Origin of the sequence: Aeromicrobium massiliense JC14 (assembly GCF_000312105.1) — a bacterium.
Taxonomy (GTDB): Bacteria; Actinomycetota; Actinomycetes; order Propionibacteriales; family Nocardioidaceae; genus Aeromicrobium; species Aeromicrobium massiliense.
On sequence record NZ_HE978636.1, the window covers coordinates 215,223 to 272,291 of the forward strand.

Sequence of the window (57,069 nt, forward strand, 5' to 3'; positions counted from 1 at the left end):
CCGGCTACTCCGACTTCGGGTACGGCACGGCCAGCTCGAAGATGTACTGGAACATGTTCAGCGGCGCGAACTGCACGAACTACGCGGCGTACCGGCTGATCACCAGCCAGGGCGTCACCAGCACCCGTCCCTGGACCGGTAGCGGCAACGCCAAGAACTGGGGCGTCGCCATGTCGCAGTACCTGACACAGACGCCCACCGTGGGCTCGATCGCCTGGTTCCCGCACAGCGGCTCGGCCGGTCACGTCGCCTACGTCGAGAAGGTCGGCACGAAGTCGATCATCATCTCCGAGTCCAGCTGGGGCGGACCCCTGCTGCGCTGGCGCCAGATCAACCGCGAGGACTCCGGCCGGTGGCCGAGCGGCTTCCTGGTCATGAGCCTGCCCACCCTGGCCAAGCCGACGGTGTCGGGCACGGTCAAGGTCGGCGCCACGCTCAACGCGTCCACCATCACCCCGGCGCCGAAGGTCGCGGCCGACTCGATCACCTACCGCTGGCAGGCCGACGGCAAGTCGATCTCGGGCGCGGGCACGCAGTCGTTCAAGCCCACGCAGGAGCAGCTGAACAAGGCGCTGGCCGTCCGGGTCGTCGTCAAGCGCGGCACCCTGGAGACCTCCACGCTCTACTCCGCGGCCAGCCGCGTCCTGCCCGGCAGCCTGGCCACCACCGTGCGGCCCGCGATGTCCGGCACCGCCCGCGTCGACCAGGTCGTCCGCGCCACCGGCGGCACCTGGAACGTCCCCGGGCTGACGCTGCGCTACCAGTGGATGGCCGACGGGAAGCCGATCCCCGGCGCCACCTCGGCGACGCTCACCGTTCCGGGCTCGGCCGCGGGCAAGAAGCTGACCGTCGCGGTGTCGGCGAGCCGGGCTGCGTACAGCACCACCACGGTCTCCTCGACCGCCGTCGCCGTCCCGTGGGGCACGCTCACGGTGAAGCGTCCGACGACGTTCACCGGCGGCAAGGCGGTCGGAGCGACCGCCACCGCGGACGCCGGGTTCTCCCGCGACGACGTCTCCGTCCGCTACGCGTGGACGCTCGACGGCGTGGCGATCCCCGGCGCCACCGGCCGCACGTACACGCCGCGAGGGCAGGACCGTGGCAAGCGGCTCGGCGTCGTGGCCACGGCCTCGCGCAGCGGCTACGTCGACGTGTCGTCGACCTCCGCCGCCGGGTCCGCGATCGTCAACGGCACGATGCGCCGCACCACGCCGACGCTGCGCGGCACCGCCGCCGTGGGTCGCGACCTGGCCGTCAACGGCCTGTCGTGGGCGCCGGGCGCGCGCTACCAGTACCGCTGGCTGGCCGACGGACGCGTCGTGAGCGGCGCGACCACCTCGCGCCTCACGCTGACCCCGCAGCTGCGTGGCAAGCGCATCACCGTCCAGGTCACGGGGACGGCCGCGGGCTACGACACCGCGACGGCGACCTCCGCCGCCACGGGCCGCGTGGCCAACGGCACGATCAGCGCCTCGGTGACGGTCAAGGGCACCGCGAAGGTGCGGGGCAAGCTCAAGGCGACCGTCGCGGTCAAGCGTCCGGTCACCGGGCAGCGCACCGTCCGCTACCAGTGGCTGCGCGACGGCCGCACGATCAAGGGCGCCACGAAGTCGTCGTACCGCCTGACGACGGCCGACCGGCGGCACCGCATCTCGGTCAAGGTCACGGTCAGCTCCACGGGCTACACGACCAAGCGGATCACGAGCCGCCGCACCGGCACCGTCCGCTGAGCCGCGGCGGGCCCGACCCCGCCGGACGCGACCGCGCCCGCCGTCCCCTCGGGGGCGGCGGGCGCAGTGCTGTGCGGGAAGAAGTGCGTCGGGGCGGTCAGTCGCCGGCGTAGGGGGCGCCGAGCGCCTCCAGCGCGGCCCGCCCGCCGTCGGGCGCGGTGAGCACCCACAGGCCGTCAGCGGTGATGGCCACGCTGTGCTCGAAGTGGGCGGCCCACGAGCCGTCCAGGCTCACGACCGTCCAGTCGTCCTCGAGCGTGCGGGTCTGGGACGTGCCGAGCGTGATCATCGGCTCCACGGCGATGGCCATGCCCGCCTTCAGCCGGGCCCCCTTGCCGGGACGGCCGACGTTGGGGACGTCCGGCGGCTGGTGCATGGCCGTGCCGATGCCGTGGCCGGTGTAGCCGGTGACGATGCCGTACTCGCCCTGGGACGCGACGTACGTCTGCACCGCGTGGCCGACGTCGCCAACACGGCCACCGTCGTGAGCGGCCGAGACGCCGTGCCACATGGCCTGCTCGGTGACCCGCAGCAGGTCCTGGACGCGCTCGGGCACCTCCCCCACCGCGACCGTGACGGCGGAGTCGCCGTGCCAGCCGTCGACGACGGCGCCGCAGTCGATCGACACGACGTCGCCGTCGGCGATCACCCGGTCGCCGGGGATGCCGTGGACGACCTCGTCGTTGACCGACGTGCAGATGACGCCCGGGAAGCCGTGGTAGCCCAGGAAGTTCGAGGTCGCGCCCATCTCGGCGATCGCGGCCCGGGCGATCGCGTCGAGGTCGGCGGTCGTCATGCCCGCGGCGACCTGGTCACGCAGCCGGGCGAGCGTGTGGGCGACGACCAGGCCGGCCTCGCGCATGACGCGCAGCTGGGCGGGGGTCTTGAGCTCGATCCCGCGGTCGAACAGCACGGGGCTCAGCGGTCGAGGGCGGCGTGGATGCGCTCGGCCACCTGCTCGACCGAGCCGATGCCGTCGACCTCGCGAAGCAGCCCGCGCTCGGCGTACACGGCGAGCAGCGGGGAGGTCTCCTTGGTGTAGACCTCCTGGCGGTGCCGGATGACGTCCTCGGTGTCGTCGGATCGTCCGCTGTCCTGCGCCCGCTTCAGCAGCCGGGCGATGAGCTCCTCGGGGTCGACCTTGAGCGACAGCACGGCGTCCAGGCTCGTGCCCAGGTCGTCGAGGATGGCGTCGAGCGTGGCGACCTGGTCGGTCGTGCGCGGGTAGCCGTCGAGGATGAAGCCGGCCTGCGCGTCCGGCTGGGCCAGCCGGTCCTTCACCATGGCGTTGGTGACCTCGTCGGGCACGTACTCGCCGGCGTCCATGTACCGCTGGGCCTTCTTGCCCAGCTCGGTCTGCTGCGAGACGTTCGCCCGGAAGATGTCACCGGTCGAGATGTGGGCCGCCCCCAGGCGCTCGGCGAGCTGCACGGCCTGGGTGCCCTTGCCCGCACCGGGCGGGCCCATGATGAGGAGTCGCATTAACGCAGGAACCCTTCGTAGTTGCGCTGCTGGAGCTGGCTCTCGATCTGCTTCACGGTGTCCAGGCCGACGCCGACGATGATGAGGATCGTCGTGCCGCCGAACGGGAAGTTCTGGCTGGCGCCGAGGACCGCGACGGCGATCATCGGGATCAGCGAGATGAGCGCCAGGTACGTCGCGCCGGGAGCCGTGATGCGGCTCAGGACGTACGCCAGGTAGTCCTGCGTCGGGCGGCCCGCGCGGATGCCCGGGATGAAGCCGCCGTACTTCTTCATGTTGTCGGCGATCTCCTCCGGGTTGAAGGTGATCGACACGTAGAAGTAGGCGAAGAAGACGATGAGCACGACGAACGTGGCCATGTACAGCGGGTGGTCGCCGCGCACGAAGTTGTCGTTGATCCACTGCGCCCAGGGCTTGTCCTGGTTGAACTGCGCGGCCAGGGCCGGGAGGTACATGAGGCTCGAGGCGAAGATGACCGGGATGATGCCGGCCTGGTTGACCTTGAGCGGGATGTAGGTCGAGGAGCCGCCGAACATGCGGCGTCCGACCATGCGCTTGGCGTACTGCACCGGGATGCGGCGCTGGGCCTGCTCGATGAAGATGACGCCGGCGACGACCACGAGGCCGACCAGGCAGACGATCGTGAAGGTCGTCCAGCCGTTCTGCTGGCGGATCTGCCACATGGCGCCGGGGAACGTGGCGACGACCTGGGTGAAGATCAGCAGCGACATGCCGTTGCCGACGCCGCGGTCGGTGATCAGCTCGCCGAACCACATGATCATCGAGGTGCCGGCGACCATCGTCAGGACGATGAGCAGGAAGGACAGGATGCTGTCCTCGTTGTAGAGCAGTGCGCCGCAGTCGATGCCGCCGAAGAGCTGGCCGCTGCGCGCGAGCGCGACGATGCCGGTCGCCTGCAGCACGGCCAGACCGAGGGTCAGGTAGCGCGTGTACTGCGTGATCTTCGCCTGGCCGGACTGGCCCTCCTTCTTCAGCGCCTCGAGCCGCGGGATGACCACGACGAGCAGCTGAAGGATGATGCTGGCGGTGATGTAGGGCATGATCCCGAGCGCGAAGACCGTCAGCTGGAGCAGCGCGCCGCCCGAGAAGACGTTGATCAGCGCGAACAGGCTGCTGTTGTCACCGGACGACGCGAGGTCGACGCACCGCTGCACGTTCGGCACGTTGATGCCGGGTGCGGGCACGGTCGAGCCCAGTCGGAAGAGCACCAGGATGCCCAGGACGAACAGCATCTTGCGACGCAGCTCGGGCGTCTTGAACGCGTTAGCGAAGGCGCTGAGCACGACGTTCCTCCTCGAGTGCCCGGGGCGTCCCCGGGCGGCCATGGGTGGGCGGGCGGCAGACCCGCCTCGCAGACTCTAACAAGACACAAAATCCGCCGGGACTCCCGTGGGGTCCCGGCGGATCCTGTGGCGGACTCACACCTCGGTGGTGCTGCCTCCGGCGGCTTCGATCTTGTTCTTGGCCGAGGCCGAGAACTTGTGCGCGGTGACCTGGACCTTGACGGTCAGGTCGCCCTGGCCGAGCACCTTGACCTTGTGGCCCTTGCGCACGGCGCCCGCACCCACGAGGGCGTCGACGTCGATCGCGCCGCCCTCGGGGAAGAGCTCGGAGATGCGGTCCAGGTTCACGACCTGGTACTCCTCGCGGAAGGGGTTCTTGAAGCCCTTCAGCTTGGGGAGACGCATGTGGATCGGGACCTGGCCGCCCTCGAAGCCGACCGGCACCTGGTAACGGGCACCGGTGCCCTTGGTGCCACGGCCGGCGGTCTTGCCCTTGGAGCCTTCACCGCGACCCACACGGGTCTTCGCGGTCTTGGCGCCGGGGGCAGGACGCAGGTGATGGAGCTTGAGCGTCATGTCAGTCGACCTCCTCGACGGTGACGAGGTGCGGGATGGTGTTGATCATCCCGCGGATCTCGGGGCGGTCCTCGACGACGCTGATGTCGCCGATGCGCTTGAGGCCCAGCGAACGCAGCGTGTGGCGCTGGTTCTGCTGGCGACCGATGCCCGACTTGACCTGGGTGACCTGCAGCTTGGTCATCAGACCGTCACCTCCGCCGGAGCCGACGACTCCTTGCCGGCCTTGAGCAGGGCCGCCGGGGCGACCTGCTCGACCTCGAGGCCACGGCGCGCGGCCACGGACTCGGGCGACTCGAGAGAGCGCAGCGCCTCGACCGTCGCGTGGACGATGTTGATCGCGTTCGACGAGCCGAGCGACTTCGACAGGATGTCGTGGACGCCCGCGGCCTCCAGCACGGCGCGCACCGGACCACCGGCGATGACGCCGGTACCGGGCGAGGCCGGACGCAGGAAGACGACACCGGCCGCCTTCTCGCCCTGCACCGGGTGCGGGATGGTGCCCTGGATGCGGGGGACGCGGAAGAAGCTCTTCTTCGCCTCCTCGACACCCTTGGCGATAGCCGTGGGAACTTCCTTGGCCTTGCCGTAGCCGACACCGACCATGCCGTCACCGTCACCGACGATCACGAGGGCGGTGAAGCTGAAGCGACGTCCACCCTTCACGACCTTGGCGACACGGTTGATCGTGACGACCTTCTCGATGTAGTTGGACTTCTCGGCGTTGCGGTCTCCGCCGCGTCCGCCGCGGCGATCGCCGCCGCCTCGACGCTGGGTTCCGCTCATGAGGCACTCCTCTTGTCAGTCATGTTCGTGCAGCCGGTCATCAGAACGTCAGCCCCTTCTCGCGCGCGCCGTCAGCCAGCGCGGCGACACGGCCGGCGTACTTGTTGCCGGCGCGGTCGAAGACGACCGTGTCGATGCCGGCGGCCTTCGCACGGTCGGCGACGAGCTCGCCGACCTTGCGGGCCTTGGCGGACTTGTCGCCCTCGAACGAGCGCAGGTCCGCCTCCATCGTCGAGGCCGACGCGAGCGTGCGGCCCTCCAGGTCGTTGACGACCTGGGCGACGATGTGCTTGCTCGAGCGGGTGACGACCAGGCGCGGACGCTCGGCCGAGCCGCTGAGCTTCTTGCGGCCGCGGATCTGACGACGCAGGCGCGACGCGGTGCGGCCCTTGACGGTCTTGTTGTGCTTGATGGAGATCGCCATGGTTACTTACCAGCCTTTCCGGCCTTGCGCAGGACGCGCTCGCCGGCGTACCGGACACCCTTGCCCTTGTACGGCTCGGGCTTGCGCAGCTTGCGGATGTTCGCCGCGACCTCGCCGACCTTCTGCTTGTCGATGCCGAGGACCGCGAACTTCGTGGCGGACTCGACGGTGAAGGTGATGCCCTCGGGCGCCTCGATCGGGACCGAGTGGCTGAAACCGAGGTTCAGCTCGATCGCGGACGGGCCCTTGGCCAGCACGCGGTAGCCGACGCCGACGATCTCGAGCTTCTTCTCGTAGCCGTCGGTGACGCCCACGATCATGTTGTTGACGAGGGTGCGCGACAGGCCGTGGAGGGCCTTGCTACGACGCTCGTCGTTCGGGCGCTCGACGAGCAGCGATCCGTCCTCGCTCTTGGCGACGGTGATCGGCTCGGCGACCGAGTGCGAGAGCTCGCCCTTCGGACCCTTGACGGTGACGTCCTGGCCGTCGATCGTCACAGTGACGTTCGCGGGCACGGGAACGGGAATCTTGCCAATGCGCGACATGAAACGTCCCCTCTCACCAGACGTAGGCGAGGACTTCTCCGCCTACACCCTTGCTGTTGGCCTCACGGTCGGTGAGCAGTCCCTGGGACGTGGAGATGATCGCCACGCCGAGACCGCCCAGGACCTTGGGCAGGTTGTTGGACTTCGCGTACACGCGCAGGCCCGGCTTGCTGATGCGGCGGATGCCGGCGATCGAGCGCTCGCGGTGCTTGCCGTACTTCAGCGTGATGGTGAGCGACTTGCCCACCTCGCCCTCGCTGGGCTCCTTCACCGAGAAGTCGGTGATGTAGCCCTCGCGCTTCAGGATCTCGGCGACGCCGGCCTTCAGCTTCGAGAACGGCATGGTCACGGAGTCGTGGTACGCCTGGTTGCCGTTGCGCACACGCGTGAGCATGTCCGCGATCGGGTCCGTCATTGTCATTGCTGTGTTTCCGTTCCTGCCGCGGTTTCGCATCCCGTCCCAGCCGCCGGAGCGGACGGTGTGGGAGGACCTACGGCATCAGAGGTGAATTACCAGGAGCTCTTGGTGATGCCCGGGAGCTCGCCGCGGTGCGCCATCTCGCGAAGGCAGATGCGGCAGAGGCCGAACTTGCGGAAGACCGCACGCGGACGACCGCAGCGCTGGCAGCGGGTGTACTCGCGCACCGCGAACTTCTGCTTGCGGGCCTGCTTGACCCGGAGGGCAGTCTTCGCCATGTCAGTTCTCCTTGTAGGGGAAGCCGAGGAGCTTGAGGAGCGCGCGCCCCTCCTCGTCGGTGGTCGCCGTCGTGACGATGGTGATGTCCATGCCGCGCTGACGATCGACCTTGTCCTGATCGATCTCGTGGAACATGACCTGCTCCGTGAGACCGAACGTGTAGTTGCCCCGGCCGTCGAACTGCTTGGGCGACAGGCCGCGGAAGTCGCGGATGCGCGGGAGCGCCAGCGTCAGCAGGCGGTCCAGGAACTCCCACATGCGGTCGCCGCGCAGCGTGACGTGCGCGCCGATCGGCATGCCCTCGCGCAGCTTGAACTGCGCGATGGACTTGCGGGCCTTGGTGACCTGCGGCTTCTGGCCGGTGATCGCGGTGAGGTCGCGCACGGCGCCCTCGATCAGCTTGCCGTCCTTGGCCGCGTCGCCGACACCCATGTTGACGACGATCTTGGTCAGGCCGGGGACCTGCATGACGTTCTTGATCTCGAGCTGGTCACGCAGCGCGGGGAGGATCTCCTCGCGGTAGCGGGCCTTGAGACGAGGGATCTCGGTCGTGGTCGCCATGCTCAGATCTCCTTTCCGGTCTTCTTGGCGATGCGCACGGAGCGCTGGGCCTCGTACGTGGAGCCGTCGGGACGACGCTTGGTGACGTCGTCGCGGCGGTAGCCGACGCGCGACGTGGTCTTGCCGTCGTCGCCGTCGACCAGCAGCTGCACGTTCGAGACGTGGATCGACGCCTCGGCGGTGATGATGCCGCCCGAGGTGCCGGCGCCGGGCTGGCCGGCCTTGGTGTGCTTCTTGACGCGGTTGACGCCCTCGACGACGACGCGCTGCGCGTCGGTCAGGACCTCGATGACCTTGCCCTCGACACCCTTGTCCTTGCCGGCGATGACCTTGACCTGGTCACCCTTCTTGATGGACAGAGCCATCTCAGAGCACCTCCGGAGCGAGCGAGATGATGCGCATGAACTTCTTGTCACGAAGCTCACGGCCGACCGGGCCGAAGATGCGCGTGCCGCGCGGGTCTCCGTCGGCCTTCAGGATGACGGCCGCGTTCTCGTCGAACTTGATGTAGGAACCGTCGGGGCGACGGCGCTCCTTCACGGTCCGGACGATGACGGCCTTGACGACATCACCCTTCTTGACGTTTCCGCCGGGGATGGCGTCCTTGACGGTGGCGACGATCGTGTCACCGATGCCGGCGTAGCGCCGGCCGGAGCCGCCGAGCACACGGATGCAGAGGATCTCCTTCGCACCGGTGTTGTCGGCGACCTTGAGTCGCGACTCCTGCTGAATCATCGATCGTCTCCTACTTGGCCTTCTCGAGGACCTCGACGACGCGCCAGCGCTTGGTCGCCGACAGCGGTCGCGTCTCCATGATGCGGACGCGGTCGCCGACGCCGGCGGCGTTGGTCTCGTCGTGGGCCTTGAGCTTGGTGTTACGGCGCTGGACCTTGCCGTACAGGGCGTGCTTGACGTGGTCCTCGACGTTCACGACGACGGTCTTGTCCATCTTGTCGCTGACGACCAGGCCTTCACGGACCTTGCGGGCGCTCCGCTCGTTCACGGCATCTTCCTTCTTGTTCGCGCTCATGCCGAGACCTCGTTGTCCTCGACGATGCCCAGCTCGCGCTCGCGCAGGACCGTGTAGATCCGGGCGATGTCCTTGCGGACGGTGCGCAGGCGGGCGTTGTTCTCGAGCTGACCGGTCGCGTTCTGGAAGCGGAGGTTGAACAGCTCCTCCTTGGCCTCGCGCAGCTTCGCGGCCAGGTCGTCGGCCGACAGGCCACGCAGGTCGGCGGCGGTGGTGGCGTTCGCCATCACTGATCACCCTCTCGCGTGATGAATCGGGCCTTCATGGGCAGCTTGTGGATCGCGCGGCGCATCGCCTCGCGGGCCACGTCCTCCGGGACGCCGGACAGCTCGAACATGACGCGTCCGGGCTTGACGTTGGCGACCCACCACTCCGGCGAGCCCTTGCCCGAGCCCATGCGGGTCTCGGCGGGCTTCTTGGTCAGGGGACGGTCCGGGTAGATGTTGATCCACACCTTGCCGCCACGCTTGATGTGGCGCGTCATGGCGATACGAGCGGACTCGATCTGTCGGTTGGTCACGTAGTGACCCTCGACAGCCTGGATGCCGTACTCGCCGAACGCCAGCTGCGTGCCGCCCTTGGCCATGCCTCGGCGCTTCGGGTGGTGCTGCTTGCGGTACTTGACCCTGCGGGGAATCAGCATCAGCTGGCCTCTCCACTCGGCGCCGCAGCGGCCTCGGCCGCGGGCGCAGCCTCGGTGGGCTGACCGTCGCGAGCGGGACGCTCGGGACGACGACCACCACGGGCGGGACGGCGACCACCGGGGGCCGCAGCGCGCTTGGCCGCCTCGGCCTCGCGCTCGGCGCGGGTGCCGGCGACCTCGCCCTTGTAGATCCAGACCTTCACGCCGATGCGGCCGAAGGTCGTCTTGGCCTCGTAGAAGCCGTAGTCGACGTCCGCACGCAGGGTGTGCAGCGGCACGCGACCCTCGCGGTAGAACTCCGAGCGGCTCATCTCGGCGCCGCCGAGACGGCCGGAGCACTGGATGCGGATACCCTTGGCGCCCGAGCGCATCGTCGACTGCATCGCCTTGCGCATGGCGCGACGGAACTGCACACGACCGGAGAGCTGCTCGGCGACGCCCTGGGCGACCAGCTGCGCGTCCATCTCCGAGTTCTTGACCTCGAGGATGTTCAGCTGCACCTGCTTGCCGGTGAGCTTCTCCAGGTCGCCGCGGATGCGGTCGGCCTCGGCGCCACGGCGACCGATGACGATGCCCGGACGCGCGGTGTGGATGTCGACGCGGACACGCTCACGCGTGCGCTCGATCTCCACCTTGCTGATGCCGGCGCGATCCATGCCCTTGGTCAGCAGCTTGCGGATCTTGACGTCCTCGCCGACGTAGCTGCTGTACAGCTTGTCCGCGTACCAGCGGCTCTTGTGGTCGGTCGAGATGCCCAGTCGGAAGCCGTGCGGGTTGATCTTCTGTCCCACTAGCGGTTCCCACCCTTCTTGTTCGTGTCGTCCGCAGGCTGCACGACCACGGTGATGTGGCTGGTGCGCTTGAGGATTCGGTTGGCAGCGCCCTTGGCGCGCGGCCGCCAACGCTTCATGGTCGGGCCCTCGTCGACGAGGACCTTGCTCACGACGAGGTTCGCGCGGTCCAGGTCCTCGGTGCTCGTCGCGTTGGCCACGGCCGACTGGACGAGCTTGTAGAAGACCTCGGAGGCGGCCTGCGGAGCGAACTGCAGGGTCGCCAGCGCGCTGTCGACGTCGGCGCCGCGCACGAGCGCGGCCACACGGCGGGCCTTCTGCGGGGTGACGCGCACGAAGCGCGCGACCGCGAAGGAGCCGGCCTCGTCACCGAGGAGGCTGTCCCGACGGGCACTGGTGTTCTGACGGGTCGCGGCGGTCATCGGCGCTTCGCCTTCCGGTCGTCCTTCTCGTGGCCACGGAAGGTGCGCGTGGGCGCGAACTCTCCGAGCTTGTGGCCGACCATCGAGTCGGTGACGAAGACCGGGACGTGCTTGCGGCCGTCGTGCACGGCGATCGTGTGTCCGATGAAGGACGGCAGGATCATGGAGCGACGCGACCAGGTCTTGATCACCTGGTGGGTTCCGGCCTCGTTCTGAGCGTCCACCTTCTTCTCGAGGTGGCCGTCGATGAACGGGCCCTTCTTCAAACTACGCGGCATGGGTCAGTCCTTCCTTACCGCTTGCCGGTCTTGCGGCGACGGACGATGAGCTGGTCGCTGGCCTTGCGCTTGCGCGTACGGCCCTCGGGCTTGCCCCACGGGCTGACCGGGTGGCGACCACCGGAGGTCTTGCCCTCACCGCCACCGTGCGGGTGGTCGATCGGGTTCATGGCGACACCGCGGACGGTCGGGCGGACGCCCTTCCAGCGCTTGCGGCCGGCCTTGCCCCAGTTGATGTTCGACTGCTCGGAGTTGCCGACCTCGCCGATGGTGGCGCGGCAGCGGACGTCCACGTAGCGCATCTCGCCCGAGGGGAGACGCAGCTGCGCGCGGTTGCCCTCACGGGCGACCAGCTGGACGCGGGCACCGGCCGAGCGGCCCATCTTCGCGCCGCCACCGGGGCGGAGCTCGATGTTGTGGATGACCGAGCCGACGGGGATGTTGCGCAGCGGCAGGTTGTTGCCGGGCTTGATGTCGGCACCGGTGCCGGACTCCACCGTCATGCCCTGACGCAGACCCTCGGGGCAGATGATGTAGCGCTTCTCGCCGTCGGCGTAGTGCAGCAGCGCGATGCGGGCGGTGCGGTTCGGGTCGTACTCGATGTGAGCGACCTTGGCCGGCACGCCGTCCTTGTCGTAACGCTTGAAGTCGATGACGCGGTAGGCGCGCTTGTGACCGCCGCCCTGGTGACGCGTCGTGATCCGTCCCTGGTTGTTGCGGCCGCCCTTCTTGGGCAGCGGCTCGACCAGCGACTTCTCCGGCGTGGTGCGGGTGATCTCGGCGAAGTCGGCCACGCTCGAGCCACGACGGCCCGGGGTGGTCGGCTTGTACTTACGGATAGCCATGAAAAATCAGTCCTCGTCGTCTCAGGCGCTCGGCGCCGAGAAGATGTCGATGGTCTGGCCGGCCGCGACGGAGACGATGGCGCGCTTGGTGTCCTTGCGCTTGCCCTCGCCGTTGCGGGTACGACGGACCTTGCCCACGCGGTTGAGCGTGTTCACGGCCGTGACCTTGACGCCGAAGATGTTCTCCACGGCGATCTTGATCTCGGTCTTGTTCGCGTCCGGGTGCACCTCGAAGGTGTACTTGTTGTCCTCGATCAGACGGTAGGTCTTCTCGCTGACGACCGGGGCGAGCAGGACGTCACGGTGGTCCTTGCGCTGCGTGGTCACTTGCTACCTCCTGCGGTGAAGCCCGCGGCCTGGGCCGTCTCGGCGGAGTCGAACCACACCTCGGCCTCGGCGTCGGCGTAGCCGGCGTCGTCCGCGGTGTAGTAGGAGCCGGCAGCACCCTTGACCTCGTGACCCTTGGGCGCGTTGCCGCTCTTGAGCGGCGCCTTCGAGCCCGGGCCGTACGGCTGGGTCTTGGTCGCACCCTCGGCGGCGGCCTCGGCCGGAGCCTCGGTCTTCTCGGCCTTGGGGGCGGCGGCCTTCTTGGGCGCAGCCTTCTTCGGGGCGGCGGCCGGAGCCGGAGCCTCGGTGACGGCGGCGCTCAGCTTGACCGTCTCGACACCCTCGGCCGAACGAGCGGCCACGAAGGCGTCGAACGCGGCCTGCGTGAAGACCACGTCGTCGCTGCGGACGACGTCGTAGGTGTTGAGCTGGTCGTAGCTGATCAGCCAGACCTGCTTGGCGTTGCGCAGGCTCTTGATCGTCAGCTCGTCGTTGCGGTCGATGACCACCAGGACGCGCGGACGGGTCGAGATGGCCAGCAGGGCCTCGACGGCGACCTTGGTCGACGGGGCGTCGCCCGTGACCAGGCTGTCGACGACGTGCAGGCGACCCGAGCGGGCCCGGTCCGAGAGGGCACCGCGCAGGGCGGCGGCCTTCATCTTCTTGGGCGTGCGCTGGTCGTAGCTGCGCGGCGTCGGGCCGTGCACCACGCCACCACCGGTGTACTGGGGAGCGCGGATCGAGCCCTGACGGGCGCGGCCGGTGCCCTTCTGGCGGTACGGCTTCTTGCCACCACCGCGGACCTCGCCGCGGCTCTTGGTGTCGTGCGTGCCCTGACGGGCGGCAGCGAGCTGCGCGGTGACGACCTGGTGGATGAGCGGGACGTTCGTCTGCGCACCGAACAGGTCGACGGGCAGGTCGACGTCAACGGTCTTCGCCATGGCGTCAGGCTCCCTTCGCGGCGTTGCGGATGACGACGAGCTGGCCCTTGGGACCGGGCACGGCGCCCTTGACGAGGATGAGGCCCTTCTCCGCGTCGACCGCGTGAACCTTGAGGTTCTGCGTGGTGACGGTGTCGGTGCCCATGTGGCCGGCCATGCGCAGGCCCTTGAAGACGCGACCCGGGGTGGCGCAGCCACCGATCGAGCCCGGCTTGCGGTGGTTGCGGTGCGCGCCGTGCGAGGCGCTCACGCCGGCGAAGCCGTGACGCTTCATGACGCCGGCGAAGCCCTTGCCCTTGCTGGTGCCGGTGACGTCGACGACGTCGCCCGCGGCGAAGATCTCCGGGGAGACCTCCTGGCCCAGCGTGTAGTCGGCGACCAGCTCGGTGCGGATCTCGACGACGTGGCGGCGCGGCGTCACGCCGGCCTTGGCGAAGTGGCCGGACTCCGGCTTGTTCACCTTGCGGCCGTCGATCTCGCCGAAGCCGATCTGGACGGCGGTGTAGCCGTCGGTCTCCTGCGTGCGGATCTGCGTGACGACGTTGGTGTCGGCAGCGATCACGGTCACGGGGATGACGCGGTTGTCGGCGTCCCAGACCTGGGTCATGCCGAGCTTGCGGCCGAGGAGGCCGCGCGCGTTCGCGGTGGAAGTCGTGCTCATAGGTCGTCTACCCCTCAGAGCTTGATCTCGATGTCGACGCCGGCAGGCAGGTCGAGACGCATGAGCGAGTCGACGGTCTTGGGCGTCGGGTCGATGATGTCGATGAGCCGCTTGTGCGTACGCATCTCGAAGTGCTCGCGGCTGTCCTTGTACTTGTGGGGCGAACGGATCACGCAGAACACGTTCTTCTCGGTCGGCAACGGCACCGGCCCGGCCACCTTCGCACCCGTGCGCGTGACCGTGTCGACGATCTTGCGCGCCGAGGTGTCGATCACCTCGTGGTCGTAGGCCTTGAGCCTGATGCGGATCTTCTGTCCCGCCATGCTCTCAGTTCGTCCTTCTCGTCGTTTACCGCTTGTCGTTCTCGCCCCGGCCGGGGGAGAACGGCTACTCCCCCTCCGACCCCCGAGGTCGGGCGTGTCGCGGCGCGTAGCGCCATCGATGTGCCGATCTCGAGTTGGTGAGTTGGGCCTGCAGCCCCTCCGAAGAGGTTCCGCGGGCCAGGCAGGTTCTCAGGTCCGGCGACGTCGTGACCCCGGCCCCGAGGGGGAGATCGTGCGACGACGCCCCAGCGAACCCACCGGAGCAACCTGACTAGTCTGTCAGACGATCCCCCGATAGCACAAATCAGGTCCGGGCGGCCTGCGTCACGGCTTCCGTGGCGCGTCGCGCGCGGGTCAGCGCCGCCGGGCGCCGGGTCCGAGGCCGAACCAGCGGCGGTACGCGTGCGCGAACCCGGCCGCGTCGGCGTACCCGAGCCGGGCGGCCACGTCCTCGGTGGACAGGCCCGACTCGAGCAGGCCCGGCGCGGCGCTGCGCCGGACGTCCTCGAGCACCTCGCGGTACGTCGCCCCCGCCTCGGCGAGCCGCCGGCGCAGCGTGCGCTCGCTGGTGCCGAGCGCGTCGGCGACGTCCTTCATGGCCGCGCCCGACGGGAGCAGCTGGGAGACGAGCACCCGCACCTGGTCCAGGCCGGCGTCGCCGCGGCGCGCGGCGGCGAGATCGGCGCACAACCGCGAGCACCAGGCGTGCGTCGCCGCGCTGGCCTGCGGGAGCGGGGTGTCGAGCAGCGCCGGGTCGAGCACGAGCGCGTCCGTGGGGCTGCCCCACCGCGGCTCGGTGCCGAGCACCGCGCGGTACGGGCGCGGGTCGGCGGGCGCGTCGCCGGTGAGCTGCACGACCAGGCCGGCCTCGGCCCCGGGCAGCGCCTCGCGCATGAGCTGGCTGATCGCGGCGAGGTCGCGCTCGGCCAGGAACCGGCCGACGTCGTCGGGCACGTCCGGCGGACGCCGCACGGTGACGCGCACGCCGCGCTCGTCGCCGGTGACCGACGGCGTGGCGAAGGAGTGGCTGAGGTCCAGGAAGCGCAGGCCGACCTCCATGGCGGCGCCGAACGTGGGGGCCGACTGCATGGCGAAGCCCAGCACGCCGAACGTCGTCAGGTGGTAGCGCCGGCCCAGCTCGACCGCCGGCACGCCGCGCCGGGTCAGCTCGCGCGCGACGTTCGTCATGACGTCGAGCTCCTGGCGGGCGGTCATCATCGCGTCCGGGTCGCGGCCGTCCACCGGCAGCCGGACGCCGGCGAACACCGCCGAGCGGGGCACCTTGAGCGCATCGGTCAGGCTCAGCACGGGCTCGAGGCCGGCCGCGGCCCGCGGGAAGTCCCAGCCGGCCTGGGAGGGCAGCAGCGCGAGGGACATGGCCGTCATCATGCCGTATCTGGCCGCTGACGTGCTCCCGGTCACACTCGTCCGCGCCTAGCCTGCCGAGGGTGAGCACCCCACGAGTCCGAGTCCTGGTCGTCGGCGCCGGCTTCGGCGGCCTGGCCGCGGCCGCCGAGCTGCAGCGCACCGGCGTCGCCGACGTGCAGGTGCTGGAGCGGGCCGACGAGGTCGGCGGCGTCTGGCGCGACAACACCTATCCCGGCGCCGCGTGCGACGTGCCGTCGTCCCTGTACTCCTGGTCGTGGGCGGCCGACCGGCCGTGGGGTCGGCGGTACGCGCCGCAGCCGGAGATCCTCGACTACATCCGCGACACCGCGGCGGCGCGCGGGCTGCGCGACCTGGTGCGCACCAAGACCGCGGTGACCGCGGCCCGTTACGACGAGCCGACCCGCACCTGGCAGGTCACCACCGCCGACGGCGAGACGATCGAGACCGACGTCGTCGTCTCGGCCGTGGGCCAGCTGTCCGAGCCCGTCGTGCCCGACCTACCCGGGCGCGAGACGTTCGCCGGTCCGGCGTTCCACTCCGCGCAGTGGCGCCACGACGTCGACCTCACCGGCCGGCGGGTCGTGGTCGTCGGCACCGGGGCGAGCGCCATCCAGTTCGTGCCGCAGGTCGCGCGCCAGGCCGCGCACGTGACGGTCGTGCAGCGCTCGGCACCGTACGTCGTCCCCAAGCCCGACCACCGGCACGGGCGGCTGTACCACCGCGTCGTGGACCGCCTTCCCCGCCTGCGCCGGCTCGAGCGCGCGGCGATCTTCCGGCTCACCGAGCAGCTCAACGCCGCGCTCGGCCAGGACGGCCCGCTCACGAAGGTGCTCCGCGGCGTGTGGCGCCTGCACCTGCGCCACCAGGTCAAGGACCCGGCCCTGCGCGCGCGGCTCGTGCCCGACTACCCGCTCGGCTGCAAGCGGCTGCTCTTCTCCAACGACTGGTACCCGACGCTCGACGCGCCCCACGTGGACGTGGTCACCGAGCGGATCGAGCGGATCGAGCCCGCGGGCGTCCGCACCGCCGACGGTGTCCTGCACGAGGCGGACGTGCTGCTGTGGGGCACCGGGTTCGCCGCCACCGACTTCCTGTCGACGCTGACCGTCACCGGCGTCGGCGGCCGCGACCTGCACGAGCAGTGGGCCGACGGCGCCAGCGCCCACCTGGGCGTGGCCGTGCCCGGGTTCCCGGGCTTCTACTGCCTCTACGGACCGCACACGAACCTGGGCGGCAGCTCGATCCTGGGCATGCTCGAGCCCCAGGCGCGCTACGTCGCCCAGCTCGTCCGCCGCCTGGCCGAGCGGCCCGGCACCCGGCTCGACGTCCGTCCCGACGTCGCGACGGCGTTCGAGGACGAGATGCGCACCCGGCTGGACGGCAGCGTCTGGACCGGCTGCGCCAGCTGGTACCGCGGCGACGACGGGCACATCAGCACGAACTGGCCCGGCCGCACGGCCGAGTACGCCCACCGGCTCGAGACCGTCCGGTGGTCCGACTACGAGGAGGTGCCCGCATGAGCGAGGCCCGGCACGACTACGACGTCCTGGTCATCGGCTCGGGGTTCGGGGGCAGCGTCACCGCGCTGCGCCTCACCGAGAAGGGCTACCGCGTCGGCGTCCTGGAGGCGGGCCGCCGGTTCGCCGACGACGAGCTGGCGAAGACGTCCTGGCGGGCGCGCGACTACCTGTTCGCCCCGGCCGCCGGGCTGCTGGGCATCCAGAAGATCACGCTGCTCAAGGACGTGCTCGTGCTCAGCGGCGCGGGCGTCGGCGGCGGCTCGCTGGTCTACGCCAACACGCTCTACGAGCCCAAGGACGGCTTCTTCCGCGACTCCAGCTGGGCCCGGTTCACCGACTGGAAGGCCGAGCTCGCCCCGGCCTACGACCAGGCCAAGCGGATGCTCGGCGTCGAGGCGTACCCGCGCCTCACCCCGTCGGACGAGGCCGTGCTCGGCGCCGCCCGGGCGATGGGCGTGGAGGACACGTTCGGGCCGACCGACGTGGGCGTGCTGTTCGGCGAGAGCCGCGGCATCGCGCCGGGGACGAAGGTCGCCGACCCGTACTTCGGCGGCGCCGGCCCGGAGCGGACGACCTGCATCCACTGCGGCGACTGCATGACCGGCTGCAACCTCGGGGCGAAGAACACGACGGTGAAGAACTACCTGTACCTGGCCGAGCAGGCTGGCGCGCAGGTGCACGCGCTGACCACCGTGACCGACGTGCGTCCGCGGCCCGGCGGCGGCTACGCGGTGCACACCCGCGGCACGAACAATGCGGCCCGCCACCGGAGCCGGACGTTCACCGCCGAGCAGGTCGTGTTCAGCGCCGCGGCGATCGGCACCCAGCGGCTGCTGCACCGGCTGCGCGACAACGGGTCGCTGCCCGGCCTGTCGCCGCGCCTGGGGCAGCTGACCCGCACCAACTCCGAGGCGATCCTCGGCGTCCGGACGCACAAGCCCGCGCAGGACTTCAGCGAGGGCGTCTCCATCACGTCCTCGATCCACCTGGACGACCACACCCACCTGGAGCCGTGCCGCTACGGCCCGGGCAGCAACACCATGGGCCTGCTCATGGCGATGATGGTCGACCCCGTCGACGGCAAGCGACGGCTCGGCGTCGGCCTGCGCAACATGTGGCGCAAGCGCCGCTCGCTGCTGTGGTTCCACAACCCCCGGCGCTGGTCGCAGGAGACGATCCCGCTGCTGATCATGCAGACGTACGACAACTCGCTGTCGACGTTCACGCGCAAGCGGCTCGGTCGCCGGGTGATGAGCACGAGGCAGGGCGAGGGCGAGCCGAACCCGACCTGGATCCGCCTCGGCCACGAGGCCGCCCGGGCCGTCGCGCAGCACACCGGCGGCGAGCCGGCCGGCACCTGGCTCGACCTGGTCGACATCCCGACCACCGGGCACCTGCTCGGCGGCGTGCCCATGGGTGAGGACGCCGAGCGGGGCGTCATCGACCCCTACCACCGGGTGCACGGCTACCCGGGGCTGCACGTCATCGACGGCTCGGCGGTCTGCGCGAACCTGGGCGTGAACCCGTCGCTGACCATCACCGCGATGTCCGAGCGGGCCGTCTCGCTGTGGCCGAACCGGGGCGAGGCCGACCCGCGTCCCGCCCTCGGTGAGCCCTACCGCCGCCTCTCCCCCGTCGCCCCGCGCCGGCCCGTCGTGCCCGAGACCGCTCCGGCGGCGCTGCGGCTGCCGGTGGTCGAGGTGCGTCAGGGCGACGCGGCCCGGCGGACGACGCAGCCGGAGCCCGCGTGAGCACGGCGTACCCGCCCGAGCCGTGGCACCTGACCGGCCGCGGCCTGATCACGACCTGGCGCGTGCCGGTCGGGGCCGTCCCCGCGCTGCCGCCCGGCACCCGGCCGCTGCCGCTCGGGCCGGGCCACACCGCGGCCGTGACCATGCTCGTCGACTACCGCCCCGGCGGCGACCTGTCCTACCGCGAGCTGCTGGCCGGCGTGCTCGTGCGGGTGGGGCGGCGGCCGGCGCTGAGCGTCACCGACATCTGGGTCGACAGCGAGGCCTCGCTCGCCGGCGGACGGGCGCTGTGGGCCGTGCCCAAGCAGCTCGCCTCCTTCGGGCCGGGGCGGCAGACGTCCGTGGCGGCGGACGGACGCCTGCTGGCCACGGTCAGCGAGGACGCGGCCGGGCGCCTCGCGGCACCGGTGCGCGTCGCGAGCCGCATCGCCCAGGAGCGCGACGGGCACGCCCTCGTCAGCAAGGTCGCCGCGTCCGGTCGGATGCGTCGGACCAGCCTGACCTGGCACGTGCCGGCCAGGAGCCCCCTGGCCTGGCTGACCGCCGGACGCCCGCTCGTCTCCGTGGCCGCCGACCCGTTCTCGATGACGTTCGGCTGAGCCGCGCTCATTCCGGCGCCGTCACGACCGGCCCGATGCGCAGCGCCGCGACGAGGCCGGCGTACAGCTCGTCGGACAGCAGGTCCTCGTGCCGGCCGACGGCGCGGACGCGTCCGGCCTCCAGCAGCACGATGCGGTCGGCGTCCATGACGGTGGAGAGCCGGTGGGCGACGGACACGACGGCCCCGTCACGAGCCAGCCGGCGCACGCCCTCCGCCACGGCGGACTCCGTGAGCGCGTCGAGCTGGGCGGTCGCCTCGTCGAGCAGCACCACCTCCGGTCGCCAGACCAGCGCCCGGGCCACGGCCAGGCGCTGACGCTCACCGCCAGAGAGCCGCGTGGCGTCGACCTCCGTGTCGATGCCGGACGGGAGCGCCCGGACGGTGTCGGCCAGGTGGACGGCCTCCAGCGCGGCCCACACCGCGGCGTCGTCGGCCTCCGGCGCGGCGTGCACCACGTTGTCGCGCACCGAGCCGGGGACGAGCGGCGTGTCCTGCTCCACGTAGCCGAGCCGGCCGCGCACCGCGTGCGCCGTCCAGCCGTCGTAGGGCACGCCGTCGAGCAGCACCCGGCCCCGGACCGGGTGCAGCAGCTTGAGCAGCAGCGACAGGACGGTGGTCTTGCCGGCGCCCGACGGCCCCACCAGCGCCGTGTGCCCCCGCCGCGGGATGGTCAGGCTCACCCCGTCGAGCGCGAACGGGCCGTCGGGCCGGTACCGGACGGTGACGTCCTCGAGCGCGAGCACCGGACCGTCCGGGTCGGTCCCGGCAGGCTCGGCGGACGCCGTGGGCGGGTCGACCTCCTGCGGGAGGGACACCACCTCGTCGATGCGCGCCGCGGCCGCGAGCCCGGACTGCAGGGACGTGAGACCCATCGTCACCATCATCACCGGCCACATGAGGCCGAAGACGTAGAGCAGGAACGCCACCAGCGTCGGCACGTCGAGGGCCCCGGCCGACACCCGGTACGCGCCGAACCCGAGCACCACCAGGACGACGAGGTTGACCGCGATGCCCGTCAGCGTCCACGCCACCGCCTCCAGGCGGACGACCCGGACGCCGAGCGCCGCGGCCTCGTCCACGTGTCGGCCGAGCCGTTCGAGCTCGCGCTGCTCGGCCCGGCTGGCCTTCACCGTCCGCAGCGCCCGCCCGACGCCGTCGAGCCGCGCGCCCAGGTGTCCCAGCTCGGCCTGCGACTCCTGCTGCAGGCGGGCCATCAGCGGCATGAGCGAGCCGGCGAGCACCATCCCGGTCACCACGACGAGCACCGTCGCCACGAGCAACGGGAGGTCGAGGTAGGCCATGAGCACCAGGGACCCGACCAGGGAGACCGCGCCGTTGACCAGGTAGACGAGGCTGGACGTGGTCGCCTCTCGGATGAGCGTCGTGTCGGACGTGACGCGCGAGACCATCTCACCCCCGGTGCGTCCGATCAGCACGTCGGGACGCGCACCGAGGAGCCTGCCGAGCATCGTGCGCCGAGCGCCGCGGATGACCTGCTCGGCCATGGTGCCGAGCATGACGGTCTGCACGTAGCCGATCGCGTTGCCGACCACCAGCACCACGACCAGGAGCAGCACCGGACCGGCCAGCGACGCGCCGGACTCCAGGCCCTCGAGGACGGACCGCGTGACCAGCGGGCCGACCAGCTCGGCGGCGGTCGCCGCGAACCCGAGCAGGATCGACACGATCAAGGTGGCACGGTGGGGCCGCACGTACCCGGCGAGCAGGCGCCAGCGCGGTCCGGCGGGAGCGGGCGGGGTCATGACCGGGACGCTACGCCCCGGCGGTGCCGACGCGGGCCGGTTCTGGCAGCGCTCAGCGGGCGGCGGCGAGCGCCGCCGGCACCGCGCACCGGTGCGTGACCAGGTCGACGATCCTGCGGTCGGGCGTCCGGTCGTCGAGCAGCGGAGCCGTGACGCGGTCGGCGCCGGCCTCGCGCATGAGGTCGTCGAAGTAGCCCGGCGCGAGCAGGTAGTCGGCGACGACCACCCGGCGTCCGGGCCGACGCACCCGGGCGACGACGTCCGTCAGCCGCTCACCCGTGCCGCCCAGCACGCCGACCGGCACGGGCGCCCCCCACGCCCGTGACAGCCGCCGCGCGGTGAGCGCCAGGTGCGCCCGGCCGGACGGGTCCCGCGTGCCCGCCGCCCCGAGCACGACCTGGTCGCCCGGTGTCGCGCCCACCTCGGCCAGCCGGTCGAGGAGCACGTCGACCAGCCGCGGGTCGGGCCCCATCGGCCCGGCGACGGTGACGCCCGGCCGGTCCGCGGCCCGGGCGACGTCCACCCGGGTGTGGAAGCCGGCCGACAGCAGGAGCGGGACGACCCGACGCGTGGCCCAAAGACCGTCGCCGGCGTCCAGCACCGCGCCGAGGCTGGGCTCCTGCACGTCGACGAAGGACTCCTCGAGCGGGCCGACAACTTCCCGCAGCGCGGCGGCGAGCGACGCGACGGCGCGTCGTCCGCGGGGGTCACGGGTGCCGTGGCTGGCGACGACGATCTGGTGCACGGGGCTACCTCCTCGGTCACCGACCACGCTAGGAAGCGCGTGTTTCACCGGACGTGGCCGCACGCAAACCCTGGGTGACGGCGACCTCACGGCGTCGCCGGCCGGATCGTGAGGTCAGGCGTCGACCTCGAGCCGGTAGCCGCGCTTCACCACGGTGCGCACGGCCTCGCGGCCGACCGCCTCGCGCAGCCGGGCGACGGCGACCTCGACGGTGTGCGGGTCGCGGCTGTCGCCGGGCAGGACGTCGAGAAGCTCCTCACGGCTGCGGACGCGGCCGGGGTCGGCCGCCAGGCAGCGCAGCAGCGCCAGCCCCCCGGGCGAGACCGGGAGCGGAACGTGGTCGAGGGTCGCGGCGGTCGCCCGGACGCGCAGCAGGCCGGACGGGGTGGGCAGCGCCGCCTCGTCGTCACCGAGGTCGAGCACGAGGCTGCGCAGCAGCGCGCCGAGCCGGGCCCGCGGCGGCACCAGGACGTCCAGGCCGAGGTCGCGCAGCGGGGCGGCGGTCACCTCGCCGACGGCGGCGAGCCGCAGGAGCCCCGCGTCCACGAGCTCCATGACCGGGCCGAGGACCTGCTCGGACCGCACCGCCTCGAGCCACGCCGCGGCGCCCGGGGCGGACGTGAACAGCACCGCGTCGTAGCCGCCCGCCGCCGCGCCGCGCACCGAGCGGCGGACGGCCTCGGGGTCGGCCGGCGGGCCCCAGCGGTAGACGACCAGGCTCGCGGTGGTGGCGCCGGCCGCGGTGAGGTGGCGCTCGAGCCCGTCGTCACCCGCACCGTGGTGCTGGACGACGATGCGCTGCCCGGCCACCCCGTCGGCGCGCAGGAAGTCGGCGATCTCGGCGGACGTCTCGGACTCCGCCACCCAGTCGGGCACCAGCCCGGCGGCCTGCAGCGCGCCGCGAGCCTTCGGTCCGCGGGCGACGACGCGGCTGCGCTGCAAGGACTCGAGCAGCTCGTGGCCCAGCCCGACGGACTCGGCGGTGTCCAGCCAGCTGCGGAAGCCGATGCCGGTGGTCACGACCACGACGTCGGCGGGGCGCTCGACCAGCGCGCGGGTCTCGGCGACCAGGCTCTCCTCGTCGATGTGGGACTCGACGCCGAGCGAGGAGGCGACCACGACGGACGCCCCGCGGCGCTGCAGGGCGTTGACGATGTCGTCCGCCCGGCGCTGGGCGGTCACCAGGACGCGGGCGCCGCTCAGGACCGGCCCGAGCTGGGACGTCTCGCTCACGCCACCCCCTTCGCCTCGTCCTCCGCCACCGCGACCTCGACCTGTCCGCCGGCGACCCGCACCGGCCACACGCGCAGGCGCACCGCCGGGTCGTCCAGGCACTGGCCGGTCGCGAGCGAGAAGACCTGCTTGTGCAGGGGCGATGCTACCGTCGCCAGCTCCCCGCGGGACCCGACCAGACCACGGGCCAGGACGTTGGCCCCGGTGAACGGGTCGCGGTGGTCGACCGCGTGCACCGCGCCGGACGCCAGCCGGAACAGCGCCACCTGCTCGCCGCCGACGAGCGCGGCGGCACCCCGGTCGGGCACCAGGTCGTCCAGCGCGCACACCCGCGTCCAGCCGCTCACGCCGGCACCTCCGCCTCGCGCACGGGGATGGTCGGCCCGCCGATGAGCACGCCGCGCTCCTGCGCCGTGGCCGGACGCTTCTGGCCGCGCTCCTGGACGTACGCCAGGTCGGGGTCGCCGACGTCCGGGGCGTTGACGAAGGCGCTGAACCGGCGCAGCTTCTCGGGGTCGGCCAGGGTCGCGGCCCACTCGTCCTCGTACCGGTCGACGTGGCCGGCCATCGCGGCGTCCAGGTCGGCGGCGATGCCCAGCGCGTCGTCCATGACCACGGCCCGGACGGCGTCCAGCCCGCCCTCGACCGCCTCCAGCCACGTCGCGGTCCGCTGCAGGCGGTCGGCGGTGCGCACGTAGTACATGAGGAAGCGGTCGATGGTGCGGACGAGCTCCTCGGTGCTCAGGTCCTCGGCCAGCAGCTGCGCGTGGCGCGGCGTGAAGCCACCGTTGCCGCCGACGTAGACGTTCCAGCCCTGGTCGGTGGCGATGACGCCGACGTCCTTGCCCCGGGCCTCGGCGCACTCGCGGGCGCAGCCGGAGACGCCGAGCTTGATCTTGTGCGGCGAGCGCAGGCCGCGGTAGCGCAGCTCGAGCGCCACGGCCAGGCCGACCGAGTCCTGCACGCCGAAGCGGCACCAGGTCTGGCCGACGCACGACTTCACCGTGCGCAGCGACTTGCCGTACGCGTGCCCGGACTCGAAGCCGGCGTCCACGAGCCGCTGCCAGATGGCGGGGAGCTGCTCGATCCGCGCGCCGAACAGGTCGATCCGCTGGCCGCCGGTGATCTTCGTGTAGAGCCCGAAGTCGGCGGCGACCTGCCCGATGGCGATGAGCCCCTCCGGCGTGACCTCGCCGCCGGGGATGCGCGGGACGACCGAGTACGTGCCGTCCTTCTGCATGTTGGCCATGACGTGGTCGTTGGTGTCCTGCAGCGCAGCGTTCTCGCCGTCGAGCACGTGCCCGTGACCGAGGCTCGCCAGGATCGACGCGACGACCGGACGGCAGATGTCACAGCCGCGGCCGCTGCCGTGCCGCTCGACCAGCTCGCTGAACGTGGTGATCCCGCTGACCCGCACGACGTCGAACAGCTGGGCCCGGCTGAGCGCGAAGTGCTCGCACAGGGCGTCGCTGACCTCGACGCCCGCCGCCTCCAGCTCGGCGTTGACGAGGGTCTTGACCAGGGGCAGGCACGAGCCGCAGCTCGTCCCGGCTCGGGTGCACGCCTTCACCCCGGCCACGTCGGTGCAGCCGCCCTCGGAGACGGCGCAGCGGACGGCGCCGGCGGTCACGTTGTTGCACGAGCAGACCGTCGCCTCGTCCGGGAGGGCACCGGCGCTGGGCGGCTCGACCCCGTCCGGCAGCAGCCAGGCCGTCGGGTCACCGCCGAGCGGGTTGCCGACCATCGGGCGCAGCGTCGTGTACGCGGACGCGTCGCCGACCAGCACGCCGCCGAGCAGCGTCGAGGCGTCGTCGCTGAGCACGAGCTTCTTGTAGACGCCGGCGACGGGGTCGGCGTAGACCACCTCGAGGCTGCCGGCCGTCGCGGCGAAGGCGTCGCCGAAGCTGGCCACGTCCACGCCGAGCAGCTTGAGCTTGGTCGACAGGTCGGCCCCCTCGAACCGCGCCTCGCCGCCCAGCAGCCGGTCCGCGACGACCTCGGCCATCGTGTAGCCGGGCCCCACCAGGCCCCACACGCGTCCGGCCACGCAGGCCACCTCGCCGATGGCGTAGACGTCCGGGTCGCTCGTGCGGCAGGCCGCGTCGGCCATCACGCCCCCGCGATCGTGGACGTCCAGCCCGGCGGCCCGGGCGAGCTCGTCGCGCGGACGCACCCCGGTCGCCAGCACGACCACGTCGGCGGGCAGGCCGTCACCGTCGGCGAAGTCCATGTGCTTGACCCGGCCACGCCGGTCGCGCCGGATGCGTGAGGTGGCCGTGGACGTGCGGACGTCCACCCCGAGCCCCTCGACGATGCGGCGCAGCGCCTCACCGCCCGCCTGGTCGACCTGCACCGGCATGAGCCGGTCGGCGAACTCGACCACGGTGGCGTGGGCACCGAGCTGCTCGAGCGCCCCGGCCGCCTCGAGCCCGAGCAGGCCGCCGCCGACCACGACGCCGCGCACCGGCGGGCGTCCCTCGCCCTGCCGCTCGGTCACCCAGGCGCGCAGCTCGGCGACGTCGTCCACCGTCCGGTAGACGAAGCAGCCCTCGGCGTCCGTGCCCTCGATCGGCGGGACGGCCGCGTACGAGCCGGTGGCCAGCACGAGCGCGTCGTACGGATGGGCCGTGCCGCGGGCGGTGACCGTGCGCGCTTCGCGGTCGATCGCCGAGACCGGCGAGCTGCGGTACAGCCGGACACCGGGCTCACGCCACAGCGCCTGGTCGCCGAGCAGCAGCTCGTCGGCGTCGTGCAACGTGAAGAACGACGTCAGCGCGACGCGGTCGTACGGCGGCCGGCTCTCCTCGCCGAACACCTCGATCGTCCAGTCCCGGGTGGCGCCCCGCTCCACGAGCGCCTCGACCAGCCGACGGGCGACCATGCCGGCACCGACGACCACGAGCCTCTTCTTCTGGGTCATGGCTCGACGCTAGGAAGGCGACGTTTCCTGGCCCGGCGCCCGGGGTTACGTCGCCGGAACGGATCGCTCACGCGCGCCCGGGTCCGGTTGTGAGGCCGGCGGGTCGACCTGCTCGAGCCACTGCGCGACGCCCTGCACGAGCCTGCGGCAGCCGCCGCACCCCGTGGTGGCGCGCGTGCGGTCAGCCAGCGCCGAGACGCTCGTGCAGCCGTCCTCCCAGGCGTCCACCAGGTCGCCCTTGGTCACGCCGTTGCACCGGCAGACGGTGGTGGCGGCGGGCATCGTCGTCGGGCTTCCGGACGTCGTGGGCGCCGCGCCGGACGTCCCGAGCAGCAGCTGCAGCGGATCCGGCGGCAGGACGCCGGGCCGGGCGACCTGCGTCGAGAGGTGTGCGGCGAGGTCGCCGTCGCCGACGCAGGTGAAGCCGGCGAGCTCGTCGCCGCGCACCACCACCTCGACGTGCCGTCCGGCGCTCGGGTCGTGGACGGCGAGCACCCGGTCGTCCGGCTCGGCGACCGACCCGCGCACACCCTCGGTGACGACGTCCAGGCCGACCGCCTTCAGCCGCATGGCCGCGCCGCCGACGACCGAGGCGGGTGCCGGGGACGCGCCGGCCAGACGCCGTGCGAGGGCGGTGGCCTGCTGCCAGCCGGGGCCGACGAGCCCGCTGGTCCCTCCGGGCGTCCGGGCGCAGTCGCCGATCGCGGACACCCGCGGGTCGTCGGTCGCCAGGTCGGCGTCCACCACCACCCCGCCGTCCACGACCAGGCCGGCGGCCCGGGCCAGCCGGGTCTCGGGCTCCGACCCGCAGGCCAGCAGCAGCAGGTCCGCCTCGACGGTGCCGCTGTCGAGCCGTACGCCGGCCACCCGCCCGTCGACGGTCTCCACCGCCTCGAGCACCGCGGCCTCGCGGACGTCCAGGCCGAGGCCGCGCAACGACCGCCCGACCACCCCGCCGGCGACCGGGTCGAGGTCCCGCGCCAGCACGGTGGCGGAGGCCGAGACGAGCGTGACGGGCACGCCCCGGTGGGCCAGGGCGCACGCCGCCTCGAGCCCCAGCGGGCCGCTGCCCACGACCACGGCCCGCCGCGCGTGCTCGGTCGCGGCGTCGACCGCGCGGGCGTCGTGCAGCGAGCGCAGCACATGGGCACCTCGCGGCATCGGGTCGAGGCCGTCGACCCGAAGCCGTCGGGCCCGCGCCCCGGTGGCCAGCACGAGGTGGTCGTAGGTGAACGTCCGCTCGGCCGTGGCCACCACTCGCCGCTCGCGGTCGACGTGCAGCGCCTCGGCTCCCGCCCAGACGCGCACCGGTGCGCCCGGACGCGGGAGGGTCAGGGCGCCGGGCTCGACCCGGCCGGCCAGCAGCTCGGTCAGCAGGACGCGGTTGTACGGCGCGTGCGGCTCGGCGCCCACCAGGTCGACCTCGGCGTGCGGCGCGAACCGGGCGAGGTCGTCGGCGAACCGGTGTCCGACCATCCCGGCGCCGACCACGACGACCCTCATCGGCCCGCCCGCTCGACGGTCACGGCGCACACCTTGAGCTCGGGCATCCCCGAGACCGGGTCGGTCGCGTCGTTGGTCACCGCGTTGACCAGGTCGTCGCCGGCGAAGTGGAACGGGACGAACACGGTGTCGGGCCGGACCTGCGTGCTGACCCGCGCCGGGGCGGTCATCGTGCCCCGGGCCGAGGTGACCACGACGTCCTCGTGCCCGTCGAGCCCGATCCGGGCGGCGAGCGAGGGGTGGATCTCGACGTAGGCGCCGGCCTGGCTGCGGTTCAGCCGCTCGACCCGCCGGGTCTGGGCGCCGGACTGGTAGTGCTCGAGCAGCCGCCCGGTCACCAGCCACACCGGGGCGTCCGGCCGCACGACGTCGGCCGGTCCGCTGGGCCGCACCGCCACCATCCGGGCCCGGCCGGACGCGGTCGGGAAGCGGTCGGCGAAGGGTCGCGGCGTGCCTGGGTGGGTCTCGTCCGGGCACGGCCAGTACAGCGCCTCCCCCGCGTCGAGCCGGTCGTAGCTGATGCCGGCGTAGTCGGCCCGGCCGCCGGCGCTGGCCCGGCGCAGCTCGTCGAAGACCTCGCGGGGGTCGGTCGACCAGGTGCCCGGCGCGTCCAGCCGCCGGGCCAGCTCGGCCATGACCCACAGCTCGTCGCGGACCCCGGGCGGCGGCTCGATCGCTCGGCGGCGGCGCAGCACGCGTCCCTCGATGCCGGTCATGGTGCCCTCCTCCTCGGCCCACTGCGTGACGGGCAGGACGTAGTCGGCCAGCAGGGCGGTCTCCGAGGGCACGACGTCGCAGACGACCAGCAGGTCCAGCGACTCCAGCCGGCTCCGCACCGCGCGGGCGTCCGGGGCGCTGACGACGGGGTTGCTGCCGTGGACGAGCAGGGCCCGCGGACCGCCGGGACGCCCGAGCGAGGCGAGCAGCTCGACCGCGGGGACTCCCGGACCGGGCAGCAGCTCGGGGTCGACGCCCCACACCCGGGCGACGTGCTCGCGGGCAGCCGGGTCGGCGATCGATCGGTAGCCGGGCAGCTGGTCGGCCTTCAGCCCGTGCTCGCGGCCGCCCTGCCCGTTGCCCTGCCCGGTGAGTGCCCCGTACCCGCCGCGCTCGGCGCCCACGAGCCCGAGCGCGAGGGCCAGGTCGATCGCGGCGGTCACCGTGTCGGCGCCGTCGACGTGCTGCTCGCTGCCACGTCCGGTCAGCACGAACGCGCCCCGTCCGCCGCGGTGGCCGCTCGCGTCGGCGAGCAGCCGGGCGACGCGGCGTACCGCGGTGGCTGGAACGCCCGTGGTGGCGGCGACGCGCTCGGGCCACCACTCGGCGACGGCGGCACGGACGTCGTCCACGCGGTCCACCCGCTCGGCCAGGTAGGTCTCGTCGGCCAGACCCTCGGCCAGCACGACGTGCAGCAGGCCGAGGAGCAGGACGATGTCGGTGCCCGGCACCGGGGCAAGGTGGAGGCCGGCCCCCTCGTCGGTCAGCGCCGCGGTCGCCGAGCGCCGGGGGTCGACCACGACCAGGCCCCCGCGCTCGCGCACGGCGGCCAGGTGCTGGACGCTCGGCGGCATCGTGTCGGCCAGGTTGCTGCCGAGCAGCAGCACCGCGTCGGCGTCGGCCAGGTCGGTCAGCGGGAACGGCAGCCCACGATCCAGCCCGAGGGTGCGGTTGGCGGCCGCCGCCGCGGCGGCCATGCAGAACCGCCCGTTGTAGTCGATCAGCCGCGTCCGCAGGGCGAGCCGGGCGAGCTTGCCCAGCTGGTAGGCCTTCTCGTTGGTCAGCCCGCCACCGCCGAACACGGCCACCTCGTCTCGGCCCATCGTCCGCAGCCGCGCCGCGACGTCGTCCAGCGCCTCGTCCCACCCGACCGGCTCCAGCGACCCGGACGCGTTGCGCTGCAGCGGCACGGTCAGCCGGTCGGGCGTGCGCAGCAGCTCCGGGCTCGTCCACCCCTTCTGGCACATCCCGCCGCGGTTGGTCGGGAAGTCCCGCGGCTCGGCGGCGAGGTCGGCCGCGCCGGTGCCGCTCAGCCGCTGGGCGCACTGCAGCGCGCAGTACGGGCAGTGGGTGTCGGTCACACGCCCGCCCTCGCCATCGGGGCACCGCGCCGCAGGTAGACCGCCCAGGCCACCGCGGCGCAGACGACGTAGAACCCGGTGAACACCATGAACGCGGCCTGCACCGCCTCGATCGGGTCGCTCACCCACGGCGAGCCGAACGTGATCGGGATGAGGAAGCCGCCGATCGCGCCCACCGCCCCGGCGAGCCCGATGACGGCGGACGCCTCCTTCACCGAGCGCGCCCGCGCCGCGGCCCGGGCGGGCGTCCCCTCCTCCGTCTCGGCGTCGGCGTACGAGCGCCAGATCGCCGGGATCATCCGGTAGGTCGAGCCGTTGCCCGCCCCGGCGGCGGCGAACACCACGAGGAAGGCCAGCAGGAACCAGCCGAACAGCCCGGTGTTGTGGTCGACTGCCGCGACGACGTCCGGCGCGTAGGCGAACGTGGCCGGGTCCACCCCGTCGGTCGGCTGGGCCGGGACCGGCTCGAGCGCCCGCAGCGTGGCCAGGACGCCCAGCGTGCCGGCCACCATGAGCGCGAAGCAGCCCACCGTGACCCGGGCTCCGCCGAGCCGGTCGGCCAGCCAGCCGCCGAACGGACGAGCGACCGAGCCGACGAGCGCGCCGAGGAAGGCGAAGTAGGCGAAGTTGACGCCGATGCCCTCGACACCCGGCACCGGCTGGGTCCAGAAGTTCAGCTTGATGAGCAGCGGCATCGCCGCCGAGTAGCCGATGAACGAGCCGAACGTGCCGACGTACAGGAACGACATCACCCAGGTGTGCCGGTACCGGACGACCGAGAGCTGCTCGCGCACCGTCGAGCGGGCGCTGCGCAGGTTGTCCATGCCGGCCCAGGCACCGACGGCGGCGACCACGGCCAGCGCGGCGTACAGCAGGCCGGCTCGTTCCAGGTGGATGCCGGACTCGGCCGCCTTCACCAGGCCGAACAGGCCCGCCCCGCCGACCACGACGGGCAGGAACAGCTGGATGATCGCCACGCCCAGGTTGCCGCCGGCGGCGTTGAGGCCCAGCGCCGCGCCCTTGCGCTCGGCCGGGTAGAAGAAGTTGATGTTGGCCATGGACGAGGCGAAGTTCCCGCCGCCCAGGCCGGCGGTCGCCGCCACCAGCACGAGCACCCAGTACGGCGTGCCCGGGCGCTGCACCACGACGACGAACAGCAGCGTCGGGACGAGCAGCAGCACGGCGCTGGCGATCGTCCAGTTGCGTCCGCCGAAGCGCGGCACCGCGAACGTGTAGGGCACCCGCAGCAAGGAGCCCACGAGGTTGGGCACCGCCAGCAGCCAGAACAGCTGCTGGGCGCTGAGGTCGAACCCGGCGCCGGCCATCATGGCGGCGCTGACGCTCCACAGCAGCCACACCGAGAAGCCCAGGTGCTCGGCGAAGATCGACCAGGCCAGGTTGCGCCGCGCGACCCGCTGTCCGGTGTGCGCCCAGAACGCCGGGTCCTCGGGCTCCCAGTGATCGATCCAGCGTCCGGTGCGCCGCGTCCCGGAGGTCCGGTCCGGCGCGAGCTCGCGTACGTCCGTGGTCATCGCCGCTCCCCTGTGCGGGCCGGCCCGGTGCCGGCGCTCGCCACGAGGCTAGGAAGCCGATGTTTCGCCCGGTGCCGTCCGCCGGTGCGCTCCGGTGACGAACCGCTCACACCGGGCGCGGACCGCCCGTGAGAACGACGAAGCCCCCCGGACCCGAAGGTCCGAGGGGCTCGTGCGCTGGTGTCAGCAGGTCACGCGTTGATCTTCGTGACACGGCCGGCGCCGACGGTACGGCCGCCCTCGCGGATGGCGAAGCGCAGGCCCTCCTCCATGGCGATCGGCTGGATGAGCTTGACGCTCATCTCGGTGTTGTCGCCGGGCATGACCATCTCGGTGCCCTCGGGCAGCGTGACGACGCCGGTGACGTCCGTCGTGCGGAAGTAGAACTGCGGACGGTAGTTGTTGAAGAACGGCGTGTGACGGCCGCCCTCCTCCTTCGACAGGATGTAGACCTGGCCCTCGAAGTCCGTGTGCGGCGTCGTGGTGCCGGGCGCGATGATGACCATGCCGCGCTCGACGTCCTCGCGCTTGGTGCCACGAAGCAGCAGGCCCACGTTCTCGCCGGCCTGGCCCTCGTCGAGGAGCTTGCGGAACATCTCGATGCCGGTGACCGTCGTCGTCTGCTTCTCCTCGCGGATGCCGACGATCTCGACGGTCTCGTTCACCTTGATGATGCCGCGCTCGATGCGACCGGTGATGACGGTGCCACGACCGGTGATCGTGAAGACGTCCTCGACGGGCATGAGGAACGGCTTGTCCGTCTCACGGGGCGGGAGCGGGATGTACTCGTCCACCGCGTTCATGAGGTTGAGGATCGACTCGGCCCACTTCTCGTCGCCCTGCAGCGCCGGGAAGGCGGCCACGGGGACGACCGGGACGTTGTCGCCGTCGAACTCCTGCTCGTTGAGCAGCTCACGGACCTCGAGCTCGACGAGCTCCAGGATCTCCTCGTCGTCGACCATGTCGCACTTGTTCAGCGCGACGACCATCGCGGGGACGCCGACCTGGCGGGCCAGGAGGACGTGCTCACGGGTCTGCGGCATCGGGCCGTCGGTGGCGGCGACCACGAGGATCGCGCCGTCCATCTGAGCCGCGCCGGTGATCATGTTCTTGACGTAGTCGGCGTGGCCGGGGCAGTCGACGTGCGCGTAGTGGCGGTTCTCGGTCTGGTACTCGACGTGCGAGATCGAGATCGTGATGCCGCGCTGACGCTCCTCGGGAGCCTTGTCGATCTGGTCGAACGCCGAAGCCTCGTTGAGGTCCGGGTACTTGTCGTGCAGCACCTTGGTGATCGCCGCGGTCAGCGTCGTCTTGCCGTGGTCGATGTGACCGATGGTGCCGATGTTCATGTGCGGCTTGGTCCGCTCGAACTTCGCCTTAGCCACTGTGGGCTCCTCCTGGGATTGTTGTTGCTGTTGAACGCCGTTGGGTCCCGCGAACGGACACCTCAGGCCACCTTAACGGACGGACCGTGGATTACTCGCCGCGGGCCTTCTTGATGATCTCTTCGGCCACGGCCTTCGGGACCTCGGCGTAGGAGTCGAACTGCATCGAGTACGAGGCACGGCCGGAGGTCTTGGACCTCAGGTCGCCCACGTAGCCGAACATCTCGGACAGGGGCACGAGCGCCTTGACGAGCTTGGCGCCACCGTAGCCCTCCTCCATGGCCTGAACCTGGCCACGGCGGGAGTTGAGGTCGCCGATCACGTCGCCCATGTAGTCCTCGGGCGTCGTGACCTCGACGGCGAACATCGGCTCGAGCAGGACCGGGTTGGCCTTGCGCGCAGCCTCCTTGAACGCCATGTTGCCGGCCAGCTTGAACGCCAGCTCGCTGGAGTCGACGTCGTGGTAGGCGCCGTCCTCGAGGGTGAACTTGACGTCCACCATCGGGTAGCCGGCGAGGACGCCGAACTCCATGGCCGCCTGGCCGCCGGCGTCGACCGAGGGGATGTACTCCTTCGGGACGCGGCCGCCGCTGACCTCGTTGACGAACTCGTAGCCGCCCTCGCCACCGGCGTCGGGGCCGTTGGGGGCCACGCCGATGACGACCTTGGCGAACTGGCCCGAACCACCGGTCTGCTTCTTGTGCGTGTAGCTGTGGCCGGTGACGGTGCCCTTGATGGTCTCGCGGTACGCGACCTGGGGCTTGCCGACGTTCGCCTCGACGCGGAACTCGCGCTTCATGCGGTCGACCAGGATGTCGAGGTGGAGCTCGCCCATGCCGGCGATGATCGTCTGACCCGTCTCCTCGTCCGTGTGGACCTGGAACGTCGGGTCCTCCTCGGCGAGCTTCTGGATCGCGACGCCCAGCTTCTCCTGGTCGCTCTTGGTCTTGGGCTCGATGGCGACCTGGATGACCGGGTCGGGGAAGGTCATCGACTCCAGGACGATCGGCTTGGCCGAGTCGGCCAGCGTCTCGCCGGTCGTCGTGTCCTTGAGGCCCATGACGGCCACGATCTGGCCGGCACCGACCGACGCGATCTCCTCACGCTTGTTGGCGTGCATCTGGTAGACCTTGCCGATCCGCTCCTTGCGACCCTTGGTCACGTTGAGCACCTGCGTGCCGGCCTCGAGGCGACCCGAGTAGACGCGGACGAAGGTCAGCTTGCCCAGGTGCGGGTCGGTGGCGATCTTGAACGCCAGGCCCGAGAAGGGCGCCTCGTCGGAGGGCTCGCGGGTGTCCTCGACCGACTCGTCCTTGGCGCTGTGGCCCTTGACCGCGCCGACGTCGATCGGCGAGGGCAGGAAGTCGACGACCGCGTCGAGCAGGGGCTGGACGCCCTTGTTCTTGAACGCGGTGCCGCACAGGACCGGGTTGAGCTTGGTGCCGAGCGTGGCGCGACGGATCGCGGCCTTCAGCTCGTCGACCGAGATGTCCTCGCCCTCGAGGAACTTCTCGGCGATCTCGTCGTCGACGTCCGAGAGGGTCTCGAGCAGGGCCTCGCGGGCCTCCGCAGCCTCGTCGGCCAGGTCGGCCGGGATCTCCTCGACGGCGTAGTCCTCGCCGATCGCGGTCTCGCCGCGCCAGACGAGGGCGCGCATGCCGACCAGGTCGACGACGCCGATGAAGTCGGACTCGGCGCCGATGGGCAGCTGCAGGACGAGCGGCGTGGCGCCGAGGCGCTCACGGATCGTCTTGACGCAGAAGTCGAAGGACGCACCGGTGCGGTCGAGCTTGTTGACGAAGCACATGCGCGGCACGCCGTACTTGTCGGCCTGACGCCAGACGGTCTCGGACTGGGGCTCGACACCGGCGACGCCGTCGAACACCGCGACCGCGCCGTCGAGGACGCGCAGCGAGCGCTCGACCTCGACGGTGAAGTCGACGTGACCGGGGGTGTCGATGATGTTGATCTGGTGGTTCTTCCACCAGCAGGTCGTCGCGGCGGACGTGATGGTGATGCCGCGCTCCTGCTCCTGCTCCATCCAGTCCATCGTGGCGCCACCCTCGTGGACCTCACCGATCTTGTACGTGATGCCGGTGTAGAAGAGGATGCGCTCGGTCGTGGTGGTCTTGCCGGCATCGATGTGGGCCATGATGCCGATGTTGCGGACCCGCTTCAGGTCGGTGGTGATGTCGGTTGCCACGTGGCGTCAGTTCCTTCGAAAGTCTGCTGTCAGGTCTGGGAAGTCCAGCGGGCGTCGCGCGAGCGCGGACTCCCCGGTGACTCGACTTACCAGCGGTAGTGGGCGAAGGCGCGGTTGGCCTCGGCCATCTTGTGCGTGTCCTCGCGCTTCTTGACCGAGCCGCCGAGGCCGTTGCTGGCGTCGAGGAGCTCGTTCATCAGGCGCTCGGCCATCGTCTTCTCACGACGCTCGCTGGAGTACTTGACCAGCCAGCGCAGGGCGAGCGTGGTCTGGCGCGAGGCGCGGACCTCGATCGGGACCTGGTAGGTCGCACCGCCGACGCGGCGGCTCTTGACCTCGAGGGTCGGCTTCACGTTGTCGAGTGCGCGCTTCAGCGTGATGACCGGATCGGTGCCGGTCTTCTCGCGGGTGCCCTCCAGGGCGGTGTAGACGATGCGCTGCGCGACCTGCTTCTTGCCGTCGAGCAGGATCTTGTTGATCAGCTGGGTGACCAGCTGGCTCCCGTAGACCGGATCGGTCTCGATGGGACGCTTCGGGGCGGGACCCTTGCGCGGCATCAGCTCTTCTCCTTCTTCGCGCCGTAACGGCTGCGAGCCTGCTTGCGGCCCTTGACACCCTGGGTGTCGAGCGAGCCACGGATGATCTTGTAACGGACGCCCGGGAGGTCCTTCACACGACCGCCACGGACGAGGACGATCGAGTGCTCCTGGAGGTTGTGACCCTCACCGGGGATGTACGCGGTGACCTCGGTGCCGCTCGAGAGGCGGACACGTGCAACCTTGCGCAGCGCGGAGTTCGGCTTCTTGGGGGTCGTGGTGTACACGCGAGTGCAGACACCGCGACGCTGAGGCGAACCCTTGAGGGCCGGCGTGTTGGTCTTGACCACCTTGCTCTGGCGGCCCTTGCGAACCAACTGGTTGATCGTGGGCACTACGAACTTCCTTCTGCAGAATGGATGTTGCCTGGAGGGCGCGGGCCCTCGAAGTGGGCACGCACGTCGGCCCGAAGATTTCGGGCACGGTCTCAAAGACTACCGGGTGGGGTCTGGCGGGTCAAAATCGCCCCGTCAAGCGTGACACGCCGGGACGCCGTGCGGGTCACAGGCCGAGCGGACCGGCCAGGAACGCGGTCGCCGCGTCGCCTCGTACGTCCAGCCGGTCGGTGCCCACGCGTCCCCACAGGCCCAGGTACAGGTCGGCCGCGGTGCCGCGCACCACGTCGTCGAGCGAGGCGTCCGGCTCGGCCCCGGCGGGTCGCACGAGGAGCAGGTCGCCGGGCGACAGCACCCACGCGTCGTCGGTGTCGGTGGTCTGCAGGCGGACGGGCGCCGGCAGCGTGGGCGGGACGCCACGGAGCGCGCGCACGCGCAGCATGACCGTCAGCAGCTCGTCCACCCCGTCCGCGGACACCTGGGCGTCCGGACCCCACCCCTCGGCGCCGGGCCAGCCGTCCTCGGGCAGCCCGAGCGCGACGGCCAGGTCGACCGTGTGGACGAGCGTCTCGTGCAGCTGGCGGCGGCGCCAGAAGCCGGCCGTCTCGTGCACCTGCGCCCAGTTGGGCACCGGCTCGGCCGGGTCGACCGCCTGCAGCGCGAGCACGAGCGCGGACGCGCAGCCGGCGTACCAGTCGGTGAGCGAGCCGAGCACGAGCGGCTCGGGGGTGTCGACCAGCGTCGCGCCGAGCACGACCGCGCCGGCCTTGCGGTGCATCGTGCCGAGGTGGACGGCCAGGTCGCGCACCGTCCAGCCCGGGCAGGTCGGCACCGGCAGGTTCTCGTCGGCCTCGCCGAGCAGGGTGACGAAGCGGGCCATCTGCTCCCCCAGCACCGGCAGGTGGTCGATCCGCATGGGCGCGTGCTCAGTCATGGATCGTGCCTTCGCTGTGCTCGGTCATGAAGCGGCCTCCCCGGCCAGGAGCTGGGACAGGTGCAGGGCCTGCACGTCGACCAGGTCGTCGAGCTGGGTGCGGCAGGAGAAGCCGTCGGCCAGCACCACGGCGTCCGGACCGGCGGCGCGGACGGCCGGCAGCAGCTGGGTCTCGGCGACGGCCACGGACGTCTCGTAGTGGCCCTTCTCGACGCCCCAGTTGCCGGCCAGGCCGCAGCAGCCGCTGAGCCGGGTCACGGTGACGCCGGCGCGCTCCAGCACGGCCATGTCGGCCTCGAAGCCCAGGACGCTGGACTGGTGGCAGTGCGGCTGCACGACCACCTCGGTGCCGGTGAGGTCCGGCGGCGTCCAGCCCTCGGTGCGGGTGAGCAGCTCCGAGAGAGTGAAGACGCCCGTCGCGACCTGCGCGGCGCGCGGGTCGTCCACGAGCTCGACGGCGTCCGACCGGAGCGCGGCCAGGCACGACGGCTCGAGGCCGACGATCGGCACGCCTGCGGCGACGTACTCGTGCAGCACCTCGACGGTGCGGCCCAGGATGCGCCGGGCGGCGTCCAGCTGGCCCGTGGTGATCCAGGTGAGGCCGCAGCACGCCGAGCGGTCGAGCAGCTCGACGTCGTAGCCGGCGGACTCCAGGACGGCGACGGCGGCGTGGCCGCCCGCGGGCGCGAAGTACTCGGTGAACGAGTCCGACCACAGCAGCACGCGCGGCCGCTCGGCGGCCTCGCGGGTGCGGGCGTCCCGCGTGAACGGTCTCGGCGCGAACGCCGGGATGCTACGGCGCTGGTCGATGCCGGACACCCACCGGGCGAGGTGGGCGACGCCGGGCGTGCGCAGTAGGACGTTGGTCAGCCGCGCGAAGGGTGCCCCGATCCGCGCCCACAGCGGCAGCTTGCCCATGACGTAGTGGCTGCGCGGGCGCACGCGCCCGGCGTACGTCTGGTGCAGCACCTCGGTCTTGTAGCTGGCCATGTCGACGCCCGTGGGGCAGTCGTGCAGGCAGCCCTTGCACGACAGGCACAGGTCGAGCGCCTCGTGCACCTCCGGCGAGCGCCAGCCCTGGTCGACCAGGCGGCCGTCGACCATCTCCTGCAGCGTGCGGGCGCGCCCGCGGGTGGAGTCCTTCTCGTTGCGCGTGGCCTGGAACGAGGGGCACATGACGCCGTTCGTGCCGCGGTTGTCGGCCAGGCACTTGCCGACGCCGGTGCAACGGTGCACCGCCTGGCCCAGGTCGCCTTCGTCGTGCAGCAGCCGCAGGCCGGTGCGGCGCAGGGGCGGCGCGTGGCCGCGGCCCGAGCCGCGCAGGTCCTCGTCGAACGGGGCCGGACGCACCAGGACGCCGGGGTTCAGCACGTCGTCGGGGTCCAGGACGCCCTTGACCTGCTCGAACAGGCGCAGCGCCTTGGGCGAGTACATGGCCGGCAGCAGCTCCGAGCGCGCGCGGCCGTCGCCGTGCTCGCCCGACAGCGACCCGCCGTGGCTCGCGACGAGCGCGGCGGCGTCCTGCAGGAAGGAGCGGTAGACGCTGCGTCCGCCGACCTCGTCGAGCGGGAAGGTGATGCGCACGTGCACGCAGCCGTCGCCGAAGTGGCCGAACGGCTCGCCCTGCACCTCGTGGTCGGCCATGAGCCGCTCGAAGTCACGCAGGTAGGCGCCCAGCCGCTCGGGCGGCACCGCGGCGTCCTCCCAGCCGGCGAGCGCGGGACGGTCCCAGACGCGGGACGCGAGCCCGGCGCCCTCCTCGCGGATGCGCCACAGCACGGCCTGCTCGGCCCGCGAGGTCACGTAACGGGCAGCGCGGGCCGAGGACGCCCGCTCGATGCGCGCGGCGCGGTCGGCCAGCTCGGCCTCGTCGTGGCCGGCGATCTCGACGTAGAGGAAGCCGCCGCCCTCGGGCATGTCCGGCACCGCGGACGCGCCCTTGGCCGCGCGGTAGACCTGCACGATGCGCGCGCCGAGCCCCTCGCAGGCGACCGGCTCGAACGGCAGCAGCGCCGGGACGTCGTCGGCGGCCTCGGCCATCGTCGGGTAGGCCAGCAGCACCATGTGCCGGTGCGGCGGCTCGTCCACCAGGTCGATCGTGGCCCCGAGGAAGACGCCCAGCGTCCCCTCGGTGCCGGCCATGAACGAGGCGACGTCGAACCCGCGCTCGGGCAGCAGGTGCTCGAGGCTGTAGCCGGACACCTGGCGGCCGAAGCGGCCCAGCTCGGTGCGCACCGTGCCGAGGTCCCCAGCCACGACCTGCTCGAGCCGGTCGAGGGTCGCGGACGCGGTGCGCTCGCCGCGGCGCAGCAGCAGCCGCTCCCCCGCCGCGGTCAGCAGGTCCAGCCCGGCGACGTTGTCCGACGCCCGGCCGTAGCCCAGCGCGCGGTTGCCACAGGCGTTGTTGGCGATCATGCCGGCGACCGTGCAGCGCGTGTGCGTGGACGGGTCGGGGCCGTAGCGCAGCCCGTGCGGGGCGGCGGCGCGCTGGACGACGGCATGGACGGCGCCGGGGTCGACCCGGGCCGTGCGCGCCTCGGGGTCGATCTCGTGCACCCGGTTCATGTGGCGCAGGAAGTCCAGGACGACGCCGGTGCCGATCGCGTTGCCGGCGATCGACGTGCCCGCGCCGCGGGACGTCAGGGGCGTGCCCGTCTCGCGGCACGCGTCCAGCACCGCCACGACCTCGTCGGCGTCGTGCGGGCGCACCACGACCTGGGGCACGACGCGGTACAGCGAGGCGTCCGTGCTGTACATCGCCCGGGTCAGGGTGGAGTCGTCGACGTCCGCGACCCCGCGCCGGCGCAGCGCGGCGACGACGTCGAGCGCGGCGTCCGGGACGACGCTCACCACAGCTCGAGCGACCCGCGCAGGATGCCGGCCAGGTCGTCGGCCGACGCCTCGCGCGGCGCCGTGGCGAGCAGCCGCTGCTGCTTGAGGGTGCCCTCGACCAGCGAGTCGACGTCGCCCTCGCCGTAGCCGACCTCGGCGAGGCCGGACGGCACGCCGATGTCGCGCATGAGCCGGGTCAGCACGTCGGGCAGCAGCGAGGCCGGGTCGTCGCCGGGCGTCGCGCCGGGCTCGAGCAGCTGGGCGGCGCGCACGTGCCGCTCGGGCGCCGAGGAGAAGGTGAACCGGAACGCCTCGGGCGCGGTGAGCGAGACGGCCATGCCGTGCGGCACCATCGCGTGGTCGTCACCGTCCAGCACGGGGTAGCCCTCGGGCCGGAAGTCACGCACCTGGCCGGCCACCGGGTAGGCGTTGGCGTGCGGGATGTGCACGCCGGCGTTGCCGAAGCCGAGCCCGGCGAACGTCGCGGCCAGCGCGACCTCGGTGCGCGCGTCGAGGTCGTCGCCGTGCGCGACCGCGCGACGGAACGAGCCGGCCAGCAGGCTCATCGACTTCTCGCTCCACATGTCCGAGATCGGGTTGGCGCCGCAGTAGGGCACCCGCTGCTCGGCGGTCTTGCGCTCGTAGCTGGTGTAGCCGCGGGCGGTGTAGCTCTCCAGGGCGTGGCACAGGATGTCCATGCCGGCCGCGGCGGTGACCTGGGCCGGCTGGGTGATCGTCAGCTCGGGGTCGACGACGGCCATCGTCGGCCGCAGCCGCGCGTGGGAGATGCCGGTCTTGACGTGCTGGTCGACGACGTCCAGGACGCAGATGGTCGTGCTCTCGCTGCCGGTGCCGGTGGTGGTCGGCACCGCGACGAGCGGCAGCAGCGGCTTCTCCGGCGCCTTGCCGCCGCCGACCGGGGCGTTGACGTAGTCCATGAGCTCGCCGTCGTTGGTGAGCATGAGGTTGACCGCCTTGGCGGTGTCGATCGCGCTGCCGCCGCCCACGGCGACCACCGCGTCGAACGGCGACGCGGCCCGGGCGGCGTCGACGGCCTCGGCCAGGCTGCGGTCGGTGGGCTCGACCCGCACCCGGTCGAAGACCACGACCTCGACCCCCGCGGCGCGGACGGACTCGGCCATCTCGGCCGGACGTCCGGTGGCCGCGACCCCGGGATCGGTCACCAGCAGGACGCGCCGGGCGCCGAGCTGGCGCAGGTCGTGGCCGAGCTCGTGGCGCGCTCCCACGCCGAACTTGAGACCGGGTGCTCCATAGGTGAAGACGGTCTCGGGGCTGGTCGGGACGATGCTGGTCACGCGGCCTCCTCGGTGCGATGCCCTCCGAGGATACGACTGCCGTCCGGCTGGGCGGGCTCCACTACCCTGGTGCGGACCCGGGAGAAGAGGACTCATGAGGACGAAGCGACTGCTCGCCGCCCTGGCGACGCTCGGCATGCTCACCGCGACGGCCGCCTGCGACGGCGGCTCCGACGAGCCGGCCGACCCCGAGGCGACCGCCTCGACCGCGTCGCTGAGCGACCAGGTGGGCGACCACGAGTCCGGTCCCGACAGCCCGATCGGCTACGGCATGCGCGTCCCGCGCGGCGCCACCCAGCTCGGTCCGCTCGTCCGCTACCGCAGCGACGCGCTCGTCGCGGCCTACCAGGCCGACCTCGACGCCGCCGTCGCGCAGAAGAAGGCCGAGGACGAGGCCGCGCTGCAGGAGGAGCTGGAGGACGGCGAGACCCCGCCGACCCCGACCCCCACGCCGACCAACCGGCCCAGCGACGACACGTACGACCTGCTCGAGGAGCAGCCCAAGCCGGACGTCACCATCTCGGCGATGCGCATCGACGGCGAGCCGTCCGACGTCGTGCACCGCATGCTCGGCCAGATCGCCACCGTCCTGCCCGACAACGAGATCGACGCCGAGAACCTCGGCGCCTACTGTCCCGTGCAGGCCGGGCGCTACACCGGCTGCCACCTCGCCGAGCGCGGACTGACCGGCGGTGGTCGTGACGTCTCGATCACGCTCGACGTCGCGGTCGGCTCGCTGCAGACCCGCACCGGCTTCCCCGCCTCGGACGGCGATCCGGTCATGGTGCTGCAGATCGCCTACGCCGGCGACCCGCGCGAGGGCCAGGAGGGCAAGGACACCGACGGCATCGGCGACATGCCCGACGCCGACGCCACCGCGCCGGTCACCGAGGCCGTCTGGCCGAAGATGGACCTCGCGGCGCCGACCGACTCACCGCTCCTGGGCGGCACCTGGACGCTGCCCGAGGACGCCACCCTGCTGCTCACCAGCGACCGCCCGTCGTTCGCGATGGTGCAGATGCCGAAGTTCAGCGACGCCGACGACCTGGCCCGCTCGTGGGCCTCCGGCGCGGGCGAGCCGGTCACCAACACGATCGAGGAGCTGAACGAGATCACCACGACCTACACCGGTCGCACGATCGACGGCAGCCGCGCGTTCGGCGCCTACGTGGCCACCGGCCGCGGCGCCTACGCCTTCCTCATGCGTCAGGCCGCTCCGGCCCAGCGGTAGCGCTCGAGCGTCCGCAGGACGTGCTGGACCATCGGCAGCACGGGATAGTCCGGCCCGCCGACCTCGGCCAGCTCGACCCAGCGCACCAGGTCGGTGCTGCCGCCGACGTCCACGACGTGCGGCTCCTGGTCGACGTCGACCTGCACGGCGTACAGCACGTGCACCCCGTGGTAGTCCTCGTAGGCGTCGTCGCGACCCACGTCCACGACGTGCACGTCGTGGACGTCCACCAGCCGGGCGTCCAGGGCGGCGAGCCCGGTCTCCTCGTGCAGCTCGCGGCGCACGGCGTCGTGCGGCGACTCGCCGTGGTCGACCCCGCCGCCGGGCAGCGTCCAGCTGCCGGCCGGGAAGCCGACCGGGCTGATGCGGGTGAGCAGGATGCGCGAGTCGCGCAGGGCCACGGCGTACGCGCCGAGGCGTTGGGTACGGCGCGTCACGGGGCTCTCCTCCGGCTTCGTCCTCGACAGGAAGCCCTCAGGCTTCGCCTCTAGAGTCAAGCACACGATGACTGAGCTCGCCCCGCTGCAGACGACCACCCAGCCCGTGAAGAAGCGGGTCGCGTACCTCGACAACGCCCGCTACTGGGTGATGCTCCTCGTGGTCATCGGCCACTCGCTCACCGACCTGGTGGTGATGGACTCCGCCCGCGGGGTCTACACGTGGATCTACCTGTTCCACATGCCGTTCTTCGTGCTCATCTCGGGCTACACGGCGCGCAACTACGTCGGCGACCAGCGCCAGGTCCGGCGCATGATCAGCACCCTGGTCGTGCCGTACCTGCTCGTCGAGCTGAGCCTGCAGCTGATCACCAAGCACTACGACGGCTCGCCGGAGCACCTGATGCCGCTCTCGCCGCAGTGGCTGGGCTGGTTCATGGCCGCGCTCATCATCTACCGCCTGACGACGCCGATCTGGCGCACGGTGCGCTACCCGATCACCATCTCGATCGTCATCTCGCTGCTGGCCGGGCTGATCGAGATCCCCAACGTCCTCGCACTGCCGAAGGTGCTGGGCTTCCTGCCGTTCTACGTCATCGGCATGCACTTCAGCCGCGACCGCTTCATGGCGCTCGGCCAGTGGCGCGTCCGGATCGCGTCCGCGGCCCTGCTCGGCGGCTCGTTCGTCGTGTGCCAGCTGTACGCGTCGGACTGGACGACCGAGTGGCTGCTGTGGAAGATGCGCTACGACGAGGCCCCGCTCGAGGCGGGCCCGATGGACGGGCTGGCGGTACGCGCGTTCCTCATCGTGGTCGGCCTGGTGCTTTCGCTGGCCTTCCTGTCGCTCGTGCCGCGGCGCGAGTCCTGGACGACGCGCTTCGGCTCCCGGACGTTCTACTGCTACCTGCTGCACGGCTACGTGATCATCCTGCTGGACCGTCAGTTCGACCTGTGGCAGAAGCTCGAGCCCTACGGCGCGGTGTCGGTGCTCGGCTGCATCGCGGCGGCGATCGTCCTGGCCAACCTGCTCATGACCAAGCCGGTCGCCGACCTGTTCCGTCCGGTGTTCGAGCCCAAGCTGACCTGGCTGTTCAAGAAGTAGCCGGCCGCCCGCCCCGGGCACCTCGGCCACGGACGACGAAGGGCCCCGCACCGTGAGGTGCGGGGCCCTTCGCGTTCAGCAGCTCAGCTGTCGTACGACGTGAAGTCGTAGTCGTCCAGCTGCACCGACTCGCCGGTCGGGTTGCCGAAGCCGTAGTCGTACGACTCGTACGAGCTCACCGAGTACGCGTTCGCACGCGCCTCCTCGGTCGGCTCCACCCGGATCTGGCGGTAGCGGTCCAGGCCGGTGCCGGCCGGGATCAGCTTGCCGATGATGATGTTCTCCTTCAGACCGCGCAGCGAGTCCGACTTGCCGTGGATGGCGGCGTCGGTGAGGACGCGGGTCGTCTCCTGGAAGGAGGCGGCCGACAGCCACGACTCGACGGCCAGCGAGGCCTTCGTGATGCCCATGAGCACCGGACGGCCCGAGGCGGGGGTGCCGCCCTCGGCCACGACGCGACGGTTCTCCTCCTCGAACGTGGCGCGGTCCGCCAGGTCGCCCGGGATGAGCTTCGAGTCGCCCTGCTCGATGACCGTCACGCGACGGAGCATCTGGCGCACGATGATCTCGATGTGCTTGTCGTGGATCGCCACACCCTGGCTGCGGTAGACCTCCTGGACCTCGTCCACGAGGTGCTCCTGCGCCCGGCGGACACCGAGGATGCGCAGGACCTCCTGCGGGTCCGGGGTGCCGTGCGTGAGCTGCTGGCCGACCTCGACGTGGTCGCCGTCGGCGATGAGCAGACGGGCACGCTTGGTGACCGGGTACTCCAGCGGCTCGGAGCCGTCGTCGGGGGTGACGACGAGCTTGCGGGTCTTGTCGGTGTCGTTGATCTCGACCCGGCCGGCGGCCTCCGTGATGGGGGCCTTGCCCTTGGGCTGGCGGGCCTCGAACAGCTCCACGACGCGCGGCAGGCCGTGCGTGATGTCGTCACCGGCCACACCACCGGTGTGGAAGGTACGCATCGTCAGCTGGGTGCCGGGCTCACCGATCGACTGGGCGGCGATGGTGCCGACCGCCTCGCCGATGTCGACGAGCTTGCCGGTCGCCAGCGAGCGGCCGTAGCACTTGGCGCACGAACCGGCCGCCGCCTCACAGGTGAGGACGGTGCGGACGCGGATCGACTCCACGCCGGCCGAGACCAGCGCGCTGATCTCGACGTCGCCCATCTCGCCACCGGCCTCGACGAGCACCTCACCCGTCTCGGGGTGGGCGATCTCGACCGCCGAGGTGCGCGAGTAGACCGAGGTCTCCACGTGCTCCTCGGGCACCAGGGTGCCGTCCTCGAGGCGGGTCGCGATGACCTTGGGCAGACCGCGCTCGGTGCCGCAGTCCTCCTCGCGGATGATGACGTCCTGGCTGACGTCGACGAGTCGACGCGTCAGGTAGCCCGAGTCGGCGGTGCGCAGGGCGGTGTCGGCCAGTCCCTTGCGGGCACCGTGCGTGGCGATGAAGTACTCGACGACGCTCAGGCCCTCGCGGAAGTTCGCCTTGATCGGGCGAGGGATGATCTCGCCCTTCGGGTTGGCGACCAGTCCACGCATGGCGGCGATCTGACGCAGCTGCATCATGTTTCCGCGGGCACCCGAGTTGACCATCATGTAGATCGGGTTGTCGTGGTCGAAGTTCTTCTCCATCTCACCGGAGACCTCGGCCGTGGCCTGGGTCCAGATCTCGATGAGCTCCTGACGACGCTCGTCCTCGGTGATGAGACCGCGGTCGAACTGCGTCTGGACCTTGGCCGCCTGGTCCTCGTACTTGCCGAGGATCTCGGGCTTGTTGCCCGGCGTCGAGACGTCGTCGATCGAGATCGTGACGCCCGAGCGGGTGGCCCAGTGGAAGCCGGTGTCCTTCAGCGCGTCCAGCGCGTTGGCGACGTCGACCTTGCTGTAGCGCTCGGCCAGGTCGTTGACGATCACGCCGAGCTGCTTCTTGCCGACCTGGTAGTTGACGAAGGGGTAGTCCTCCGGCAGCGTCGCGTTGAACAGCGCGCGACCCAGCGTCGTGGTGGTCAGCGCGTCGTTGACCGGCAGCTTGATCTTGCTCTGCAGCGTGATCTCACCGCGCTCGAAGGCCATCTGCGCCTCGGCCGGCGACGTGAACGCGCGACCCTCGCCCAGCAGTCCGTCACGCTCGAGCGTGAGGAAGTACAGGCCGATGATCATGTCCTGGGTCGGCATGGTGACGGGACGACCGTCGGCCGGCTTCAGGATGTTGTTCGTCGACAGCATGAGGATGCGGGCCTCGGCCTGCGCCTCGGCGCTCAGCGGCAGGTGCACGGCCATCTGGTCACCGTCGAAGTCGGCGTTGAAGGCCGAGCAGACGAGCGGGTGGATCTGGATGGCCTTGCCCTCGATGAGCTGCGGCTCGAACGCCTGGATGCCCAGACGGTGCAGGGTGGGTGCACGGTTCAGCAGCACCGGGTGCTCGGTGATGACCTCTTCGAGGACGTCCCACACCTCGGCGCGCACGCCGCGCTCGACCATGCGCTTGGCGCTCTTGATGTTCTGCGCGTGGTTCAGGTCGACCAGACGCTTCATCACGAACGGCTTGAACAGCTCGATGGCCATCTGCTTGGGCAGGCCGCACTGGTGCAGCTTGAGCTGCGGGCCGACGACGATGACCGAACGGCCGGAGTAGTCGACGCGCTTGCCGAGCAGGTTCTGGCGGAAGCGACCCTGCTTACCCTTGAGCATGTCCGAGATCGACTTGAGCGGGCGGTTGCCCGGTCCGGTCACCGGACGGCCACGGCGGCCGTTGTCGAACAGCGAGTCGACGGCCTCCTGCAGCATCCGCTTCTCGTTGTTGACGATGATCTCGGGCGCACCCAGGTCGAGCAGGCGCTTGAGCCGGTTGTTGCGGTTGATGACGCGGCGGTACAGGTCGTTGAGGTCGGAGGTCGCGAAGCGGCCACCGTCCAGCTGGACCATCGGGCGCAGCTCCGGCGGGATCACCGGGACGGCGTCCAGCACCATGCCGCGCGGGTGGTTGCCGCTGGCCAGGAACGCCGAGACGACCTTGAGGCGCTTGAGCGCACGGGTCTTCTTCTGGCCCTTGCCGGTGGCGATGACCTCGCGCAGCGACTCGGCCTCGGCGTCGAGGTCGAAGGACTCCAGGCGCTTCTTGATCGCCATGGCGCCCATGTAGCCCTCGAAGTACTTGCCGAAGCGGTACGTCATCTCGCGGTAGAGCAGCTCGTCGCCCTCGAGGTCCTGGACCTTGAGGCTCTTGAACCGGTCCCAGACCTCGTTGAGGCGGTCGATCTCGCGCTGGACGCGGTCACGACGCTGGCGGGCCTCACGCTCGGCGGCGTCCTTGACCTTGCGCTTCGCGTCGGCCTTGGCACCCTCGGCCTCGAGGGCGGCCATGTCCTCCTCGAGCTTCTGCATGCGCTCGTTGACCTCGTTGTCACGACGGCTCTCGAGCTGCTTGCGCTCCAGGTCGATCTTCGCCTCGAGCGAGGCGAGGTCGCGGTGACGCGCCTCGTCGTCGACGTGCGTGATCATGTACGCCGCGAAGTAGATGACCTTCTCGAGGTCCTTCGGCGCGAGGTCGAGCAGGTAGCCCAGGCGGCTCGGCACACCCTTGAAGTACCAGATGTGCGTGACCGGGGCGGCCAGCTCGATGTGGCCCATGCGCTCGCGACGGACCTTCGAGCGGGTCACCTCGACGCCGCAGCGCTCGCAGATGATGCCCTTGAAGCGCACGCGCTTGTACTTGCCGCAGTAGCACTCCCAGTCCCGGGTGGGACCGAAGATCTTCTCGCAGAACAGGCCGTCGCGCTCGGGCTTGAGCGTGCGGTAGTTGATGGTCTCAGGCTTCTTGACCTCGCCGTGCGACCACTGACGGATGTCGTCAGCGGTGGCAAGACCGATCTTCAGCTGATCGAAGAAGTTCACGTCGAGCATGTAGCTCAGTTACCTTTCACCAAAAAATCGAACGAAGGCGGGGAAGTGTGACGTCACACTTCTTCGACGCTGGACGGCTCACGACGCGAGAGGTCGATGCCGAGCTCCTCGGCGGCGCGGAAGAGGTCCTCCTCCGCGTCGCGCATCTCGACCGCGGTGCCGTCGCTGGACAGCACCTCGACGTTCAGGCACAGCGACTGCATCTCCTTGACGAGCACCTTGAACGACTCGGGGATGCCCGGCTCGGGGACGTTCTCGCCCTTGACGATGGCCTCGTACACCTTGACGCGACCGAGGATGTCGTCGGACTTGATCGTCAGCAGCTCCTGCAGCGCGTACGCGGCGCCGTAGGCCTCCAGGGCCCAGACCTCCATCTCACCGAAGCGCTGGCCACCGAACTGGGCCTTACCGCCGAGCGGCTGCTGGGTGATCATCGAGTACGGGCCGGTCGAGCGCGCGTGGATCTTGTCGTCGACCAGGTGGTGGAGCTTGAGCATGTACATGTAGCCCACCGAGATCGGGCCCGGGAAGGGCTCGCCGGTACGACCGTCGAACAGGCGCGCCTTGCCGTCGGGGCCGACCATGCGGTCGCCGTCGCGGTTCGGGAGCGTGTTCGCCAGCAGGCCCTGCAGCTCGTCCTCGCGCGCACCGTCGAAGACCGGGGTCGCGACGTTGCTGCCGGACGGGGCCGAGTCGGCACCGATGGACGTGAGCCGCTCGGCCCACTCCTCGGCGATGCCGCTGACGTCCCAGCCCTGCTTCGCGATCCAGCCCAGGTGCAGCTCGAGGACCTGGCCGATGTTCATGCGGCCGGGGACACCGAGCGGGTTGAGCACGATGTCGACGGGCGTGCCGTCCTCGAGGAAGGGCATGTCCTCGATCGGGAGGATCTTGGAGATGACGCCCTTGTTGCCGTGGCGGCCGGCCAGCTTGTCGCCGTCGCTGATCTTGCGCTTCTGCGCGACGTAGACGCGGACGAGCTGGTTGACGCCGGGGCTGAGCTCGTCACCCTCGGACGCGTCGAAGACGCGCACGCCGATGACGGTGCCGGACTCGCCGTGCGGGACCTTGAGCGACGTGTCGCGCACCTCGCGCGCCTTCTCGCCGAAGATCGCGCGGAGCAGGCGCTCCTCGGGGGTCAGCTCGGTCTCGCCCTTGGGCGTGACCTTGCCGACGAGGATGTCGCCGTTGCTGACCTCGGCGCCGATGCGGATGATGCCGCGCTCGTCGAGGTTGGCCAGCATCTCCTCGGAGACGTTCGGGATGTCCCGCGTGATCTCCTCGGGGCCCAGCTTGGTGTCGCGGGCGTCGACCTCGTGCTCCTCGATGTGGATCGAGGTCAGCAGGTCGTCCTGGACGATCCGCTGGGACAGGATGATCGCGTCCTCGTAGTTGTGGCCCTGCCACGGCATGAACGCCACGAGCAGGTTCGTGCCGAGCGCCATCTCGCCCTCGTCGGTGCACGGGCCGTCGGCCAGCGGGGTGCCGACCTCGACGCGCTGCCCCTCGGCGACGAGCGGACGCTGGTTGATGCACGTGCCCTGGTTCGAGCGACGGAACTTCGCCAGGCGGTAGGTGAAGTTGTTGCCGTCGTCCTGCATGATCTCGACCGCGTCGGCCGAGACCTCCTTGACGACGCCCGAGGCCTTGGCCACGACGACGTCACCGGCGTCGACGGCGGCGCGGTACTCCATGCCGGTGCCGACGAGCGGGGCGTCGTTGACCAGGAGCGGGACGGCCTGACGCTGCATGTTCGCGCCCATGAGCGCGCGGTTGGCGTCGTCGTGCTCGAGGAACGGGATGAGCGCGGTCGCGACCGACACCATCTGGCGCGGCGAGACGTCCATGTAGTCGACCTCGGCCGACGGACGGAGCTCGGCCTCGCCACCGCGCTGGCGGACCAGGACGCGGTCGTCGGCGAAGCGCTTGTCGTCGGTCAGCGGCGAGTTGGCCTGCGCGACGACGTAGCGGTCCTCCTCCGTGGCGGTGAGGTAGTCGATCTGGTCGGTGACGACCCCGTCGACGACCTTGCGGTACGGCGTCTCGACGAAGCCGAACGCGTTGATCCGCGCGTAGGAGGCCAGCGAGCCGATCAGGCCGATGTTCGGACCCTCGGGGGTCTCGATCGGGCACATGCGGCCGTAGTGCGACGGGTGGACGTCACGGACCTCGTAGCCGGCGCGCTCACGCGACAGACCACCCGGGCCGAGGGCCGACAGACGACGCTTGTGCGTCAGGCCCGCGAGCGGGTTGTTCTGGTCCATGAACTGCGACAGCTGGCTGGTGCCGAAGAACTCCTTCAGCGCCGCGACGACCGGGCGGATGTTGATCAGGGTCTGCGGCGTGATGGCCTCGACGTCCTGGGTCGTCATGCGCTCGCGGACGACACGCTCCATGCGCGCCAGGCCGGTGCGGAGCTGGTTCTGGATCAGCTCGCCGACGGTGCGCATGCGGCGGTTGCCGAAGTGGTCGATGTCGTCGGCCTCGACGATCGTCGAGCCGGCCGGCATCTCCATCTCGGTCTCGCCGGCGTGCAGCGCGACGATGTACTTGATCGTGGCGACGATGTCGTCGATCGTCAGCGTCTGCTGGTCGAACGCGGCGGTCTGGCCCAGCTTGCGGTTGAGCTTGTGACGGCCCACCTTCGCCAGGTCGTAGCGCTTGCTGTTGAAGTAGTAGTTGTCCAGCAGCGTCTGCGCGGCCTCCTTGCTCGGCGGCTCGCCCGGACGCAGCTTGCGGTAGATGTCGAGCAGCGCCTCGTCCTGGTCGGACGTGTTGTCCTTCTCCAGGGTCAGGCGGATCGACTCGTACTGGCCGAACTCCTCGAGGATCTGCGCCTCGGTCCAGCCCAGCGCCTTGAGCAGCACGGTGACGCTCTGCTTGCGCTTGCGGTCCAGGCGGACGCCGACGAGGTCGCGCTTGTCGATCTCGAACTCCAGCCACGCGCCGCGCGACGGGATGACCTTGGCCGTGTAGATGTCCTTGTCGGACGTCTTGTCGGGGGTGCGCTCGAAGTACACGCCCGGCGAACGGACCAGCTGGGACACGACGACACGCTCGGTGCCGTTGATGATGAAGGTGCCCTTGTCGGTCATGAGCGGGAAGTCGCCCATGAAGACGGTCTGGCTCTTGATCTCGCCGGTCTCGTTGTTCATGAACTCGGCGGTGACGAACAGCGGCGCGGCGTACGTGACGTCGCGGTCCTTGCAGTCCTCCACCGAGTACTTCGGCGGCTCGAACCGGTGGTCGCGGAACGACAGGCTCATCGTCTCGGAGAAGTCCTCGATCGGGGAGATCTCCTCGAAGATGTCCTCCAGACCCGACTTGGTGGAGACGTCCGTGCGACCCTGGGCGAGCGCCTGCTCGACCTCGGCCTTCCACTTACCATCGCCGACCAGCCAGGAGAAGCTGTCGGTCTGGAGGGCCAGCAGCTCAGGAACCGCGAGCGGCTCCTCGATCTTTGCGAAGGAGATGCGACGGGGGGCGGACTGTGCGACGGGAGTGCGCGAGGCGGCCAAGAGTGATCCTTCCGAGGGCTCGCAAGCGATGTAAACTCTGTTTCGGCGCACGCCACGAGATCCCGGTCAAGGGCACAGGGAGGTCGAGGCGGGCGCGAAAGTTCAGTCTAGCCCCACGACACTCCATAACTCAACCCCGGTCCTTGACAAGTTCCTGAGGAACGGTCAAAGTAGGTCGCTTCCGGCCCCGCCACGAGCGGGGCCGTCGTCGTGTCCGGGCCGGACCACGTCACGCACCTCACAGCGCGCGGATGTCGTCCACCAGCCAGCGCCCGTCCTGGCGCTGCATCGACACCACGACCCGGTTGCCGAACACGGTCGGCTCCTTCGTGTCGGCGGTGACCCGGGCCTGGTCGAAGAACACCAGCACGGAGGCCTCGTCGTCGGCGCACTCGTCGCCGCACTCGCGCGGCGCCGCGCTGCGGGTCACGGTGCGGACCTGCACCTGGCGCTGCGGGGCCAGCTCGTCCAGGGCCGGGGCGATCGAGTCGAACTGCTTCGCGAACTCGTCGGTCATGACCGCCGTCGCGTCCTTCTCGTGCTGCTCCAGCTCGTCGAAGCGGTAGGTGAAGACCGTCTCCATGGCCGTGCCCGCCGCCGCGGCCGCCTGGCGGTGCGCGGTGGCCACGTCGTCGTCGCCCTGCCAGCGCTCGTAGCCGTCGACCGCCGCCCACGCGCCGAGGCCGACCGCCACCACCGCGAGCAGCGCGAGCGGGACCAGGACGCGCAGCGCGGCGCGCGAGGGGCGGCGGCGGGGCGGCCGGGCGTCACGCGCCTGCGCGCGGCGCGCCCGCTTCTCGGCCCGTCGCTCGGCCCGGGTCGGGCCGGCGGGCTCGCTCGGACCGGTCGGCCCACTCGGGCCGGGGCCGGGCGCGCGATCCGCGACCGGCGGGACGGCCGGGCGGATCGGGCGCGGGGCGGACGTCGCGGGCCGCCGGGCCTGGGAGCCCGTGCCCGGACGGGTCTCGCCGGCGATCCGGCGGCGGCGGGGACGCTGGGCGTCGCTCATTCGGTGCCCTCCTGGCCCTCGGCCTGCGGCTGGCCGGTCTCGGCGGTCATCGCCGCGATGCTCTCGAAGTCGTCGACCTTCCACGCGCCGTCCTGACGCAGGAACGCGACCTTCCAGCGGAAGTGCCGGCGCACGGCGGCCTTCTGGTCGGTGTTCGACACCGACGCGTCGACCGCCACGAGCACCTCCGCGGAGTCGGGGTCGAAGGAGTCGACGGCGACGGCCAGCACCTCGGGGTCGCTGCTGCGCTGCTTGCGCGACGCGAGCGTGCCGAAGATGGCCTCGGTCACCTGGTCGAACTGCTCGCGGTAGTCCTTGGTCAGGAGCCCGGACATGCGCTCCTGGTAGTCCTCGAGCTCGGCGACGTCGTAGGTGTTGTACGCGGTGGCGAAGTCGTTCGCGGCGGTGACCAGGTCCTGGCGGGAGGCGTCCTCGTCGTCGCCGGCGAACGCGCGCGGGACGACGAGTCCCGTGACGCCCAGCAGCATCCCCACGACGACGAGCGCCGTGAGCAGTCGGACGAGTCCTCGCGAAGGCCGGTCGGTCACCTCGCCGTGCTCGGTCCCAGAAGCAGTGCGCCCCATGTGTTCTCTCCCTCGGTGGACGGCTTCCCCTCCGAAGCCGCAGGCGGTCGGTTCACGGAGGACGTCCTCGAGCCGCGCGGAACCAGGTCGGGGTCCGTGCAGTCGGTGCCGACCTCGAACTCGGCCGGCGTCTTGTCCTCCGGGGGCCGGTCGGCGGCAGTGTAGCCGTCCTCGCACGTCTTGGGGCTGGGCGTGAGGACCAGCCCGAAGGACGCGTCGTAGCGGCCGTCGGGACCCTTGTCGACCACGCTGTACGAGCCCTGCACGAGGTACGGGTACAGGATGTAGATGGCCTGCAGGCCGGCCGTGCGGCGCGACAGCGGCTCGATCGAGGACGTCAGGTTGCCCAGCAGCTCGGTGAGGTTCTCCTCGTTCTCCCCCACGACGGCGTCCACCAGCGCGGCGCTGTCGGGTCCCACGTCGAGCAGGCGGCGCAGGTCCGGGTCGGCGTCGACGAGGGTGTCGGAGAGCAGCCGCAGGTCGCGCGAGAACGAGCCGATCTGCTCGGTCTTGTCGATCTGGGTCTGCAGCACCGAGTCCGAGTCGCGGATCAGCCGGCGGGTGGCGTCGAGGTTCTCGGTCGCGTCGGCCACGACCTCCATCGAGGTGTCCAGGATGCGCGACAGGTCGGCGCCGACGCCCTCGAAGGCCTGACCGAGCTCGTCGACCACGACGGCGAGGTCCTGGGTGTCGACGGACGCCACCAGGTCGTTCACGTCGAGCAGCACCGTCGCGGTGTCGAGCGGGATGCGGGTGTCCTCCTGGGCGATGGTGGAGCCCTCCGCCAGGTACGGACCACCGTCGGCGCGCGGGCGCAGGTCGACGTACTGCTCGCCGATCGCGGACTTGTTGGCCACGCGGGCCTCGACGTCGGCCGGGATGCGCGGGGCGCCGTCCTCCAGGTCGAGCCGGGCCTCGACGCCCTCCTCGACGAACTGCAGGTCGCCGACGCGTCCGACGCCGATGCCGCGGTAGGTCACCTCGGCGCCGACGAAGATGCCGCCGGAGTCGGCGAACGTCGCGACGACGGGGTAGGTGCGGTCGATCACGAGCCGGTCGAGCTCGGCGTAGCGTCCGCCGACGAACGCGCCACCGAGCACGGTGATGAGCGCGAACACGATCAGCTGGACCTTGGTCAGTCGGGTGATCATCGGCTCACCACCGGGTCGAGGAGGGCCGCGGCCAGGTCGGTGCGCGGGACGCCCGCCGGGACGGACAGCGTCGTCGGCGTCGTGGCGCCGCCGACGGCCGGGCGGCAGAGCCGGAACAGGCCGCAGAACCAGTTGTCGGGCTCGTCGGCGGCCGGCTCGTCGCCCTGCCCCGGGGTCGGAGCGGTGCTGGGGGCCGGGGCCGGAGCGGACGGCTTCGCGCCCGGCGACGCCGGCGCGGGCGTGCTGCCGCCGGGCGTCCCGGACTCCTCGGGGACGTACCCGCGGACCAGGCCGAGCAGGTCCTCGACCGGCTGGCCGGCCTTCTGCGGGTCGCCCTGCAGCCCGCCGCCGATCGCGTCCAGCAGGCCGTCGAGGTCGAGCACCTGGGCGAGCGTGTCGGCCCCGAGGTCGATGCGCATCGAGAGGTTCGTGTAGTCGCCCGGGTCGTAGGCCTTGGCCTCCTTCAGCGTCTTGCCGACGATGGCGTCGGTGAACGGGAAGGTCAGCAGCGCCTGGAACGACGTCACCAGGTCGTCCGCAGCCGTGCCCAGGTTGGTCAGGGTCGGCTGCAGCGCCCTCAGGTCGGCCAGGACGTCGTCCTTGGACGCCCGCACGACCCGCGTGCCGACCTCGCTGAGCTCCTCCAGGCCGCCCAGCAGCGTGACCAGCGCCTTGCGCTGGCCGTCGACGACGCGCAGCGCCTCGGGCACCTGGTCGAGCGCGCCGGTGATGGCCTTCTCCTGGTCCTGGGTGCGGCGGGCGAGCCGGTCGACCTTCTCGAGCGTGGTGAGGATGCGCTCCTTGTTGTCGTCCAGGCGGGCGGCGAGGTCGCCGGCGTTGGTCAGCAGCCGCTTCACCTCGGCCTCGTTGCCGTCGAGCGCACGGTTGAGCTCGCGCACGATGGTCTGGGTCTTCTCGAGGCCACTGCCGTTGAGCAGCAGCGAGGCGGCGCTCAGCACCTCCTCGACCTCGGGGTTGCGCCCGGTCTGGCTCAGCGGGATGGTGTCGCCGTCGTCGAGCCGGCCCGCCGCGCCCTTCTCGGGCGCCTCGAGCGAGACGAACTTCTCGCCCAGCAGGCTCGTCTGGCGGATGGTCGCCCGGGCGTTGTCGGGCAGCTCCACGTCGCGGTTGAGCGTGAGGTCGACCTCCGCCGTCCAGCCGTCGAGCCGCACGTCGCTGACCTTGCCCACGGGGACCTCATCGACGCGGACGCCGCTCTGCGGCACGAGATCGAGGACGTCGCGGAACTGCACCGTGACGGTGTACGGGTCGTCGCCGACGTCGGCACCGCCGGGCAGCGGGACGTCGTAGGGCGACATCGAGCACCCCGACAGCAGCGCCGCCGCGACGCCGGTCACCAGGATCTTCCTCACGGCGCCACCCCCAGCATGTCCTCGATGGAGTCGTTGACCCGGTCGGGCTGCGTCACGGCCCCGGAGGCGCTGGGCACCGGCGCCCCGACGGCCGCCCGGTTGCGGGCGGTGGCGCCGTCGGCGGCCTGGCCGCTGCCGGTCAGCCCACCGGTGAGTCCGCCGAGCAGGTCGCCGAGCGTCTTGCACAGGTCGGTCGACTCGTTGCCGCTCTCGCCGAGCAGCGTGCACAGGAACGTCCGGGGGTCCTCGAGCCCGCCGAACAGCATCTTCTCGATGTTGCTGCGGTTGTCGAGCGTCCCGTAGCGGCCGTTGTAGGTGAGCGCCACGTTGGACAGCGCGGTCGGCGCGTCGACGGCGACCTGCTCCAGGGCGTCGCGGTGCTTGACCAGCACCCGCGAGATGGACGTCAGGTCGGCCACGTCCTTGCCCAGCACCGACCGGTTCTCCTTGACCAGGTCGCGCACGTCGATCAGGGCCCGGCTCAGCTCGTCGACCGTGGCCGCGAGGTCCTCGCGCTCGCCCTCCAGCACCTGCGCGACCTGCGCCGTGCTGTCGTTGAAGCTGCGGACGGTGGCGTCGTTCTCGCGCAGCATGGCCACGAACTCGGAGATCTCGCGCACCGAGCCGAACAGGTCGTCGGAGCTGTTCTCCAGGGTCTGGCTCAGCTGGCCCACGTCACGGATGGTGTCGTTGACCTGCCGGCCCTCGCCGTCGAGCTGACGGGCCCCGGCGTCGAGCAGCTTGCTCAGCGACCCGTCCTTGTTGGCCCCCTTCGGGCCGAGCGCCACCGAGAGGTCGTCGAGCGACTCGTAGACCTGGTCGAGCTCGACCGGCACCGCGGTGCGCTCGTGCGGCACGTGCGCGGACGCCTTCAGCTTCGCGCCCTTCGTGTAGGCCGGGGCGAGCTGGACGAACCGGTCGCCGACCACCGAGGGCGAGACCAGCACGGCCTTCACGTCGGCGGGCAGGTCGACGTCGCCCTGGTACTCGATCGTGGCGCGGACGACGTCGCCGCGGGGCTCGAGCTTGGTGACCCGGCCGACGGGGACGCCGAGCACCTTGACGTCCGAGCCCTCGTAGAGGCTGTTCGTCGCGGTGAAGTCGGCGGTGATCGTCTTGGTGCCGTCGCGCTCGCTGAGCACGACGACCGCGGCGACGACCAGGGCCAGGACGACCAGCGCGGACAGGATCCGGCCGGTGCGGGACAGCAGCGCGCTCACTTCGTCACCCCCAGGGCTTCCTTGAGCTGCTGGGCCAGGCCGAGGTTCGGCGGCAGGCCCGCGATGTAGGAGTCGAACCAGGGCCCGGACCCCAGCGCGTTGGCGAAGACGGTGTCGAACGGGGCCATGACGCGCAGCGCCTCGTCCAGGCTCGCCTCGTGCTTGCGCAGCATGGTCGTCACCTTGCCCAGCTGGGTGAGGGCCGGCTTGAGGTCGGCCCGGGTGTCCTTGACCAGGCCGCGCAGCTCGGTGGAGATGCGCTGGGTCGAGACCAACAGTCGGTGGATCTCGTCGCGGCGGGCCGAGACGGCCTGGAACAGGACGTCGGAGTCCTCGAACAGGGTCTGCAGCTCCTCGTTGCGCGAGCTCACCACCGTCGTGACGGTGCGCAGGTTGCCGAGCAGCGACTGGATCTGCTCGTCGCGGGCGGCCAGGTTGCGCGACACCGCCGAGACGCCGCGCAGGGCGCCGCGGAACTCCTCGGGCGTGCGCTGGGCGACGTCGGACAGCGTCGACAGCGCCGTGCTGATCTGC

The 57,069-nt window shown here is 71.4% G+C and carries 55 protein-coding genes (1 of these 55 cut by a window edge); 6 read left to right on the forward strand and 49 right to left on the reverse strand.

The window, feature by feature from the left end; genetic code table 11:
• On the forward strand, window positions 1-1,730 hold a 1,730-nt coding region (locus HGAM_RS17135), incomplete at its 5' end, for a CHAP domain-containing protein (protein WP_172636410.1).
• 97 nt (window positions 1,731-1,827) lie between these two features.
• Here the strand turns inward: HGAM_RS17135 and map are convergent.
• The 25 genes from map to HGAM_RS01215 all read right to left on the reverse strand — a co-directional run bounded on the left by map (window position 1,828) and on the right by HGAM_RS01215 (window position 15,743).
• A complete protein-coding gene (gene map, locus HGAM_RS01095; RefSeq protein WP_038951456.1) occupies window positions 1,828-2,640 on the reverse strand; it encodes a type I methionyl aminopeptidase in 813 nt (270 codons plus the stop codon).
• An 8-nt stretch (window positions 2,641-2,648) separates the two neighbouring features.
• Complete coding sequence (locus HGAM_RS01100; RefSeq protein ID WP_019143625.1) at window positions 2,649-3,212, reverse strand: adenylate kinase; 564 nt, start codon at window positions 3,210-3,212, stop codon at window positions 2,649-2,651.
• The gene (secY, locus tag HGAM_RS01105) at window positions 3,212-4,516 is read right to left on the reverse strand and encodes a preprotein translocase subunit SecY (RefSeq protein WP_019143626.1); all 1,305 of its coding nucleotides are present in this window, start codon (window positions 4,514-4,516) and stop codon (window positions 3,212-3,214) included. The genes HGAM_RS01100 and secY overlap by 1 nt, the downstream gene beginning before the upstream one ends.
• A gap of 135 nt (window positions 4,517-4,651) precedes the next feature.
• A complete protein-coding gene (gene rplO, locus HGAM_RS01110) occupies window positions 4,652-5,092 on the reverse strand; it encodes a 50S ribosomal protein L15 (RefSeq protein ID WP_019143627.1) in 441 nt (146 codons plus the stop codon).
• A 1-nt stretch (window position 5,093) separates the two neighbouring features.
• Window positions 5,094-5,276 carry a 50S ribosomal protein L30 gene (gene rpmD / locus HGAM_RS01115; protein ID WP_019143628.1) on the reverse strand — a complete coding sequence of 61 codons (183 nt, stop codon included), beginning with the start codon at window positions 5,274-5,276 and terminating at the stop codon, window positions 5,094-5,096.
• Window positions 5,276-5,878 carry a 30S ribosomal protein S5 gene (rpsE, locus tag HGAM_RS01120; RefSeq protein WP_019143629.1) on the reverse strand — a complete coding sequence of 201 codons (603 nt, stop codon included), beginning with the start codon at window positions 5,876-5,878 and terminating at the stop codon, window positions 5,276-5,278. The genes rpmD and rpsE overlap by 1 nt, the downstream gene beginning before the upstream one ends.
• 40 nt (window positions 5,879-5,918) lie before the next feature.
• Window positions 5,919-6,302 carry a 50S ribosomal protein L18 gene (gene rplR / locus HGAM_RS01125; protein WP_019143630.1) on the reverse strand — a complete coding sequence of 128 codons (384 nt, stop codon included), beginning with the start codon at window positions 6,300-6,302 and terminating at the stop codon, window positions 5,919-5,921.
• A gap of 2 nt (window positions 6,303-6,304) precedes the next feature.
• On the reverse strand, window positions 6,305-6,847 hold the full coding sequence (rplF, locus tag HGAM_RS01130) for a 50S ribosomal protein L6 (protein ID WP_020691491.1): 543 nt from the start codon (window positions 6,845-6,847) through the stop codon (window positions 6,305-6,307).
• Between the two features lie 13 nt (window positions 6,848-6,860).
• A complete protein-coding gene (gene rpsH, locus HGAM_RS01135) occupies window positions 6,861-7,268 on the reverse strand; it encodes a 30S ribosomal protein S8 (protein WP_038951457.1) in 408 nt (135 codons plus the stop codon).
• A gap of 89 nt (window positions 7,269-7,357) precedes the next feature.
• Window positions 7,358-7,543, reverse strand: a complete 186-nt coding sequence (locus tag HGAM_RS01140) for a type Z 30S ribosomal protein S14 (protein WP_019143633.1) — start codon at window positions 7,541-7,543, stop codon at window positions 7,358-7,360.
• A 1-nt stretch (window position 7,544) separates the two neighbouring features.
• Window positions 7,545-8,105 carry a 50S ribosomal protein L5 gene (gene rplE / locus HGAM_RS01145; protein ID WP_019143634.1) on the reverse strand — a complete coding sequence of 187 codons (561 nt, stop codon included), beginning with the start codon at window positions 8,103-8,105 and terminating at the stop codon, window positions 7,545-7,547.
• Between the two features lie 2 nt (window positions 8,106-8,107).
• Window positions 8,108-8,470 (reverse strand): 50S ribosomal protein L24, encoded by a 363-nt coding sequence (gene rplX / locus HGAM_RS01150; RefSeq protein WP_019143635.1) that lies wholly within the window; start codon window positions 8,468-8,470, stop codon window positions 8,108-8,110.
• A gap of 1 nt (window position 8,471) precedes the next feature.
• Window positions 8,472-8,840, reverse strand: coding sequence for a 50S ribosomal protein L14 (rplN, locus tag HGAM_RS01155; protein WP_019143636.1), 369 nt, complete (start codon window positions 8,838-8,840; stop codon window positions 8,472-8,474).
• A 10-nt stretch (window positions 8,841-8,850) separates the two neighbouring features.
• Complete coding sequence (gene rpsQ / locus HGAM_RS01160) at window positions 8,851-9,135, reverse strand: 30S ribosomal protein S17 (protein ID WP_020691490.1); 285 nt, start codon at window positions 9,133-9,135, stop codon at window positions 8,851-8,853.
• Window positions 9,132-9,362, reverse strand: a complete 231-nt coding sequence (gene rpmC / locus HGAM_RS01165) for a 50S ribosomal protein L29 (RefSeq protein ID WP_019143638.1) — start codon at window positions 9,360-9,362, stop codon at window positions 9,132-9,134. Before rpmC ends, rpsQ begins: the two co-directional genes overlap by 4 nt.
• Complete coding sequence (gene rplP / locus HGAM_RS01170; RefSeq protein WP_019143639.1) at window positions 9,362-9,778, reverse strand: 50S ribosomal protein L16; 417 nt, start codon at window positions 9,776-9,778, stop codon at window positions 9,362-9,364. Before rplP ends, rpmC begins: the two co-directional genes overlap by 1 nt.
• Window positions 9,778-10,569, reverse strand: a complete 792-nt coding sequence (rpsC, locus tag HGAM_RS01175; RefSeq protein WP_019143640.1) for a 30S ribosomal protein S3 — start codon at window positions 10,567-10,569, stop codon at window positions 9,778-9,780. Before rpsC ends, rplP begins: the two co-directional genes overlap by 1 nt.
• Entirely contained in the window at window positions 10,569-10,991 is a 423-nt protein-coding gene (gene rplV, locus HGAM_RS01180) for a 50S ribosomal protein L22 (RefSeq protein ID WP_019143641.1), read from the reverse strand. The genes rpsC and rplV overlap by 1 nt, the downstream gene beginning before the upstream one ends.
• A complete protein-coding gene (gene rpsS, locus HGAM_RS01185; protein WP_038951459.1) occupies window positions 10,988-11,269 on the reverse strand; it encodes a 30S ribosomal protein S19 in 282 nt (93 codons plus the stop codon). The genes rplV and rpsS overlap by 4 nt, the downstream gene beginning before the upstream one ends.
• A gap of 14 nt (window positions 11,270-11,283) precedes the next feature.
• Window positions 11,284-12,114 (reverse strand): 50S ribosomal protein L2, encoded by an 831-nt coding sequence (gene rplB, locus HGAM_RS01190; protein ID WP_038951460.1) that lies wholly within the window; start codon window positions 12,112-12,114, stop codon window positions 11,284-11,286.
• A 21-nt stretch (window positions 12,115-12,135) separates the two neighbouring features.
• Window positions 12,136-12,441, reverse strand: a complete 306-nt coding sequence (gene rplW / locus HGAM_RS01195) for a 50S ribosomal protein L23 (RefSeq protein ID WP_019143644.1) — start codon at window positions 12,439-12,441, stop codon at window positions 12,136-12,138.
• Window positions 12,438-13,382 carry a 50S ribosomal protein L4, sunset domain variant gene (gene rplD, locus HGAM_RS21040; protein ID WP_019143645.1) on the reverse strand — a complete coding sequence of 315 codons (945 nt, stop codon included), beginning with the start codon at window positions 13,380-13,382 and terminating at the stop codon, window positions 12,438-12,440. The genes rplW and rplD overlap by 4 nt, the downstream gene beginning before the upstream one ends.
• 4 nt (window positions 13,383-13,386) lie before the next feature.
• Window positions 13,387-14,043 carry a 50S ribosomal protein L3 gene (rplC, locus tag HGAM_RS01205; protein WP_019143646.1) on the reverse strand — a complete coding sequence of 219 codons (657 nt, stop codon included), beginning with the start codon at window positions 14,041-14,043 and terminating at the stop codon, window positions 13,387-13,389.
• Between the two features lie 14 nt (window positions 14,044-14,057).
• On the reverse strand, window positions 14,058-14,366 hold the full coding sequence (gene rpsJ / locus HGAM_RS01210) for a 30S ribosomal protein S10 (protein WP_007078637.1): 309 nt from the start codon (window positions 14,364-14,366) through the stop codon (window positions 14,058-14,060).
• A gap of 354 nt (window positions 14,367-14,720) precedes the next feature.
• Window positions 14,721-15,743: an AraC family transcriptional regulator gene (locus HGAM_RS01215; RefSeq protein ID WP_038951461.1), complete on the reverse strand. Its 1,023-nt coding sequence runs from the start codon at window positions 15,741-15,743 to the stop codon at window positions 14,721-14,723.
• 71 nt (window positions 15,744-15,814) lie between these two features.
• On the opposite strand from HGAM_RS01215, the gene HGAM_RS01220 reads away from it, so the two are divergent.
• From HGAM_RS01220 to HGAM_RS01230, 3 genes are read left to right on the forward strand one after another with little or no spacing between them, the layout of a single operon-like run.
• Complete coding sequence (locus HGAM_RS01220) at window positions 15,815-17,275, forward strand: flavin-containing monooxygenase (RefSeq protein WP_019143648.1); 1,461 nt, start codon at window positions 15,815-15,817, stop codon at window positions 17,273-17,275.
• Entirely contained in the window at window positions 17,272-19,026 is a 1,755-nt protein-coding gene (locus HGAM_RS17140; protein WP_019143649.1) for an FAD-dependent oxidoreductase, read from the forward strand. The genes HGAM_RS01220 and HGAM_RS17140 overlap by 4 nt, the downstream gene beginning before the upstream one ends.
• The gene (locus HGAM_RS01230) at window positions 19,023-19,625 is read left to right on the forward strand and encodes an acetoacetate decarboxylase family protein (RefSeq protein WP_019143650.1); all 603 of its coding nucleotides are present in this window, start codon (window positions 19,023-19,025) and stop codon (window positions 19,623-19,625) included. Before HGAM_RS17140 ends, HGAM_RS01230 begins: the two co-directional genes overlap by 4 nt.
• Window positions 19,626-19,632: 7 nt before the next feature.
• Here the strand turns inward: HGAM_RS01230 and HGAM_RS01235 are convergent, their stop codons facing one another.
• From HGAM_RS01235 to HGAM_RS01305, 15 genes are all read right to left on the reverse strand, one after another.
• Window positions 19,633-21,390, reverse strand: coding sequence for an ABC transporter ATP-binding protein (locus HGAM_RS01235; protein ID WP_019143651.1), 1,758 nt, complete (start codon window positions 21,388-21,390; stop codon window positions 19,633-19,635).
• Between the two features lie 52 nt (window positions 21,391-21,442).
• The gene (locus HGAM_RS01240) at window positions 21,443-22,135 is read right to left on the reverse strand and encodes a sirohydrochlorin chelatase (protein WP_019143652.1); all 693 of its coding nucleotides are present in this window, start codon (window positions 22,133-22,135) and stop codon (window positions 21,443-21,445) included.
• A 114-nt stretch (window positions 22,136-22,249) separates the two neighbouring features.
• Window positions 22,250-23,368, reverse strand: coding sequence for a uroporphyrinogen-III synthase (locus HGAM_RS01245; protein ID WP_019143653.1), 1,119 nt, complete (start codon window positions 23,366-23,368; stop codon window positions 22,250-22,252).
• A complete protein-coding gene (gene nirD / locus HGAM_RS01250; RefSeq protein ID WP_019143654.1) occupies window positions 23,365-23,715 on the reverse strand; it encodes a nitrite reductase small subunit NirD in 351 nt (116 codons plus the stop codon). Before nirD ends, HGAM_RS01245 begins: the two co-directional genes overlap by 4 nt.
• Entirely contained in the window at window positions 23,712-26,288 is a 2,577-nt protein-coding gene (nirB, locus tag HGAM_RS20820; protein ID WP_019143655.1) for a nitrite reductase large subunit NirB, read from the reverse strand. The genes nirD and nirB overlap by 4 nt, the downstream gene beginning before the upstream one ends.
• Before the next feature lie 45 nt (window positions 26,289-26,333).
• A complete protein-coding gene (locus tag HGAM_RS20825) occupies window positions 26,334-27,791 on the reverse strand; it encodes an FAD-dependent oxidoreductase (RefSeq protein WP_245532094.1) in 1,458 nt (485 codons plus the stop codon).
• A complete protein-coding gene (locus tag HGAM_RS01265) occupies window positions 27,788-29,869 on the reverse strand; it encodes a molybdopterin oxidoreductase family protein (RefSeq protein WP_019143657.1) in 2,082 nt (693 codons plus the stop codon). The genes HGAM_RS20825 and HGAM_RS01265 overlap by 4 nt, the downstream gene beginning before the upstream one ends.
• A complete protein-coding gene (locus HGAM_RS17150) occupies window positions 29,866-31,401 on the reverse strand; it encodes an MFS transporter (RefSeq protein WP_019143658.1) in 1,536 nt (511 codons plus the stop codon). Before HGAM_RS17150 ends, HGAM_RS01265 begins: the two co-directional genes overlap by 4 nt.
• Window positions 31,402-31,592: 191 nt before the next feature.
• Window positions 31,593-32,786 carry an elongation factor Tu gene (tuf, locus tag HGAM_RS01275; RefSeq protein WP_019143659.1) on the reverse strand — a complete coding sequence of 398 codons (1,194 nt, stop codon included), beginning with the start codon at window positions 32,784-32,786 and terminating at the stop codon, window positions 31,593-31,595.
• Between the two features lie 91 nt (window positions 32,787-32,877).
• Entirely contained in the window at window positions 32,878-34,989 is a 2,112-nt protein-coding gene (gene fusA / locus HGAM_RS01280) for an elongation factor G (protein ID WP_019143660.1), read from the reverse strand.
• Window positions 34,990-35,075: 86 nt separating this feature from the next.
• Complete coding sequence (gene rpsG, locus HGAM_RS01285) at window positions 35,076-35,546, reverse strand: 30S ribosomal protein S7 (RefSeq protein WP_019143661.1); 471 nt, start codon at window positions 35,544-35,546, stop codon at window positions 35,076-35,078.
• Window positions 35,546-35,920 carry a 30S ribosomal protein S12 gene (rpsL, locus tag HGAM_RS01290; RefSeq protein WP_019143662.1) on the reverse strand — a complete coding sequence of 125 codons (375 nt, stop codon included), beginning with the start codon at window positions 35,918-35,920 and terminating at the stop codon, window positions 35,546-35,548. Before rpsL ends, rpsG begins: the two co-directional genes overlap by 1 nt.
• Before the next feature lie 166 nt (window positions 35,921-36,086).
• A complete protein-coding gene (locus HGAM_RS01295) occupies window positions 36,087-36,854 on the reverse strand; it encodes a maleylpyruvate isomerase family mycothiol-dependent enzyme (protein ID WP_038951462.1) in 768 nt (255 codons plus the stop codon).
• Window positions 36,855-36,878: 24 nt separating this feature from the next.
• Complete coding sequence (locus tag HGAM_RS01300; protein WP_038951463.1) at window positions 36,879-39,704, reverse strand: FAD-binding and (Fe-S)-binding domain-containing protein; 2,826 nt, start codon at window positions 39,702-39,704, stop codon at window positions 36,879-36,881.
• The gene (locus tag HGAM_RS01305) at window positions 39,701-41,002 is read right to left on the reverse strand and encodes a hydroxyacid-oxoacid transhydrogenase (RefSeq protein WP_019143665.1); all 1,302 of its coding nucleotides are present in this window, start codon (window positions 41,000-41,002) and stop codon (window positions 39,701-39,703) included. Before HGAM_RS01305 ends, HGAM_RS01300 begins: the two co-directional genes overlap by 4 nt.
• Before the next feature lie 94 nt (window positions 41,003-41,096).
• Here HGAM_RS01305 and HGAM_RS01310 point away from each other — a divergent pair, with 94 nt between their 5' ends.
• Window positions 41,097-42,233 carry a hypothetical protein gene (locus tag HGAM_RS01310; RefSeq protein ID WP_019143666.1) on the forward strand — a complete coding sequence of 379 codons (1,137 nt, stop codon included), beginning with the start codon at window positions 41,097-41,099 and terminating at the stop codon, window positions 42,231-42,233.
• Here HGAM_RS01310 and HGAM_RS01315 read toward each other — a convergent pair.
• Window positions 42,209-42,670 (reverse strand): NUDIX hydrolase, encoded by a 462-nt coding sequence (locus tag HGAM_RS01315; protein WP_019143667.1) that lies wholly within the window; start codon window positions 42,668-42,670, stop codon window positions 42,209-42,211. The two genes, HGAM_RS01310 and HGAM_RS01315, sit on opposite strands and share 25 nt — an antisense overlap.
• A 67-nt stretch (window positions 42,671-42,737) precedes the next feature.
• Between HGAM_RS01315 and HGAM_RS17155 the strand changes: the two genes are divergently transcribed.
• Window positions 42,738-43,772, forward strand: coding sequence for an acyltransferase family protein (locus tag HGAM_RS17155; RefSeq protein ID WP_019143668.1), 1,035 nt, complete (start codon window positions 42,738-42,740; stop codon window positions 43,770-43,772).
• Between the two features lie 83 nt (window positions 43,773-43,855).
• Here the strand turns inward: HGAM_RS17155 and HGAM_RS01325 are convergent, their stop codons facing one another.
• The 8 genes from HGAM_RS01325 to HGAM_RS17165 form a co-directional block, all read right to left on the reverse strand.
• On the reverse strand, window positions 43,856-47,680 hold the full coding sequence (locus tag HGAM_RS01325; RefSeq protein ID WP_019143669.1) for a DNA-directed RNA polymerase subunit beta': 3,825 nt from the start codon (window positions 47,678-47,680) through the stop codon (window positions 43,856-43,858).
• Between the two features lie 53 nt (window positions 47,681-47,733).
• Complete coding sequence (gene rpoB, locus HGAM_RS01330; RefSeq protein WP_019143670.1) at window positions 47,734-51,198, reverse strand: DNA-directed RNA polymerase subunit beta; 3,465 nt, start codon at window positions 51,196-51,198, stop codon at window positions 47,734-47,736.
• A 238-nt stretch (window positions 51,199-51,436) separates the two neighbouring features.
• Window positions 51,437-52,207 carry a hypothetical protein gene (locus tag HGAM_RS01335; RefSeq protein ID WP_019143671.1) on the reverse strand — a complete coding sequence of 257 codons (771 nt, stop codon included), beginning with the start codon at window positions 52,205-52,207 and terminating at the stop codon, window positions 51,437-51,439.
• Window positions 52,204-52,755 carry a hypothetical protein gene (locus HGAM_RS01340; RefSeq protein ID WP_019143672.1) on the reverse strand — a complete coding sequence of 184 codons (552 nt, stop codon included), beginning with the start codon at window positions 52,753-52,755 and terminating at the stop codon, window positions 52,204-52,206. Before HGAM_RS01340 ends, HGAM_RS01335 begins: the two co-directional genes overlap by 4 nt.
• Window positions 52,752-53,942, reverse strand: coding sequence for an MCE family protein (locus tag HGAM_RS01345; protein ID WP_019143673.1), 1,191 nt, complete (start codon window positions 53,940-53,942; stop codon window positions 52,752-52,754). The genes HGAM_RS01340 and HGAM_RS01345 overlap by 4 nt, the downstream gene beginning before the upstream one ends.
• Entirely contained in the window at window positions 53,939-55,315 is a 1,377-nt protein-coding gene (locus HGAM_RS17160; RefSeq protein ID WP_147543462.1) for an MCE family protein, read from the reverse strand. The genes HGAM_RS01345 and HGAM_RS17160 overlap by 4 nt, the downstream gene beginning before the upstream one ends.
• A complete protein-coding gene (locus HGAM_RS01355) occupies window positions 55,312-56,535 on the reverse strand; it encodes an MCE family protein (RefSeq protein ID WP_019143675.1) in 1,224 nt (407 codons plus the stop codon). Before HGAM_RS01355 ends, HGAM_RS17160 begins: the two co-directional genes overlap by 4 nt.
• A protein-coding gene (locus HGAM_RS17165; RefSeq protein WP_019143676.1) for an MCE family protein crosses the window boundary here: on the reverse strand, window positions 56,532-57,069 show its 3' portion. 458 nt of this gene lie beyond the right edge of the window; the window shows 538 of its 996 coding nt (coding positions 459-996); its start codon lies off the right edge, out of view; the stop codon is at window positions 56,532-56,534. Before HGAM_RS17165 ends, HGAM_RS01355 begins: the two co-directional genes overlap by 4 nt.

Excerpts from the sequence above, each read along its gene's own strand:
- HGAM_RS01100 (WP_019143625.1), bottom strand. The coding sequence starts at position 3,212 with ATGCGACTCCTCATCATGGGCCCGCCCGGTGCGGGCAAGGGCACCCAG.
- rplO (WP_019143627.1), bottom strand. The coding sequence starts at position 5,092 with ATGACGCTCAAGCTCCATCACCTGCGTCCTGCCCCCGGCGCCAAGACC.
- rpmD (WP_019143628.1), bottom strand. The coding sequence starts at position 5,276 with ATGACCAAGCTGCAGGTCACCCAGGTCAAGTCGGGCATCGGTCGCCAG.
- rpsE (WP_019143629.1), bottom strand. The coding sequence starts at position 5,878 with ATGAGCGGAACCCAGCGTCGAGGCGGCGGCGATCGCCGCGGCGGACGC.
- rplR (WP_019143630.1), bottom strand. The coding sequence starts at position 6,302 with ATGGCGATCTCCATCAAGCACAACAAGACCGTCAAGGGCCGCACCGCG.
- rplF (WP_020691491.1), bottom strand. The coding sequence starts at position 6,847 with ATGTCGCGCATTGGCAAGATTCCCGTTCCCGTGCCCGCGAACGTCACT.
- rpsH (WP_038951457.1), bottom strand. The coding sequence starts at position 7,268 with ATGACAATGACGGACCCGATCGCGGACATGCTCACGCGTGTGCGCAAC.
- HGAM_RS01140 (WP_019143633.1), bottom strand. The coding sequence starts at position 7,543 with ATGGCGAAGACTGCCCTCCGGGTCAAGCAGGCCCGCAAGCAGAAGTTC.
- rplE (WP_019143634.1), bottom strand. The coding sequence starts at position 8,105 with ATGGCGACCACGACCGAGATCCCTCGTCTCAAGGCCCGCTACCGCGAG.
- rplX (WP_019143635.1), bottom strand. The coding sequence starts at position 8,470 with ATGGCTCTGTCCATCAAGAAGGGTGACCAGGTCAAGGTCATCGCCGGC.
- rplN (WP_019143636.1), bottom strand. The coding sequence starts at position 8,840 with ATGATTCAGCAGGAGTCGCGACTCAAGGTCGCCGACAACACCGGTGCG.
- rpsQ (WP_020691490.1), bottom strand. The coding sequence starts at position 9,135 with ATGAGCGCGAACAAGAAGGAAGATGCCGTGAACGAGCGGAGCGCCCGC.
- rpmC (WP_019143638.1), bottom strand. The coding sequence starts at position 9,362 with ATGGCGAACGCCACCACCGCCGCCGACCTGCGTGGCCTGTCGGCCGAC.
- rplP (WP_019143639.1), bottom strand. The coding sequence starts at position 9,778 with ATGCTGATTCCCCGCAGGGTCAAGTACCGCAAGCAGCACCACCCGAAG.
- rplV (WP_019143641.1), bottom strand. The coding sequence starts at position 10,991 with ATGACCGCCGCGACCCGTCAGAACACCAGTGCCCGTCGGGACAGCCTC.
- rpsS (WP_038951459.1), bottom strand. The coding sequence starts at position 11,269 with ATGCCGCGTAGTTTGAAGAAGGGCCCGTTCATCGACGGCCACCTCGAG.
- rplB (WP_038951460.1), bottom strand. The coding sequence starts at position 12,114 with ATGGCTATCCGTAAGTACAAGCCGACCACCCCGGGCCGTCGTGGCTCG.
- rplD (WP_019143645.1), bottom strand. The coding sequence starts at position 13,382 with ATGGCGAAGACCGTTGACGTCGACCTGCCCGTCGACCTGTTCGGTGCG.
- rplC (WP_019143646.1), bottom strand. The coding sequence starts at position 14,043 with ATGAGCACGACTTCCACCGCGAACGCGCGCGGCCTCCTCGGCCGCAAG.
- rpsJ (WP_007078637.1), bottom strand. The coding sequence starts at position 14,366 with ATGGCGGGACAGAAGATCCGCATCAGGCTCAAGGCCTACGACCACGAG.
- HGAM_RS01215 (WP_038951461.1), bottom strand. The coding sequence starts at position 15,743 with ATGTCCCTCGCGCTGCTGCCCTCCCAGGCCGGCTGGGACTTCCCGCGG.
- HGAM_RS17140 (WP_019143649.1), top strand. The coding sequence starts at position 17,272 with ATGAGCGAGGCCCGGCACGACTACGACGTCCTGGTCATCGGCTCGGGG.
- HGAM_RS01235 (WP_019143651.1), bottom strand. The coding sequence starts at position 21,390 with ATGACCCCGCCCGCTCCCGCCGGACCGCGCTGGCGCCTGCTCGCCGGG.
- nirB (WP_019143655.1), bottom strand. The coding sequence starts at position 26,288 with ATGACCCAGAAGAAGAGGCTCGTGGTCGTCGGTGCCGGCATGGTCGCC.
- HGAM_RS20825 (WP_245532094.1), bottom strand. The coding sequence starts at position 27,791 with ATGAGGGTCGTCGTGGTCGGCGCCGGGATGGTCGGACACCGGTTCGCC.
- HGAM_RS17150 (WP_019143658.1), bottom strand. The coding sequence starts at position 31,401 with ATGACCACGGACGTACGCGAGCTCGCGCCGGACCGGACCTCCGGGACG.
- rpsG (WP_019143661.1), bottom strand. The coding sequence starts at position 35,546 with ATGCCGCGCAAGGGTCCCGCCCCGAAGCGTCCCATCGAGACCGATCCG.
- HGAM_RS01295 (WP_038951462.1), bottom strand. The coding sequence starts at position 36,854 with ATGACTGAGCACGCGCCCATGCGGATCGACCACCTGCCGGTGCTGGGG.
- HGAM_RS01310 (WP_019143666.1), top strand. The coding sequence starts at position 41,097 with ATGAGGACGAAGCGACTGCTCGCCGCCCTGGCGACGCTCGGCATGCTC.
- HGAM_RS17155 (WP_019143668.1), top strand. The coding sequence starts at position 42,738 with ATGACTGAGCTCGCCCCGCTGCAGACGACCACCCAGCCCGTGAAGAAG.
- HGAM_RS01325 (WP_019143669.1), bottom strand. The coding sequence starts at position 47,680 with ATGCTCGACGTGAACTTCTTCGATCAGCTGAAGATCGGTCTTGCCACC.
- HGAM_RS01335 (WP_019143671.1), bottom strand. The coding sequence starts at position 52,207 with ATGAGCGACGCCCAGCGTCCCCGCCGCCGCCGGATCGCCGGCGAGACC.
- HGAM_RS01345 (WP_019143673.1), bottom strand. The coding sequence starts at position 53,942 with ATGATCACCCGACTGACCAAGGTCCAGCTGATCGTGTTCGCGCTCATC.